Origin of the sequence: Amycolatopsis heterodermiae (assembly GCF_034929455.1) — a bacterium.
Taxonomy (GTDB): Bacteria; Actinomycetota; Actinomycetes; order Mycobacteriales; family Pseudonocardiaceae; genus Amycolatopsis; species Amycolatopsis heterodermiae.
Genome location: NZ_JAYFSI010000001.1, coordinates 1,744,480 through 1,799,313, shown reverse-complemented (window position 1 = coordinate 1,799,313; position 54,834 = coordinate 1,744,480). Strand labels below are relative to the sequence as shown.

General features: G+C 70.5%; 61 protein-coding genes (2 of these 61 cut by a window edge). 40 read left to right on the top strand and 21 right to left on the bottom strand.

Going from position 1 to position 54,834, the window contains the following annotated elements; all coding sequences use genetic code 11:
• Nucleotides 1–2,022, bottom strand: partial view of a (Fe-S)-binding protein gene (locus VA596_RS08865; protein WP_323324906.1) — the 5' portion only. Its footprint begins 204 nt before the window's first position; the window shows 2,022 of its 2,226 coding nt (coding positions 1–2,022); its start codon is at nt 2,020–2,022; its stop codon lies off the left edge, out of view.
• A 153-nt stretch (nt 2,023–2,175) separates the two neighbouring features.
• Between VA596_RS08865 and VA596_RS08860 the strand changes: the two genes are divergently transcribed.
• From VA596_RS08860 to VA596_RS08845, 4 genes are read left to right on the top strand one after another with little or no spacing between them, the layout of a single operon-like run.
• Nucleotides 2,176–2,505 carry a DMT family transporter gene (locus VA596_RS08860; RefSeq protein ID WP_323324904.1) on the top strand — a complete coding sequence of 110 codons (330 nt, stop codon included), beginning with the start codon at nt 2,176–2,178 and terminating at the stop codon, nt 2,503–2,505.
• Nucleotides 2,502–3,062, top strand: coding sequence for a TetR/AcrR family transcriptional regulator (locus VA596_RS08855; RefSeq protein ID WP_323324902.1), 561 nt, complete (start codon nt 2,502–2,504; stop codon nt 3,060–3,062). Before VA596_RS08860 ends, VA596_RS08855 begins: the two co-directional genes overlap by 4 nt.
• A 14-nt stretch (nt 3,063–3,076) precedes the next feature.
• Nucleotides 3,077–3,523, top strand: a complete 447-nt coding sequence (gene cynS, locus VA596_RS08850; RefSeq protein ID WP_323324900.1) for a cyanase — start codon at nt 3,077–3,079, stop codon at nt 3,521–3,523.
• Nucleotides 3,524–3,551: 28 nt separating this feature from the next.
• Nucleotides 3,552–3,986, top strand: a complete 435-nt coding sequence (locus VA596_RS08845; protein ID WP_323324898.1) for a GNAT family N-acetyltransferase — start codon at nt 3,552–3,554, stop codon at nt 3,984–3,986.
• Between the two features lie 236 nt (nt 3,987–4,222).
• Here VA596_RS08845 and VA596_RS08840 read toward each other — a convergent pair whose 3' ends face one another.
• Nucleotides 4,223–4,756 carry a YbhB/YbcL family Raf kinase inhibitor-like protein gene (locus VA596_RS08840; RefSeq protein WP_323324896.1) on the bottom strand — a complete coding sequence of 178 codons (534 nt, stop codon included), beginning with the start codon at nt 4,754–4,756 and terminating at the stop codon, nt 4,223–4,225.
• A 173-nt stretch (nt 4,757–4,929) separates the two neighbouring features.
• Between VA596_RS08840 and VA596_RS08835 the strand changes: the two genes are divergently transcribed.
• The 6 genes from VA596_RS08835 to VA596_RS08810 all read left to right on the top strand — a co-directional run bounded on the left by VA596_RS08835 (nt 4,930) and on the right by VA596_RS08810 (nt 10,739).
• The gene (locus VA596_RS08835) at nt 4,930–5,700 is read left to right on the top strand and encodes a DUF4097 family beta strand repeat-containing protein (RefSeq protein ID WP_323324894.1); all 771 of its coding nucleotides are present in this window, start codon (nt 4,930–4,932) and stop codon (nt 5,698–5,700) included.
• Nucleotides 5,701–5,729: 29 nt separating this feature from the next.
• Nucleotides 5,730–5,963: a hypothetical protein gene (locus tag VA596_RS08830; protein ID WP_323324892.1), complete on the top strand. Its 234-nt coding sequence runs from the start codon at nt 5,730–5,732 to the stop codon at nt 5,961–5,963.
• A 554-nt stretch (nt 5,964–6,517) separates the two neighbouring features.
• Nucleotides 6,518–8,389, top strand: coding sequence for a molecular chaperone DnaK (gene dnaK, locus VA596_RS08825; RefSeq protein WP_323324890.1), 1,872 nt, complete (start codon nt 6,518–6,520; stop codon nt 8,387–8,389).
• Nucleotides 8,386–9,093, top strand: coding sequence for a nucleotide exchange factor GrpE (gene grpE, locus VA596_RS08820; RefSeq protein WP_323324888.1), 708 nt, complete (start codon nt 8,386–8,388; stop codon nt 9,091–9,093). Before dnaK ends, grpE begins: the two co-directional genes overlap by 4 nt.
• 36 nt (nt 9,094–9,129) lie before the next feature.
• Entirely contained in the window at nt 9,130–10,308 is a 1,179-nt protein-coding gene (dnaJ, locus tag VA596_RS08815) for a molecular chaperone DnaJ (RefSeq protein WP_323324886.1), read from the top strand.
• Nucleotides 10,309–10,313: 5 nt separating this feature from the next.
• Nucleotides 10,314–10,739, top strand: a complete 426-nt coding sequence (locus tag VA596_RS08810) for a heat shock protein transcriptional repressor HspR (protein ID WP_323324884.1) — start codon at nt 10,314–10,316, stop codon at nt 10,737–10,739.
• A gap of 74 nt (nt 10,740–10,813) precedes the next feature.
• Here the strand turns inward: VA596_RS08810 and VA596_RS08805 are convergent, their stop codons facing one another.
• From VA596_RS08805 to VA596_RS08785, 5 genes are all read right to left on the bottom strand, one after another.
• On the bottom strand, nt 10,814–11,353 hold the full coding sequence (locus tag VA596_RS08805) for a DUF305 domain-containing protein (RefSeq protein ID WP_323324882.1): 540 nt from the start codon (nt 11,351–11,353) through the stop codon (nt 10,814–10,816).
• Nucleotides 11,350–12,111 carry a lytic polysaccharide monooxygenase gene (locus tag VA596_RS08800; protein ID WP_323324880.1) on the bottom strand — a complete coding sequence of 254 codons (762 nt, stop codon included), beginning with the start codon at nt 12,109–12,111 and terminating at the stop codon, nt 11,350–11,352. Before VA596_RS08800 ends, VA596_RS08805 begins: the two co-directional genes overlap by 4 nt.
• A gap of 165 nt (nt 12,112–12,276) precedes the next feature.
• On the bottom strand, nt 12,277–12,969 hold the full coding sequence (locus VA596_RS08795; RefSeq protein WP_323324878.1) for a dienelactone hydrolase family protein: 693 nt from the start codon (nt 12,967–12,969) through the stop codon (nt 12,277–12,279).
• 66 nt (nt 12,970–13,035) lie between these two features.
• Nucleotides 13,036–14,139, bottom strand: a complete 1,104-nt coding sequence (locus tag VA596_RS08790) for a globin domain-containing protein (RefSeq protein ID WP_323324876.1) — start codon at nt 14,137–14,139, stop codon at nt 13,036–13,038.
• Nucleotides 14,140–14,504: 365 nt separating this feature from the next.
• Nucleotides 14,505–15,680: a globin domain-containing protein gene (locus VA596_RS08785; RefSeq protein ID WP_323324874.1), complete on the bottom strand. Its 1,176-nt coding sequence runs from the start codon at nt 15,678–15,680 to the stop codon at nt 14,505–14,507.
• Between the two features lie 325 nt (nt 15,681–16,005).
• Here VA596_RS08785 and VA596_RS08780 point away from each other — a divergent pair, with 325 nt between their 5' ends.
• The 4 genes from VA596_RS08780 (at nt 16,006) to VA596_RS08765 (ending at nt 21,628) form a co-directional block, all read left to right on the top strand.
• Complete coding sequence (locus VA596_RS08780) at nt 16,006–16,491, top strand: MarR family winged helix-turn-helix transcriptional regulator (protein ID WP_323324872.1); 486 nt, start codon at nt 16,006–16,008, stop codon at nt 16,489–16,491.
• Nucleotides 16,492–16,591: 100 nt separating this feature from the next.
• Nucleotides 16,592–17,779, top strand: coding sequence for an MFS transporter (locus VA596_RS08775; protein ID WP_323324870.1), 1,188 nt, complete (start codon nt 16,592–16,594; stop codon nt 17,777–17,779).
• A gap of 96 nt (nt 17,780–17,875) precedes the next feature.
• Nucleotides 17,876–20,470: an ATP-dependent chaperone ClpB gene (clpB, locus tag VA596_RS08770; RefSeq protein WP_323324868.1), complete on the top strand. Its 2,595-nt coding sequence runs from the start codon at nt 17,876–17,878 to the stop codon at nt 20,468–20,470.
• 399 nt (nt 20,471–20,869) lie between these two features.
• Entirely contained in the window at nt 20,870–21,628 is a 759-nt protein-coding gene (locus VA596_RS08765; protein ID WP_323324866.1) for a type III secretion system chaperone family protein, read from the top strand.
• Here the strand turns inward: VA596_RS08765 and VA596_RS08760 are convergent.
• A complete protein-coding gene (locus VA596_RS08760; RefSeq protein WP_323324864.1) occupies nt 21,625–22,434 on the bottom strand; it encodes a hypothetical protein in 810 nt (269 codons plus the stop codon). The genes VA596_RS08765 and VA596_RS08760 overlap by 4 nt on opposite strands.
• A gap of 70 nt (nt 22,435–22,504) precedes the next feature.
• Between VA596_RS08760 and VA596_RS08755 the strand changes: the two genes are divergently transcribed.
• From VA596_RS08755 to pyrE, 4 genes are all read left to right on the top strand, one after another.
• Entirely contained in the window at nt 22,505–23,272 is a 768-nt protein-coding gene (locus VA596_RS08755; RefSeq protein WP_323324862.1) for an SDR family NAD(P)-dependent oxidoreductase, read from the top strand.
• A gap of 75 nt (nt 23,273–23,347) precedes the next feature.
• Entirely contained in the window at nt 23,348–24,109 is a 762-nt protein-coding gene (locus tag VA596_RS08750) for an ABC transporter ATP-binding protein (protein ID WP_323324860.1), read from the top strand.
• On the top strand, nt 24,109–26,556 hold the full coding sequence (locus tag VA596_RS08745) for an ABC transporter permease (protein WP_323324858.1): 2,448 nt from the start codon (nt 24,109–24,111) through the stop codon (nt 26,554–26,556). The genes VA596_RS08750 and VA596_RS08745 overlap by 1 nt, the downstream gene beginning before the upstream one ends.
• 27 nt (nt 26,557–26,583) lie before the next feature.
• A complete protein-coding gene (pyrE, locus tag VA596_RS08740; protein ID WP_323324856.1) occupies nt 26,584–27,150 on the top strand; it encodes an orotate phosphoribosyltransferase in 567 nt (188 codons plus the stop codon).
• Nucleotides 27,151–27,187: 37 nt separating this feature from the next.
• Here pyrE and VA596_RS08735 read toward each other — a convergent pair whose 3' ends face one another.
• Nucleotides 27,188–27,373: a CsbD family protein gene (locus VA596_RS08735; RefSeq protein WP_323324854.1), complete on the bottom strand. Its 186-nt coding sequence runs from the start codon at nt 27,371–27,373 to the stop codon at nt 27,188–27,190.
• 158 nt (nt 27,374–27,531) lie between these two features.
• Here VA596_RS08735 and VA596_RS08730 point away from each other — a divergent pair, with 158 nt between their 5' ends.
• The 11 genes from VA596_RS08730 (at nt 27,532) to VA596_RS08680 (ending at nt 32,914) form a co-directional block, all read left to right on the top strand.
• Nucleotides 27,532–28,098: an RNA polymerase sigma factor gene (locus tag VA596_RS08730; RefSeq protein WP_323324852.1), complete on the top strand. Its 567-nt coding sequence runs from the start codon at nt 27,532–27,534 to the stop codon at nt 28,096–28,098.
• Nucleotides 28,089–28,646: an anti-sigma factor gene (locus tag VA596_RS08725; RefSeq protein ID WP_323324850.1), complete on the top strand. Its 558-nt coding sequence runs from the start codon at nt 28,089–28,091 to the stop codon at nt 28,644–28,646. Before VA596_RS08730 ends, VA596_RS08725 begins: the two co-directional genes overlap by 10 nt.
• Nucleotides 28,643–29,005, top strand: coding sequence for an Asp23/Gls24 family envelope stress response protein (locus tag VA596_RS08720; protein ID WP_323324848.1), 363 nt, complete (start codon nt 28,643–28,645; stop codon nt 29,003–29,005). Before VA596_RS08725 ends, VA596_RS08720 begins: the two co-directional genes overlap by 4 nt.
• The gene (locus tag VA596_RS08715; protein WP_323324846.1) at nt 29,002–29,298 is read left to right on the top strand and encodes a hypothetical protein; all 297 of its coding nucleotides are present in this window, start codon (nt 29,002–29,004) and stop codon (nt 29,296–29,298) included. Before VA596_RS08720 ends, VA596_RS08715 begins: the two co-directional genes overlap by 4 nt.
• A gap of 114 nt (nt 29,299–29,412) precedes the next feature.
• Nucleotides 29,413–29,862: an Asp23/Gls24 family envelope stress response protein gene (locus VA596_RS08710; protein ID WP_323324844.1), complete on the top strand. Its 450-nt coding sequence runs from the start codon at nt 29,413–29,415 to the stop codon at nt 29,860–29,862.
• A 2-nt stretch (nt 29,863–29,864) separates the two neighbouring features.
• A complete protein-coding gene (locus VA596_RS08705; protein WP_323324842.1) occupies nt 29,865–30,047 on the top strand; it encodes a hypothetical protein in 183 nt (60 codons plus the stop codon).
• Between the two features lie 3 nt (nt 30,048–30,050).
• Nucleotides 30,051–30,407: an Asp23/Gls24 family envelope stress response protein gene (locus VA596_RS08700; protein ID WP_323324840.1), complete on the top strand. Its 357-nt coding sequence runs from the start codon at nt 30,051–30,053 to the stop codon at nt 30,405–30,407.
• A complete protein-coding gene (locus VA596_RS08695) occupies nt 30,404–30,925 on the top strand; it encodes a DUF6286 domain-containing protein (protein ID WP_323324838.1) in 522 nt (173 codons plus the stop codon). The genes VA596_RS08700 and VA596_RS08695 overlap by 4 nt, the downstream gene beginning before the upstream one ends.
• Nucleotides 30,922–31,479, top strand: coding sequence for an alkaline shock response membrane anchor protein AmaP (gene amaP, locus VA596_RS08690; RefSeq protein ID WP_323324836.1), 558 nt, complete (start codon nt 30,922–30,924; stop codon nt 31,477–31,479). Before VA596_RS08695 ends, amaP begins: the two co-directional genes overlap by 4 nt.
• Before the next feature lie 370 nt (nt 31,480–31,849).
• A complete protein-coding gene (locus VA596_RS08685) occupies nt 31,850–32,242 on the top strand; it encodes a DUF2784 domain-containing protein (protein WP_323324834.1) in 393 nt (130 codons plus the stop codon).
• Nucleotides 32,243–32,257: 15 nt separating this feature from the next.
• A complete protein-coding gene (locus tag VA596_RS08680) occupies nt 32,258–32,914 on the top strand; it encodes a TrmH family RNA methyltransferase (RefSeq protein WP_323324832.1) in 657 nt (218 codons plus the stop codon).
• Here VA596_RS08680 and VA596_RS08675 read toward each other — a convergent pair whose 3' ends face one another.
• Complete coding sequence (locus VA596_RS08675; protein ID WP_323324830.1) at nt 32,915–35,053, bottom strand: molybdopterin-dependent oxidoreductase; 2,139 nt, start codon at nt 35,051–35,053, stop codon at nt 32,915–32,917.
• 72 nt (nt 35,054–35,125) lie between these two features.
• On the opposite strand from VA596_RS08675, the gene VA596_RS08670 reads away from it, so the two are divergent.
• Nucleotides 35,126–36,148: a glycoside hydrolase family 76 protein gene (locus VA596_RS08670; protein ID WP_323324828.1), complete on the top strand. Its 1,023-nt coding sequence runs from the start codon at nt 35,126–35,128 to the stop codon at nt 36,146–36,148.
• Here the strand turns inward: VA596_RS08670 and VA596_RS08665 are convergent.
• From VA596_RS08665 to VA596_RS08655, 3 genes are all read right to left on the bottom strand, one after another.
• Nucleotides 36,113–36,634, bottom strand: a complete 522-nt coding sequence (locus VA596_RS08665) for a GNAT family N-acetyltransferase (protein ID WP_323324826.1) — start codon at nt 36,632–36,634, stop codon at nt 36,113–36,115. The two genes, VA596_RS08670 and VA596_RS08665, sit on opposite strands and share 36 nt — an antisense overlap.
• Nucleotides 36,628–37,494, bottom strand: a complete 867-nt coding sequence (locus tag VA596_RS08660; RefSeq protein WP_323324824.1) for a LacI family DNA-binding transcriptional regulator — start codon at nt 37,492–37,494, stop codon at nt 36,628–36,630. The genes VA596_RS08665 and VA596_RS08660 overlap by 7 nt, the downstream gene beginning before the upstream one ends.
• A gap of 72 nt (nt 37,495–37,566) precedes the next feature.
• The gene (locus VA596_RS08655; RefSeq protein ID WP_323324822.1) at nt 37,567–38,604 is read right to left on the bottom strand and encodes a LacI family DNA-binding transcriptional regulator; all 1,038 of its coding nucleotides are present in this window, start codon (nt 38,602–38,604) and stop codon (nt 37,567–37,569) included.
• A 118-nt stretch (nt 38,605–38,722) separates the two neighbouring features.
• On the opposite strand from VA596_RS08655, the gene VA596_RS08650 reads away from it, so the two are divergent.
• The 7 genes from VA596_RS08650 to VA596_RS08620 all read left to right on the top strand — a co-directional run bounded on the left by VA596_RS08650 (nt 38,723) and on the right by VA596_RS08620 (nt 44,347).
• Nucleotides 38,723–39,739, top strand: a complete 1,017-nt coding sequence (locus tag VA596_RS08650; RefSeq protein ID WP_323324820.1) for a substrate-binding domain-containing protein — start codon at nt 38,723–38,725, stop codon at nt 39,737–39,739.
• Nucleotides 39,736–40,737: an ABC transporter permease gene (locus tag VA596_RS08645; protein WP_323324818.1), complete on the top strand. Its 1,002-nt coding sequence runs from the start codon at nt 39,736–39,738 to the stop codon at nt 40,735–40,737. The genes VA596_RS08650 and VA596_RS08645 overlap by 4 nt, the downstream gene beginning before the upstream one ends.
• Nucleotides 40,734–41,543 carry an ATP-binding cassette domain-containing protein gene (locus VA596_RS08640; protein ID WP_323324816.1) on the top strand — a complete coding sequence of 270 codons (810 nt, stop codon included), beginning with the start codon at nt 40,734–40,736 and terminating at the stop codon, nt 41,541–41,543. The genes VA596_RS08645 and VA596_RS08640 overlap by 4 nt, the downstream gene beginning before the upstream one ends.
• 5 nt (nt 41,544–41,548) lie before the next feature.
• Nucleotides 41,549–42,385 (top strand): PfkB family carbohydrate kinase, encoded by an 837-nt coding sequence (locus VA596_RS08635; RefSeq protein WP_323325731.1) that lies wholly within the window; start codon nt 41,549–41,551, stop codon nt 42,383–42,385.
• Nucleotides 42,382–43,017 carry a nucleoside/nucleotide kinase family protein gene (locus VA596_RS08630; protein WP_323324814.1) on the top strand — a complete coding sequence of 212 codons (636 nt, stop codon included), beginning with the start codon at nt 42,382–42,384 and terminating at the stop codon, nt 43,015–43,017. The genes VA596_RS08635 and VA596_RS08630 overlap by 4 nt, the downstream gene beginning before the upstream one ends.
• Nucleotides 43,014–43,757 (top strand): SDR family oxidoreductase, encoded by a 744-nt coding sequence (locus VA596_RS08625; protein ID WP_323324812.1) that lies wholly within the window; start codon nt 43,014–43,016, stop codon nt 43,755–43,757. The genes VA596_RS08630 and VA596_RS08625 overlap by 4 nt, the downstream gene beginning before the upstream one ends.
• Nucleotides 43,758–43,933: 176 nt before the next feature.
• Entirely contained in the window at nt 43,934–44,347 is a 414-nt protein-coding gene (locus VA596_RS08620; RefSeq protein WP_323324810.1) for a VOC family protein, read from the top strand.
• Nucleotide 44,348: 1 nt separating this feature from the next.
• Here VA596_RS08620 and VA596_RS08615 read toward each other — a convergent pair whose 3' ends face one another.
• The 4 genes from VA596_RS08615 to VA596_RS08600 form a co-directional block, all read right to left on the bottom strand.
• Nucleotides 44,349–45,017, bottom strand: coding sequence for a DedA family protein (locus VA596_RS08615; RefSeq protein WP_323324808.1), 669 nt, complete (start codon nt 45,015–45,017; stop codon nt 44,349–44,351).
• 130 nt (nt 45,018–45,147) lie between these two features.
• Nucleotides 45,148–45,969 carry a YceI family protein gene (locus VA596_RS08610; protein ID WP_323324806.1) on the bottom strand — a complete coding sequence of 274 codons (822 nt, stop codon included), beginning with the start codon at nt 45,967–45,969 and terminating at the stop codon, nt 45,148–45,150.
• Nucleotides 45,966–48,545, bottom strand: a complete 2,580-nt coding sequence (locus tag VA596_RS08605; RefSeq protein WP_323324804.1) for an MFS transporter — start codon at nt 48,543–48,545, stop codon at nt 45,966–45,968. The genes VA596_RS08610 and VA596_RS08605 overlap by 4 nt, the downstream gene beginning before the upstream one ends.
• Nucleotides 48,542–49,075 carry a MarR family winged helix-turn-helix transcriptional regulator gene (locus VA596_RS08600; RefSeq protein WP_323324802.1) on the bottom strand — a complete coding sequence of 178 codons (534 nt, stop codon included), beginning with the start codon at nt 49,073–49,075 and terminating at the stop codon, nt 48,542–48,544. Before VA596_RS08600 ends, VA596_RS08605 begins: the two co-directional genes overlap by 4 nt.
• Nucleotides 49,076–49,339: 264 nt before the next feature.
• Here VA596_RS08600 and VA596_RS08595 point away from each other — a divergent pair, with 264 nt between their 5' ends.
• Together VA596_RS08595 and VA596_RS08590 are read left to right on the top strand one after the other, a co-directional pair.
• Complete coding sequence (locus VA596_RS08595; RefSeq protein WP_323324800.1) at nt 49,340–49,765, top strand: PPOX class F420-dependent oxidoreductase; 426 nt, start codon at nt 49,340–49,342, stop codon at nt 49,763–49,765.
• Between the two features lie 424 nt (nt 49,766–50,189).
• Nucleotides 50,190–51,581 (top strand): FAD-binding oxidoreductase, encoded by a 1,392-nt coding sequence (locus VA596_RS08590; protein ID WP_323324798.1) that lies wholly within the window; start codon nt 50,190–50,192, stop codon nt 51,579–51,581.
• On the opposite strand, the gene VA596_RS08585 is transcribed toward VA596_RS08590, so the two are convergent.
• From VA596_RS08585 to VA596_RS08570, 4 genes are all read right to left on the bottom strand, one after another.
• Nucleotides 51,578–52,282 (bottom strand): DedA family protein, encoded by a 705-nt coding sequence (locus tag VA596_RS08585; RefSeq protein ID WP_323324796.1) that lies wholly within the window; start codon nt 52,280–52,282, stop codon nt 51,578–51,580. The genes VA596_RS08590 and VA596_RS08585 overlap by 4 nt on opposite strands.
• 45 nt (nt 52,283–52,327) lie before the next feature.
• Nucleotides 52,328–52,714, bottom strand: a complete 387-nt coding sequence (locus VA596_RS08580) for a hypothetical protein (RefSeq protein WP_323324794.1) — start codon at nt 52,712–52,714, stop codon at nt 52,328–52,330.
• Nucleotides 52,715–52,737: 23 nt separating this feature from the next.
• Nucleotides 52,738–53,889 carry an N-acetylglucosamine-6-phosphate deacetylase gene (gene nagA, locus VA596_RS08575; protein WP_323325729.1) on the bottom strand — a complete coding sequence of 384 codons (1,152 nt, stop codon included), beginning with the start codon at nt 53,887–53,889 and terminating at the stop codon, nt 52,738–52,740.
• Between the two features lie 91 nt (nt 53,890–53,980).
• Complete coding sequence (locus VA596_RS08570) at nt 53,981–54,553, bottom strand: SigE family RNA polymerase sigma factor (protein WP_323325727.1); 573 nt, start codon at nt 54,551–54,553, stop codon at nt 53,981–53,983.
• Nucleotides 54,554–54,742: 189 nt separating this feature from the next.
• Here VA596_RS08570 and VA596_RS08565 point away from each other — a divergent pair, with 189 nt between their 5' ends.
• Nucleotides 54,743–54,834 carry the beginning of a YciI family protein gene (locus VA596_RS08565; RefSeq protein ID WP_323324792.1) on the top strand. Its footprint extends 193 nt past the window's final position, so the window shows 92 of its 285 coding nt (coding positions 1–92); it begins with the start codon at nt 54,743–54,745; the stop codon falls past the right edge of the window.

The window sequence follows — 54,834 nt, the reverse complement described above, 5'->3', positions numbered from 1 at the left end:
CGGCGCGGTGCCGAGCGCCTCGTCGACGCGCTCGACGTTGATCCGCTTGCCGATCTTCTCTTCCATCCACATCCGCGCGCCACCGGCACCGCAGCACATCGACTTGTCGCCGTGCCGCGGCATCTCGCGCAGCTGTGCGCCCGTCGCGCTGACCAGCTCACGCGGCGCCTCGTAGACCTTGTTGTGGCGGCCGAGGTAACACGGGTCGTGGTAGGTGACGTCCTCGGCGACCGGCGCCACCGGCACCAGCTGCTTCTCCCGCACCAGGCGGTTCAGCAGCTGAGTGTGGTGCACGACGTCGAACTGGCCGCCCAGCTCCGGGTACTCGTTGGCGAGGGTGTTGAAGCAGTGCGCGCAGGTCACGACGACCTTGCGGGCCTTGCGTTCCCGGCCCTCGAACACCGAGTTCAGGACCTCGACGTTCTGCTGCGCCAGCATCTGGAAGAGGAACTCGTTGCCCGCGCGGCGGGCCGGGTCTCCGGTGCACGACTCCTCCGAGCCGAGCACCTTGTACTTCACGTCGGCCATGTGCAGCAGCTCGGCGACCGCGCGCGTCGTCTTCTTCGCGCGGTCCTCGAACGCGCCGGCGCAGCCGACCCAGAACAGGTACTCGGCGTCGCCCATGTCGCCGTCGAACACCGGGACCTCGAAGTCCAGGTCCTCGGTCCAGGCCAGCCGGTCCTTGGCGTTCTGGCCCCACGGGTTGCCCTTGTTCTCCAGGTTCTTGAACATGCCGTTCAGCTCGCTGGGGAACGACGACTCGATCATCACCTGGTAGCGGCGCATGTCGACGATGTGGTCGACGTGCTCGATGTCCACCGGGCACTGCTCGACGCAGGCGCCGCAGCTGGTGCAGGACCAGAGGACGTCCGGGTCGATGACTCCGCCGTCATCGCCGATCAGGGCCTTCTGCGACTCGGCGATCGCGAGCACGTCGATCCCGGCGTACATGTTGTCGCCGGACAGGCCGACCTCGTCGCCGGCCATGTCGCGCTTGCCACCGGCCAGCATGTACGGCGCCTTCGCGTAGGCGTGGTCACGCAGCTGCGTGATGAGCAGCTTCGGCGACAGCGGCTTGCCGGTGTTCCACGCGGGGCACTGCTCCTGGCAGCGGCCGCACTCGGTGCACGTCGAGAAGTCCAGCCAGCCCTTCCAGCTGAAGTCCTCGATCTTGCCGACGCCGAAGGTGTCCTCGTCCGGGTCGGCCTCCTCGAGGTCGAGGACCTTGCCGCCGCTCATCATCGGCTTGAGCGCGCCGAGGGCGACGCCGCCGTCCTGCTCGCGCTTGAAGTAGATGTTGAAGAACGCGCTGAAGCGGTGCCAGGCGATGCCCATGGTCATCGTGCGGGCGACGACGATCAGCCAGACCGTGGCGCTCATCAGCTTGACGAACGCGAAGACCGTGACCAGGTTCGGGCTGGCCGGCAGCAGCTCGCCGAGCGGGTTCGAGACGAAGGCGGCCCAGGTCGGCGTCTCGTGCGCGCCGAGCGCGGCCTTCGCGGCGCGGACGCCGATGATGCCGATGCCCTCGATCAGGACGACGGCCTCGATGAAGTAGGCCCACTTGAAGTTGGAGCCCTGGAAGCGGCTCTGGCGGTCGGCGCGGCGCGGGTGGTTGCGCTGGCGGATCGCCATCAGCACCAGGATGCCGACAATCGTGCCGAGCCCGAGCAGCTCCATGAGCAGCTGGAACGGCGGGAAGTCGTCGAGGATCGGCCAGCCCCAGTGCGGGACGAAGACCTCGCCGTACGCCTCGAACAGGGCCAGCGAGCCGAGCAGGAAGCCCCACATCACCAGCCAGTGGGCCGGCCCGACGCTGCGCTTCCGGTTCATCCGGGTGTGGGCCGCGAACTCCTTGATCAGCGTCTTCATGCGCGCCGCGATGGGGCCGTTGCGGGTCGCGTCGGGCTGCCCGAGGCGGATGACCCGCACGAAGCGGGCGATCGTCGCGGCGAACATGCCCCAGGCGACGAGGCCGAGCAGGACCGAGATCCCGCCGAGCGTCAGTTGCAGAGCGCCCATCGTTCGGGTGCCTTTCGTCCGGATGGATCAGTGGTGGTGCCGGGAGACTAACCTTCCTTACTGATGAGTAACCCGTTGAGTGGGCCTAAGTCCCACCGATGTGGTGTACGTCGCTCTTTGTTTTGGGACGATCGTTCAGGTAGTTTTCACCCTATGGGTGCGTACCTTCTCCTCGCGCTGGCGATCGCCGCCGAGGTCTCCGCGACGGTCTCGCTGAAGCTCTCCGAGGGCTTCTCGAAGCTCGGCCCGTCGATCATCGTGGTGCTCGGGTACGCCGTCGCGTTCGTCGCGCTGTCGTACGTCCTGAAGATGGGCCTGTCGATCGGCGTCGCGTACGCGATCTGGGCCGCCGCCGGGGTCGCGCTGGTCGCGATCGTCGGCGTCGTGTTCCTCAAGGAGCCGGTCAACGCGGCCATGATCGCCGGGCTCGCGTTGGTGATCGGCGGGGTGGTGCTGATCGAGATCGGGAGTGCGTCGACGTGAAACTGCAGGCCGACGGCCGGAAGGTGCGCGGCGAGAAGCGGCGTGCGGAGATCATCGAGGCGACGCTGCGGGTGATCGAGCGCGACGGCGTCGCGGGCGTCACCCACCGGACGGTCGCCACCGAGGCCGGCGTGCCCACGACGTCCACGACCTACCACTTCTCGTCGCTGGACGACCTGCTGGTCGCGACGCTCATCTCGTGCGCCCGCGACATGGCGACCGAGGTCTACTGGATGATCGACCGCGCCCGCTCGCGCGGCAGCCGCGGCGCCGAGGAGGTCGCCGGCCTGCTGGCGGAGGCGCTCGGCCCGCGTCGCGGCCGCACGATGGCGGAGTACGAGCTGTACCTGCTCGCCGCGCGCAAGCCCGAGCTGCGCCCGGCCGCGCGGCGCTGGCTGGACGTCCTGACGTCGATGGTCCGGCACGACGACGAAGTGGCGTTCCGGGTGTTCCTCGCCGGGATCGACGGGCTGCTGATCCAGGGCCTGATCGACGACGAGCCGCCGTCCGCCGACGAACTTCGCCCGGTTGTCGACTACCTGCTGAAACCTCGTTGATCTAGCGTCGGCACATGACGACGAAGCAGGAAGCCGCGGAAGCCGTTCTTGCCGCGAAGGTCCGTCTCGGCCTCAGCTGGGCGCAGCTCGCCGAAACCCTGGACGCCCCGCTGGCCTGGACGACGTCCGCTCTGCTCGGCCAGCACCCGGTGCCCGCCGAACTGGCGGCGAAGGCGGCGCAGGTCCTGGAGCTGGATTCGGACGCCGAAGCCGCGTTGCGCCTGCAGCCGACGCGCGGCGCGTTGGACGACGTGGTGCCCACCGACCCGACGATCTACCGCTTCTACGAGGTCCTGCAGGTGTACGGGCCGACGATCAAGGAGCTGATCCACGAGCAGTTCGGCGACGGGATCATGAGCGCGATCAACTTCAAGCTCGACGTCTCGCGCCGCGAGGACCCGGGCGGCGAGCGCGTGGTCGTCACCATGGACGGGAAGTTCCTCAAATATCAGTGGGGCTGAGGCTGTCCGCTGGGTTAGCTTGCCGATCATGCGGACATTCGGCGACTACGAACTCGACGACGACCGGGCGCGGCTGGACCTCGAGGTGGTGTGGAAGTTCCTCTCCACCGAGGCGTACTGGGGCCGCTGGCGTACCCGCGCGCAGGTCGAGGCGGCCATCGAAGGCTCGTGGCGGATCGTCGGCGCCTACCGCGGCGGGGAGCTGGTCGGCTTCGCGCGGGCGTTCTCCGACGGCGTCTCGTCGGCCTACCTGGCCGACGTGTTCGTCGTCGACTCCGCGCGCGGCACCGGCGTCGGCAAGGAGATCGTCCGCGAGATGATCGACAACGGTCCCGGCGCGGCTTTCCGCTGGATGCTCCACACCGCCGACGCCCACGGCCTGTACCGGCAGTTCGGCTTCGGCGAGCACACGAAAGGCCGTTACCTGGAGCGCGAAGGCGTCAACGCGGAGTCCTTGCGCTGACGTAGACCGGGCCGGTGCCGGGTCGCGGAGGTATTGCCCTCGGCGACCCACAGCGTCAGGTGCCGGCTCCCGGCCCAGTCGAGGGCAGCGCGGACCAGCACGTCACCCGCCATTCGGCTGGGTCGACGACCGGTTCACCGACCTGGATCGGAGTGTCGCTGTCAGCGGTGACATGACCTGACTGTCTTTGTGTCACCCGGGTTCCGACAATTTCGCGACACCCCGATCTCCGGAACTCAGCCCTTGTTCTCGTAGACCGGCGTGATCACCGCGCGGGCCAGGGTGTGGCCGAACATGTTGAAGCCGAGAAACGCCGGGGTCGAGTCCTCGCCGATCTCCAGCTTGTCGACGTCCAGTGCGTGCACCGCGAAGTAGTAGCGGTGCGGGCCGTGTCCGGGCGGGGGTGCCGCGCCGAGGAACTGCTTGACCCCGCCGTCACCCTTGAGCGTCACCGCTGTTTCGGGGAGGCCGGAGCCGTCGCCCGCGCCCGAGGCCAGCTCGGTCACCGAAGCCGGGATGTTGAACACGGCCCAGTGCCAGAACCCGCTGCCGGTCGGGGCGTCCGGGTCGTAGCAGGTCACGACGAAGCTCTTGGTCTCCGCGGGGAAGCCTTCCCACGACAGCTGCGGTGACCGGTCTTCGCCGCCCGCGCCGAAGATGCCCGAGAGGTGGGGCGTGGCCAGGGTTTCGCCGTCGGCGACGTCGGTGCTGCGGAGGGTGAAGGACGGCACGTCGGGCAGGGACTCGTACGGGCCGGGTTGCTGCGGCATGGATCCTCCTGATCACGGAACTGGAGACCTTCGCCAGGTTAGCCCCGGATCCCGCACCCGCATCTCAGGGAGGGATCTCAGGGTTCTTCGGGGGGTTACCCCCATGTACTGGGCGGTGCCCCGGTCCTAACGTTTTCCGGGCAGAGGGAAACATCACTGAGGGGACCAAGACCATGGCGCGCCCGCTTCTGGCTCTGGGTGGCATCGTCCTGATCGGCGTCGGTCTGGCGACCGCGTTCGGCTGGGGCTGGGGATCGGACTTCAAGAACGACGCCACGCTTTCGCAGACCATCCGCAGCGTGAAGCTGGAAGGTGACTCGGGCGGGGTGAAGATCCGCACCGGCACCGGGGCGTCGACCGTGCACCAGGAGGTCAACTACCACTGGCGCGGCAATCCCGGCGACACCTTCTACCGCGTCGACGGTGACCAGCTCGTGCTCGGCGACTGCGGCGACAACTGCTCCGTCGACTTCGAGGTCGTCGTGCCGGCGGGCGTGCCGGTCACCGGCAAGGTCGACTCCGGTGGCCTGGACATCGCCGGGGTGTCGAGTGTGGACGTCGAGGCCGACTCCGGGAGCGCGCGCGTCGAGAACGTGTCCGGTGCCGTGAACCTGCGGCTCAGCAGCGGTTCCATCGACCTGCGCGACGTCGGCGCGGTGACGCTGAAGAGCGATTCCGGCAGCGTGACCGGCGACGAGGTGCGCGGCCCGGTCGACGTCACGGCTTCGAGCGGGCGCGTCGAATTCAAGCTGGCGCAGGCGAACGACGTCAAGGTGCACGCCGACAGCGGCAGCGTCGAGCTGACCGTGCCGGGCGGCCCGTACCGCGTCGAGGGCAACAGCGACAGCGGGCACCGCGAGATCGACGTCCCGACCGACGGTTCGGCCGCGCACACGCTCGACCTCACCACCGACAGCGGCAGCGTCACAGTCAACGCCGCCTGACTCTTCTTACACACAGGGGAAAAACTTCCATGGGCAAGATCGAACGGCGCGTGCTGGCGGCCGCGCTGCTGGGGGCCGTCACGATGCTGGGCGTCGTGGGGTTCACGCGCGGGGAGAACACCGCGACGCCGGCGCAGGGGGTGCCGGTCTCGGCGGATTCCCACTATCGAGTGACTTCGTGGGACGGCACCGCGGCGGAAACCGTTGTGCTGCAAGAAACTCCGGATTTCTTCTTCACTTCCTGGACCGGCCGCCGCTCCTGAACTGTCGGGGGTCGCTGTTAGGAAGGGGGCACGCCGAAAGCCGGCGTGCAGAGGAGGAACCAGATCATGGACATGCGCCGGATCGCCGCGGCTCGCCGGACATCGTCGGCGCCGGGTTGACCGAGCCGGCCTCGGGCGACGGCCTCCGTGGACCCGTGCTCGCGCGGCAGGTGCTCGGCGCGGTGCCTGAGCGGCGGCCAGTGGTGCCGTCTTGCTGTCACGGCGACTCGGCCCCGAGCGACGCCCTCGCAGTGACCCGGGTGCCGGCCTCGCGACCGTGCCTGCCGGTCGGCGAGCAGCCGAAAGTCCACCTCGGCCCAGGTCAGCTGCCTGGTGAGCGGCCTCACACCCGGTCGGGACCAACTCTCTCGGGTGGGCCGGGAACAAGACTGCCGAACCGCTCGTTAGGCTGCATGTAGAGGTTGAGCGCAGTCGGCTCAAGTCCAGCTTGACGAGACGCGCAGCAGCCCGATAGAACTTGCCAGGGCCCCGCTCAAGGCGAGGAAGAACCCGCAGGTCACGATCCATTGCAGGCTTACACAGGAGGAAGCACCATGGCGCGAGCGGTCGGCATCGACCTCGGCACGACCAACTCGGTCGTCGCCGTCCTGGAGGGCGGCGAGCCGACGGTCATCGCCAACTCCGAAGGCTCCCGGACCACCCCGTCGATCGTCGCCTTCGCCAAGAACGGCGAAGTGCTGACCGGTCAGCCGGCGAAGAACCAGGCGGTCACGAACGTCGACCGGACCATCCGGTCCGTGAAGCGGCACATCGGTACCGACTGGAAGACCGAGATCGACGGCAAGAACTACACGTCGCAGGAGATCAGCGCGCGAGTGCTGATGAAGCTGAAGCGTGACGCCGAGGCGTACCTGGGCGAGACGATCACCGACGCCGTGATCACCGTCCCGGCCTACTTCGAGGACGCGCAGCGGCAGGCCACCAAGGAAGCCGGCCAGATCGCCGGCCTGAACGTGCTCCGCATCGTCAACGAGCCGACCGCCGCCGCGCTGGCGTACGGCCTGGACAAGGGCGAGAAGGAACAGACCATCCTGGTCTTCGACCTCGGTGGCGGCACGTTCGACGTCTCGCTGCTGGAGATCGGCGAGGGCGTCGTCGAGGTCCGCGCGACCTCCGGTGACAACCACCTCGGTGGCGACGACTGGGACGAGCGCATCGTCAAGTGGCTGGTCGACAAGTTCAAGGCCACGAACGGCATCGACCTCACCAAGGACAAGATGGCGCTGCAGCGCATCCGTGAGGCCGCGGAGAAGGCGAAGATCGAGCTGTCCAGCTCGAACTCGGCCGGCATCAACCTGCCCTACATCACGGTCGACGCCGACAAGAACCCGCTGTTCCTCGACGAGCAGCTTTCGCGCGCCGAGTTCCAGAAGATCACCTCGGACCTGCTCGAGCGCACCCGGAAGCCGTTCAACAACGTGATCCGGGACGCGGGCATCGCCGTCGGCGACATCGACCACGTCGTGCTCGTCGGTGGTTCCACCCGCATGCCGGCCGTGTCGGACTTGGTCAAGGAGCTGACCGGCGGCCGCGAGCCGAACAAGGGCGTGAACCCGGACGAGGTCGTCGCGGTCGGCGCGGCGCTGCAGGCCGGTGTGCTGAAGGGCGAGGTCAAGGACGTCCTGCTGCTGGACGTGACCCCGCTGTCGCTGGGCATCGAGACCAAGGGTGGCGTGTTCACCAAGCTCATCGAGCGCAACACCACGATCCCGACCAAGCGCTCGGAGATCTTCTCCACCGCGGACGACAACCAGCCGTCGGTGCAGATCCAGGTGTTCCAGGGTGAGCGCGAGATCGCCGCGCACAACAAGAAGCTCGGCATGTTCGAGCTGACCGGTCTCCCGCCCGCCCCGCGTGGCGTGCCGCAGATCGAGGTCACCTTCGACATCGACGCGAACGGCATCGTGCACGTCCTGGCGAAGGACCTGGGCACGAACAAGGAGCAGTCGATGACGATCACCGGTGGCTCCGCGCTGCCGAAGGACGACATCGAGCGGATGGTCAAGGACGCCGAGGCGCACGCCGAAGAGGACAAGACCCGTCGCGAAGAGGCCGAGACCCGCAACCAGGCCGAGACGCTGGTCTACCAGACCGAGAAGTTCCTCAAGGACAACGACGACAAGCTGCCCGAGGACCTCAAGGGCAAGGTCAAGTCCGCGATCGACGAGTCGAACGAGGCCCTGAAGGGCACCGACTCGGCGAAGATCCGCGAGTCGATCGAGAAGCTGAACACCGCTTCGCAGGAACTGGGCACCGCCCTGTACGCCAACGCGAACGCCGACGCCGCGGCTGGTGCCGCCGGTGCTTCGGGCGCGGCCGGCGACGCCGGTGCGGCCGGCGCTGATGGTGCCAAGGCCGATGACGTGGTGGACGCCGAGATCGTCGAAGAGGACGAGAAGAAGTGACTCACAGCTACGACGAATCCGAGAACCAGGGCCGCGGCCCCGAGGAGCCGGTGGTCGTGCGTGATCGGCGCCGGGTGGACCCGCAGACCGGGCAGGTTCGCCCGCCCGGTCCGGCCCACGCCGCGCCGGAGCCCGACGAGGCGCCCGTGGAACACGCGGGCCCCTCGCTCGGGGAGTCCATCATGGACGATTCGGTGACCGTGGTCTCCGACGTCGAGAAGGAACTCTCCGAGCGCACGGCCGACCTCCAGCGGTTGCAGGCGGAGTACGCCAACTACCGCAAGCGCGTCGAGCGTGACCGCGAAGCGGTCGTGATCGGCGCGAAGGCGACGGTGGTGAACGACCTGCTGCCGCTGCTCGACGACCTCGAGCGGGCCGACCAGCACGGTGACCTCACCGGGGCGTTCAAGGCCGTCGGCGACAAGCTGATCAGCGGCCTGCAGCGCGCGGGGCTCGAGTCGTTCGGCACCGAGGGCGAGGCCTTCGACCCGAGCGTGCACGAGGCCGTGCAGCACAACACCTCGCCGGACGTGGCGGGCCCGACGGTCACCGTGGTCATGCGCCGCGGCTACCGCTTCGGCGACCGCGTGTTGCGGGCGGCGCTGGTCGGCGTGACCGACCACGAGCCCGGCGCGGCCCCGGTGGACCCGCCGGTCGGTGGCGAGTTGCCACTCGGCGGCGGACTCGATGAGCAACAGCAGTAAGCAGTATCCGGTTCCAGCGGAAGGAGGAGGCGCCCGATGAGTGCTCGGGAATGGATCGGTAAGGACTTCTACCGTGAACTGGGCGTCTCCTCCGACGCCACGGCGGACGAGATCAAGAAGGCCTACCGCAAGCTGGCCAAGGAGAACCACCCCGACGCGAACTCCGGCAACGCCGAGGCGGAGCAGAAGTTCAAGGCGGTCTCCGAGGCCTACGGTGTGCTCTCCGACGCGAGCAAGCGCAAGGAGTACGACGAGGCGCGGCGCCTGTTCGGCGGCGGGGGCGGGTTCAACTTCCCCGGTGGCGGCGGCGGTTCCGGCAGCTTCGACATGGGCGACATCTTCGGCCAGGCCGGCGCGGGTGCGGGCCAGCAGCAGGGTTTCGGCGGGCTCGGCGACATCCTCGGCGGGCTGTTCGGCCGCGGCCGGACGACGGCGGGCGCGACGGCCAACCGGCCGCAGCGCGGCGCCGACGTCGAGACGGACGTCCGGATCGACTTCACCGAAGCGGTCAAGGGCGCAACCCTGCCGCTGCGGCTGTCGAGCCCGGCGACCTGCTCGACGTGCGGCGGCAACGGCGCGAAGCCGGGCACGTCGCCGCGGACCTGTCCGACCTGCAGCGGGTCTGGCCTGGTCAGCCGGAGCCAGGGCGCGTTCGCGTTCTCGGAGCCGTGCCGCGACTGCCGCGGCCGCGGGCAGATCATCGACGACCCGTGCCCGGAGTGCGGCGGCGAAGGGGTCAGCACGCGGACCCGCACGCTGACCGTCCGGATCCCGCCGGGTGTCGACGACGACCAGCGGATCCGGCTGGCCGGTCAGGGCGAGCCGGGCCGGGGTGGCGCGCAGGCGGGCGACCTCTACGTCCGGGTGCACGTGGCTCCGCACGCGCTGTTCGGGCGCAAGGGGCTCGACCTGACGATCGCCGTGCCGGTGGACTTCACCGAGCTGACGCTCGGCACCACGATCACCGTGCCGACGCTCGAGGGCAAGGTCTCGCTCAAGGTGCCGCCGGGCACCGCGAGCGGGCGGGTGCTGCGGGTGCGCGGCAAGGGCATCGCGAAGCGCGACGGTTCACAAGGTGATCTGCTCGTCACCCTCCAGGCCGCGATTCCCGCCAAACTGGACGACAAGGCGCGCGAGGCTCTGCAGGCGTACGCCGAGTCGATGGCCGGGCACGATCCCCGGCCCGAGATCACTGAGCTGCTCGAAGGCAGGTGAGTGGGATGTTCGGCGGGATTCCCCCGGAGGGGGACGAAGAGACCCCGGTGTTCGTCATCTCGGTGGCGGCCCAGCTGGCCGGGATGCACGCGCAGACGTTGCGCACCTACGACCGGCAGGGCCTGGTGTCCCCGGGCCGCACCTCCGGTGGCGGCCGCCGCTACTCGATGCGGGACATCGCGCTGCTGCGCGAGGTCCAGCGGTTGTCGCAGGAGGACGGCGTCAACCTGGCCGGCATCAAGCGCATCATCGAGCTGGAGAACCAGGTCGACGCGCTGCGGGCCCGCCTGAGCGAGCTCACCGAGGAACTGGCCGCGGCGTACGCGGCCGGGGAACAGGCCGCGGCGGCGGCGCACGCCTCCTACCGCCGGGACCTGGTCCCGCTGAACCAGCAGACGGCCATGGTCGTCTGGCGCCCCAAGCGCCGCTAGTTCACAAAAGTCCGTGAAGGCCCCCTCATCGAAGACGGTGAGGGGGCCTTCACGGCGTTCAAGCTCCGGGCGCGTCAGAGCTTGAAGTTCAGGAGCTGCTTCACCTCGGCGCTGCGCGACTCGATGACCCGGCGGGCCAGGTCGCGGGCCTGGGCGTTGACGCCGCCGTTGGTGCCGTTCTCCGTCTGGGCCAGCTCGACCGCGCCCTGCTGCTGACCGGTCAGGACGTCCAGGAACCTGCGGCCGAACTCGGCGTCGGGCGCCGTCTTCAGCGCGCCCACCAGGTCGGTCGCGGCCAGCTTCATGCCGCCGTGGCCGGCGTGGGCCTGCGGGTTCATGTCCATCGCCTCGGGCTGGTTCCAGCCGCGCAGCCAGCCCTTCATGTCGTCGACCTCGGTCTGCTGCGTCGACTCGATCGCCGCCGCCAGGACCTTCAGGTCGGCGGGCAGCGGCCGCGCCGCCGCCTGCCGGACGATCTCGATGCCCTGCTGGTTCTGCGGGATCAGCATCTGCAGGAACATCACGTCGGCCGAGTTGTACGAAGGCGCGGACGCCGTCGCGCCGCTGCCGCATCCGGCCAGCAGCAGCGCGACGGCGACCAGCAGGAGCCTCACAGGCGCTGCCAGAGGGCCGGGGTGTTCGGCGGCTCCCAGCCCGCGATCGCCGTGTGCGGCTGGAGGCAGCGGTAGCTCGCGCCGCCGTAGGTCACGACGTCACCGGCCTTGTACGCCTTGCCGGCCGCCCACGTTCCGCCGGCCGGCGGGGTCGTGGTCGGGGGCGGGGTCGTGGTGGGCGGCGGCGTGGTGGTCGGGGGCGGCGTGGTGGTGGGCGGCGGGGTCGTCGTGCCGCCACCGCCGATCTGGAGGTCGACGCAGCTGTAGAACGCGTTGGCCGTGTCGGAGATGTTCCAGACGGCCAGCACCTTGATCCGGCCCGAATAGCCGGACAGGTTCACCGTGTGCGACAGCGTCGCCGGCGGCTGCTGGTTGTTGCCCTTGATCGACGCGACGAGGGTGTTGCCGACGTAGTAGTCGTAGCTCGACGTGGCGTGCCGGGCGGTGAACACCCAGTTGAACGTCACCGTGGTGCCGACGGACTTGGCCGGCCACGGCTTCGACTCGTCGGCCAGCTCGGCGAACTGGGACAGCCCGCCGTTGCAGCTCTTCAGGCCCTTCGGGCCCTCGACGCTCTGGGGTTCGTAGACGATCTGCCCGCAGTTGGGCACCTTCCCCGCCGCGCAGTTGGCCTGCCTGCTGGGCGGGTCGGAGATGTAACCGTGGGCACTGGCGCTGACGGCGGGGAGGACGACCACCAGCACCGGCGCGAGGATCGCGCCGGCGGCAGCCGCCAGGAGCTTGCGCTTCAAGGTCATTTCGGCTCCTCGAAGGGGGAACGACGTCGTTCCGGAGGGGAGGGCGAACGAGCACATCCGGGGAGAGATGTGGTCTAGACCATAAGGTGATTCGGGCACAACGGTCAACGAACTACCGCCATTCGGCGGTTTTCCTGCTCCGGTCGGCTCAGTGCGAAGGTCAGGTCACCGTAGGTGTTCGCCGAAGAACGACGTCACCCGGCGCCACGCGTCCTCGGACGCTTCGTGGTGGTAGGTGAAGCCGGCCACCTTGAGCAGCAGGTTCAGCGGCGGCGCGAGGTCGAACTTGTTGGCGAACCCGTGGCCGGCGCCCGGGTACTCCTTGACGTCGTGCGGGATCTCGCGCTCGGTGAGCGCGGTCTCGAGCTTCGCGGCCGCGCCGCGCAGCGAGAAGTCCTTCTGGCCGAAGCTCGCGACGATCGGGCAGGCGTCGTCCAGCACGGACAGGTTCTTCGGCAGCTGGCCGTAGTAGGGCGCGGACGCCTCGAAGCCGCGCGACGCCGCGATGAGCGCGAAGCCGCCGCCCATGCAGAACCCGGCGATGCCGATCCGGCCGCTGCAGTCCGGTCGTGCGGCCAGGAGGGCGCGTGACGCCTCGATGTCGTCGAAGGCCTGGCCCTTGTTCGCGAACATGTCCGAGAACACGCGCCGGACGCACTTGCGCATGCCGCCGCGCGAGTACAGGTCGGGGCTGAGCGCGAGGAAGCCCTCGCCGGCGAAGCGGTCGGTGATGTCGCGGGCGTCCTGGCTCAGCCCGAGCACGTCGTGCACGAGCACCACGCCCGGGTGCGGCCCCGGCCCCTCGGGTTCCGCCAGGTAACCGCCGATGCCGCCCGAAACCGGAATAGTCGTCTCCATATCGGTGACGATAGCGAGGATCGGGTCGTTCCGCTCGCGCCGGATTCCGCCATTCCGGGCACCCGGTCAGTCGAGCGTGAACGGGTCGTACGATATTCGCTCCAGGTCGACGCCCTTGGCCAGCAGTTTCGCAATCGTCGCCTGGATCATCGGCGGGGATCCGGAAATGAGCACGTCGTGGTTCTTCCACGTGCCGCGCTGGGTCACGGCGTGGGCGAGTGTCCCGCGGTCGCCGCCGGACAATGCGCCCTCTTCGGTAACCGGCGTTACCGTCAGCCACTTCGACGTCGCGGACAGCCGTCGCAGATCTTCGAGCGCGTACAGATCTTCCGGTCTCCGGCCGCCGAAGAACAGGTGCACAGGCGGGTTCCGCTTCCAGCGCTGGAGGTCGTCGAGGATCGCGAGCAACGGCGTGATCCCGGTGCCGCCGGCGATCATCAGCAGCCGTTTCTTCGTGGTGCTCGGCCGCACGTTCAGCGCGCCCATCGACGGCCCCAGCCGCCAGGTGTCACCCGGTTTGGTGTGGTTGACGATGGCGCCGCTGACCCAGCCGCCCGGTACGGCCCGCACGTGGAACGTCAGCTGGCCGTCACCGCGGGGTGCCGTCGCCGGCGAGAGATAACGCCACAGCCGGGGGCGTTGCGGCACCTCCACGCTGACGTAGCCGCCGGCGCGGTAGGGCAGCAGGCCTTCGGTCTGCACCTTGACCAGCGCGACGTCCCGGGTGAGCTTCTTGTGTTCGAGCACCGTCGCCGACCACGACGCCGGCCCGGTCTCGGCCTGGGCCGCCTCGCGCATGGTCTTGGCGATGATCCCGTACGCCGCGGTCCAGGCGGACTCCACCTCCGGCGTCCACTTGTCCTTGAGGAACCGCTTCAAGGCCGCGACGAGCGCGATCCCGACGGCGTCGTAGTGCCGCGTGACCACGGCGAACTTGCGGTGGTCACGACCCAGCTGGCCGAGGAACGTGACGAGCTCGTCCGGCCGGTCGACCATCTGCACGACGTACACCAGCGCGCGCAGCAGCCTGCTGCGCTGGGTCGTCATGCTGACCGGGAACAGATCACGGCAATCGGGCGCGACCACGAACAACGCGCCGTAGAAGTACTGCGCGAGCTCTTCGGCTTTCGGCTCGACCACCGCAAAACTTTCACGGATCAGGCGGGCCATCTCTCGACCTTCCACAGCCGAAACGGGAACGGGGGCGGGCGGGGGCAGGGTGGGGATCTTCACGGATTCAGCAGTCATCGGGAACGGTTTTCTCCAGTCGTGCATGGCTTTTTGACGCCGTCCACGCGGCACAGCTGTGCGGTACCGCCCCCGAGGGTTCCCGACTGTAGGCGCATTCCCGTGCAGATGCGCGTGATTCAGCGCGTTCCCGCTCGAACGGAGCAATTTCGCCACGCGCGGTCAACCCCGCCTGGCACTGCGTAAAAAGGATCACCCGGATGGATTCACAGAACGCGGTAACAATTACCGGAGTTCGCCCGACTTATTCACCGGACAGGTGCAACACCATTCCGGACAACCGGGAACTAGTCGATCGTGAAGGGGTCGTACTGGATCTGGTCCAGCGCGCTGCCGGCCACCAGCATCCGCGACACGGTCGCGCGGATCATCGCCGGCGAGCCGGAGACGAGGACGTCGTAGCGCGGCCACGAGCCGTAGCGCGTGACGGCCTCGGCGAGGGTGCCCTGCTCGAACCCGGGGACGTCGCCGCCGCGTTCCACCACCGGCGTCACGTGCAGCCACGGGTTGATGGACGCGAGCGCACGCAGCTCTTCGAGGTCGTAGAGGTCCTCACGGGCCGCCCCGCCGTAGAAGAGGCGCACCTGGGGGTTCTCACCCCACAGCGCGAGGTGGTCGAGGATCGAGCGCAGCGGCGCGATCCCGGTGCCGCCGGCGATCATCAGCACACCCCGTGACGACTCCCGGTCGACCGTCAGCCGCCCGAGTGGCGGCCCGAGCCGCCAGACGTCGCCGGGCTGCGTGTGGCTGACGATGGCGCGCGAGACCCAGCCGCCGTCGATGGCGCGGACGTGGAACTCGATGCCGCCGTCCTCACGCGGCGCGTTCGCCGGCGAGAGGTAGCGCCACAGCCGCGGCCGCTGCGGCACTTCGACGCTCATGTACTGGCCGGGGTGGTAGGGCACCAGCTGGTCCGGGACGAGCCGCACCAGTGCGAGGTCCCAGGTCAGCCGCCGGTGCTCGACCACGGTGGCGTGCCACGACGGCGGGTTCTGGTCGGCCGCGGCGGCGTCCTGCATGGCCCGCGCGGCGATGGTGAACGCCTCGGCCCAGGCGCGTTCGACCTGCGGGGTCCACTCCCGGCCGAGGTGGTTCTTCAGCGACGCCAGCAGCGCCGTGCCGACGGCCTCGTAGTGCCGGGGCACCACGCCGAACTTCCGGTGGTCACGCCCGAGCTGGCGCAGGAACGGCGCCAGGTCGTCGGGCCGGTCGACCATCTGCACGATGTGCACCAGCGCGCGCACCAGCCGGCCGCGCTGGATCTCCATGTTGATCGGGAAGAAGTCGCGCGTCGTCGGCGCGAGGGTGAAGAGCATCCCGTAGAAGAACTGGGAGATGTCCGCGATGTACGGCTCGGACTTGGCCCAGCTGTCCCGGATGAGCTGGACCATCGCGGTGACGGCCGCGGGCGCTTCGCGGGAGACCGAGGACCGTGGGAGGGGGCTGACCGAATCGGCTGTCATGGGCGGGTGTTCGCTGGTCGGGGACGGAGGGACGCAGGCACCCGATCATGCACCGCCGGCCCGGGCGCGGTGACGGCCGTTCTGCGCACAGCCGCCTCCTGAATCCATCTCCACTGCTCCACCTCGTCACTCGGCGCGCTTGGCGCACCGGCCGCCGTCCGCAGGGTAGCCGCCGGACGGCCTCTTGCCCGCATTGTTGCTCCGACCGGGTGTATCGGCGTCGGTGCCGGCGTGGGCGACCTCACCGGGCCGATACTTGCCCTGCGCAAGCGTCCGGCAATAAACTTGTATTGCACAACTAACAGGCAGTACCGGGAGGGTTCCGATGAGCTTCGACGACACCGAGGACGACGTCCGGGTCGAGCTCATGCGTGAGCTGAAAACGGCGTCGCAGCTGCAGCACGCCTGGGTCATGCAGGCCTGGCAGGACGCGCCGGGGCTGCACCCCGCGGCCGCGATGCTGCTGTCCGACCTGGCGAAGAACGGCGAGGCGCGGCCGTCCGAGCTGGCGAAGCGCCGGTTCGTGGACCTGTCGGTGGTCAGCAGGCAGATCACCCAGCTCTCCGCCGCCGGGCTGATCGACCGCCGTCCCGCGCCCGAGGACGGCCGGGCGACGCTGGTGAGCGTCTCCGAGAAGGGCCGCACCGAGCTCGCCAACTGGCGGACCAACTACCTCGAGTTCATGGAAAAGGCCCTCGGCGGCTGGGACGACGAGCGCGTCACCGACCTCACCGCGCGGCTCGCGGAGATGAACACCGACCTCCGGCGCGCCCTCGGCAGCGCCGCGTGCCTGGCCGACACAACCAAGTGACGGACGGGTGACCGGTCGCCACCGCCAGTTGCATTCGGCGTGACCGATTGTCTCCGTTCGGTCCTGACTTCCCGGTGCTGAGCGGCGCTAACGTCGTTTTGTGACGCGTAGCCGGGTCGCACTGCTGTGCGCGTTGGGGATCGACAACTTCGGCTCAGGTCTGTTCCTCCCGCTCGCCTTGGTCTACGTGACCCAGGTGGTCGACGTGCCGCTCGCGGTGGCGGGCACCGCCGTCACCCTCGGCACGGTCGGCGGTCTCGTGGTGCCGCCGCTGGCCGGCCGGCTCGTCGACCGTGTCGGGCCCCGCGCGGTGGTCATCGGCGCCCAGCTGCTGCAGGCCACCGGCGCGACCGCGTACCTCTTCGCCGACGGCGCCGCGACCGTGGTGCTCGCCGCGGTCCTGCTCGCCGCCGGGCAGCAGCTGTTCTACAGCTCCCTGTTCGTGCTCATCGCCGACGTCGCGGGTGACGTCCCGAAGGATCGGCCGTTCGCCGAGGTGGGGATGGTGCGGGCCGGCTGCTTCGGCCTGGGCGGTCTCGTGGCGGGGGTGCTGCTGACCTGGCGGGGCATGGAGGGCTACCGGGTCGCGCTGGTCCTGGACGTCTGCACGTTCGCCGTCGCCGCGGGCATCCTCGGCTTCTTCGTGCGGCTCGTCCGGCCGCACCAGAAGGACTGCGAACGGCCCGCGCGGGTGCTGCGCAACCGGCCCTACCTCGCGTTGATCGTCTTCAGCGGCCTGTTCGGGCTTTCGCTCGACTTCTTCCTGATCGGCACCCCGGTGTTCGTCCTCGACCGGCTGCACGGGCCGGCCTGGCTGCCCGGCGCGATCCTCGCCCTGCTCACCGTGCTGACGAGCGTCGGCGGCACGCTCGCGCTGCGGCTCACGGCGAAGCTGACCCGGATCGGCGCGATGCGGGCCGGCTCGGCGTTGTTCGCCGCGTGGTGCGTGGTCAGCCTGGGGGTGCTGCTCGTCCCCGAGGACTGGCGGGTGGTGTACCTGCTGGCTTCGACGCTGGTCTTCGCCGCCGGTGACCTGGTCTTCGGGCCGCGGTCGGGGGCGCTGGCCGAGGCCGCGGCACCTCCGGACGCCCGTGGGCGTTATCTCGCTGCGTACCAGTACGCGTTCACCACGGCGCAGGTCCTGGCGCCCGCTGTGGTGGCGTTGTTCTCGGTCGCCGACTGGTTACCCTGGGTGCTGGTCGGGGTGTGCGCCGGGCTCGCCGTCGCCGGGCTCGGGACGCTCGCGCCCCGGCTGCCGGCGGAGGCGGTCGCCCCCGGTCAAAGTTGAGCGGAACAGACTCAAGTCTTTGTGCGTTGTAGAGATTGGCGGGTCACGGTCAGGCCTGTCACCTGGACTTTTCAGTAACCGAGCATGAGGTGAGGGATGGACGCTTTCAACCCGACCACGAAGACCCAGCAGGCGATCTCGTCCGCGGCACAGGCGGCCACCATGGCCGGCAACCCGCACGTTTCGGCCGCCCACCTGCTGGGCGCCCTGCTGGCGCAGGGTGAAGGGCTGACCGCGCCGCTGCTGACCGCGGTCGGGGCCGACCCCGGGGTGGTGCACAAGGAGCTCGAGCCGATCATCGCGGCCCTGCCGTCGGCGACCGGCGCGACCGTGTCGAGCCCGCAGTTCGACACCTTCGCCGTCAAGTCGCTGACGCACGCCCAGAAGCTGGCGACCGAGCTGGGCGACGAGTACGTCTCGACCGAGCACCTGCTGGTCGGGCTGGCCACCGAAGGCGGCCAGGTGGCCGACCTGCTCAAGCGCCACGGCGCCACGCCGGACGCGCTGCGCGACGCGTTCGTCAAGGTCCGCGGCTCGGCCCGGATCACCAGCGAGGACCCGGAGAGCACGTTCAAGGCGCTGGAGAAGTACGGCGTCGACCTCACCGCGCGGGCCCGCGCCGGCGAGCTCGACCCGGTCGTCGGCCGGGACACCGAGATCCGCCGCGTCGTGCAGGTGCTGTCGCGGCGCACCAAGAACAACCCGGTCCTGATCGGCGAGCCCGGCGTCGGCAAGACGGCGATCGTCGAGGGCCTGGCCCAGCGGATCATCGCCGGTGACGTGCCGGAGTCGCTGCGCGGCAAGCGCGTCGTCGCCCTCGACCTCGGGTCGATGGTGGCCGGGGCCAAGTTCCGCGGCGAGTTCGAAGAGCGGCTGAAGGCCGTGCTCAAGGAGATCACCGACTCCGCGGGTGAGGTCGTCACCTTCATCGACGAGCTGCACACCATCGTCGGCGCCGGTGCGACCGGCGAGGGCGCGATGGACGCCGGCAACATGATCAAGCCGATGCTCGCCCGCGGTGAGCTGCGGATGGTCGGCGCGACCACGCTCGACGAGTACCGCCAGCACATCGAGAAGGACGCCGCCCTGGAGCGGCGCTTCCAGCAGGTGCTGGTCGGCGAGCCGTCGCCCGAGGACACCATCGCGATCCTTCGCGGGCTGAAGGAGCGTTACGAGGTGCACCACGGTGTCCGGATCACGGACGCCGCCCTGGTCGCCGCCGCGACGCTGTCCGACCGCTACATCACCGCGCGCTTCCTGCCGGACAAGGCCATCGACCTGGTCGACGAGGCCGCGTCCAAGCTGCGCATGGAGATCGACTCGCGGCCGGTGGAGATCGACGAGGTCGAGCGCGCCGTGCGCCGCCTGGAGATCGAGGAGATGGCGCTCGCCAAGGAGAGCGACGCGGCTTCGAAGGACCGCCTGTCCGCGTTGCGCGCCGAGCTGGCCGAGAAGCGCGAGACGCTGACCGCGCTGACCGCGCGCTGGCAGAACGAGAAGGGTTCCATCGAGAAGGTCCGCGAGCTCAAGGAGCAGCTGGAACAGCTGCGCGGCGAGTCCGAACGGGCCGAGCGCGACGGTGACCTGGGCAAGGCCGCCGAGCTGCGCTACGGCCGGATCCCGGCGCTGGAGAAGGAGTTCGAAGCGGCCACCGCGGCGAACGAGGTCAGCCAGCAGAACGTGATGCTCAAGGAAGAGGTCGGCGCGGACGACGTCGCCGACGTCGTGGCGGCGTGGACCGGCATCCCGGCGGGACGGCTTCTCGAAGGCGAGACCGGCAAGCTGCTCCGGATGGAAGAGGAGCTGGGCCGTCGCGTCATCGGGCAGGCCGAGGCCGTGCAGGTCGTGGCGGACGCGGTGCGCCGCGCCCGGGCCGGCGTCGCCGACCCGGACCGGCCGACCGGTTCGTTCCTGTTCCTCGGCCCGACCGGCGTCGGCAAGACCGAGCTGGCCAAGGCGCTGGCGGAGTTCCTGTTCGACGACGAGCGGGCGATCCAGCGGATCGACATGAGCGAGTACGCCGAGAAGCACTCGGTGGCGCGCCTGGTCGGCGCCCCGCCGGGCTACGTCGGGTACGACCAGGGCGGGCAGCTGACCGAGGCCGTCCGGCGCCGGCCGTACTCGGTGGTGCTGCTCGACGAGGTCGAGAAGGCCCACCCGGACGTCTTCGACGTGCTGCTGCAGGTCCTCGACGACGGGCGGCTGACCGACGGACAGGGCCGGACGGTGGACTTCCGGAACACCATCCTGATCCTGACCTCGAACCTCGGTTCGCAGGCCATCGCCGACCCTTCGCTGGACGAACGCCAGCGGCGGGACGCGGTGCTGGACGTGGTGCAGCGGCAGTTCAAGCCGGAGTTCCTCAACCGGCTCGACGACATCGTCGTGTTCCACTCGCTCGGCACCGAGCAGCTGACGTCCATTGTGGACATCCAGGTGGCCCGGCTGGCCGCGCGGCTGGCCCAGCGCCGGCTGCACCTGGAGGTCACCGACGGCGCCCGCGAGTGGCTCGCGCTCAACGGCTTCGACCCGATCTACGGCGCCCGCCCGCTCCGGCGGCTGGTCCAGTCGGCGATCGGCGACAAGCTGGCGAAGGAGCTGCTGTCGGGCGAGGTCCGTGACGGCGACACGGTCCGGGTCGACATTCCGGCCCTCGAGGCGGGCGACGCTCTGACGGTCACCCGCGTCTGAGGTTTCACCAGGCCAACCGGCGTTCGTCCTCGCAGACGGCGCCGGTTGGCCTTTTTCGTCCACAGTGGCCGGCTGGATGGTGCGCGTCCGGCCGCGAGCGCGCGGGTCGTCGGAGACGTCGCTGCCGCGACCGGACTGTCCGATCCGGACTTCGGTGTGCTCATCCGCGTCGCCGAGGACGGAAAGGTGCCGTCCGGTCGACGCCGCCGTGCGGGCTCACCTGGTCGAACCGCTCGGAAAGGCCGATCGCGCCACGTTCTTCGGCTGTCTTGCAGCCCTGGCCGAATCGTGCGATTAAGCGATTTGTCGACGTAACAGCCGGGAAATGCTCCGAACGGGCGCGGCGACACGGGTACCGGCGATCATCTCTTCGGCGTAGCAGGCGATACCCTCACCGTCGTGGGTATTCCGGCGTGGATCTGGTTCGTCATCGCGGCCGTCGCCCTGGTGGCGGGCCTCGGGCTGCTCGCTGCCGACCGGGCGAAGGAGGGTTCGCGCAACCGCGAGCGCATGCGCTGGGCTCAGTTGCGCGGCTGGCAGTTCGTCGAAGAGGACGAGCGGCTGCCGCAGCAGTGGTCCAACGGGGCCATCGGCTACTTCGGCGCGGACGCCGCCGTGAACGTCGTCGCGGGCTCGACCTTCACCTCCGACGGCCGACGGCCCGTGTTCATCTTCGACATCGAGACCGAGGGGCAGATCCCGGCCGTCGTCGTCGCCGTGCGCTGCAACAAGAAGCACCGGATCCCGATCGAGATGTGGCTGTCCAGCGTGCCGTTCCAGCGCGCCGACATGCCCGAGATGCTCGGCCCGATCGGCTCCCGCTACGCCTTCGCGGACGACGCCGACGGCGCCCGGGCCGTGATCACCCAGGAGCTCGTCGACGCCGCTGACCAGCTCGGCGGCGACGTCGGCGTGGCGTGGCTCGAAAACGAGTGGGTGCTGGCCAGCGTCGTTCCGACCGCCGGCCCGTCCCGGCTCGAGCGGCTGCTGCGCGACCTCGGCGAGATCGCGGACATCGTCGACCCGTTCGACGAGGACTACGAGGCCGGCCGTCACCAGGCGAGCGCGCCGATCCCGTCCACCGGGGGCAACCCGCCCACCCCGGCCGCCGGGACGCCGATGCCGCAGCCGCCCGCGGACCAGCCGCCGCAGAACTAGAGCACCCGCTGGTCCAGCACGCTCACCTGCGTCGACGGGTCCAGGGTGCCGCGCACCGACGTCGCGCCGCCCTGGACGTGGACGACGCGGTCGACCCCGAAGTCGCCGCTGATCGAGCCCGACGAGAGGGTCTGCGACGCCTTCACCAGGCCTGACGCCGGGCCCAGCTGACCACCCAGCTCGTGCTTCTGCCCCACGTCGAGAACGCCGGTGAGCCGTCCCGTGACGTGCTGCTCGGACGACGTGCCGACCGCGCCCAGCCGGCCGAGGTCGACGGCCTGGCCGGACGAGCGGCGCGCGGCGATCCCGCCCGTGAGGTCCCCGGTGAAGAGCCCCGAGTCGACCTGCTCGGCGTTCTCGCTCAGCACGTCGACGCCGTTGCCCAGCAGGACGCCGTGGTGCGTGCTCTCGCCCGTCCCGAGCCGGGTGGGGGTGCTCGTGCCGGCCAGGCGCTGCTCGTTGCCCGTGGTCACGGCGATCTGGCCGACTCGCACGTCGTGCCGGCCCAGCCGGGCCGCGGACACGCCGTCCGGGCCGACGCCCGCGGCTTCCGCGAGGTCGGAGGCGACCCGGGCCTCACCGACCTCCTTGGTGACGACGTCCCGGCGGCCGGCGTAGATCGGCTCGGCGTCGAGGGAGCCGGCGTGCCGGTGGTCGACCGGGAGGGAGATCCCGTCGAGCGGCAGCGTCAGGTCGGACTGGGCGGCGAACGCCGAAACGGGGGCGGCGAAGAAGAGGGCGACGGGCGCCGCGCCGGCGGCGACCCTGGGCAGATAGCCGCTCCTGCGCCTGCTGTGCTTACCCATGAGCGGACGATAACCCGGGCGCCGAACGGCTGCACCTTCGGGCCCTGACCAGCGGGTATGGTTCACCCACATGACCACCACAGCCGTGATCACCGGGGCCACCGCGGGCATCGGCGCGCAGTTCGCGCGCACGCTCGCCGCCGAGAAGTACGACCTGGTGCTCGTCGCCAGAGACGCCGCGCGACTGGAGACCTACGCCGCCGAACTGCGGGAACGGCACGGCGTCGCCGTCGAGGTGCTGCCCGCCGATCTGTCCGAAGTGGACGGACGTGCGGCCGTCGAGGATCGGCTCGCCGCCGGACCGATCGATCTGCTCGTGAACAACGCCGGGTTCGGGCTGGGCGGCGACTTCTGGACCGTCTCGCCGGACGCGCTGCAGCGCCAGCTCGACGTCAACGTCACCGCCGTCCTGCGGCTGACGCGGGCGGTGCTGCCGGGCATGGTCGAGCGCGGCCGGGGTGACGTCATCCAGGTCAGCAGCGTCGCGGGCTTCTTCAGCGGCCGCGGTTCGACCTACACCGCGAGCAAGAACTGGGTCACGTCGTTCACCGAGGGCATCGCCGCGTCGCTGCCGAAGGGCGTCCGGATGATGGCCCTGTGCCCGGGTTTCACCGCGACGGAGTTCCACGAGCGGGCCGGCATCGACAAGCCGGGCCCGAAAATCGCCTGGCTGGGTGTCGAACAGGTGGTCAACGAAGCTCTCGCGGACCTGCGCCGCGGCAAGGTGATCTCGGTGCCGAGCCTGCAGTACAAGGCCGTCGTCGCGATCGGCGGGCTGCTGCCGCGCGCCGTGCTGCGCAAGATCAGCGGCGGCTTCGGCGGCAAGGGCCGCACCTGAGTAGGGCTGTCCCTACCTTCTAAACGCGCGTCAGCACCAGGGAGGTTCGGGCGGTACCTGCCTAGCGTTCTTCCCATGACAACTGGGTGGCACGAGGCAGCCGACGCGGTCCGGCTCGAGGCCGTGCGCAAGGAGTACGGCGAAGGCGTGGTCGCGCTGGACGGGGTCTCGATCTCCTTCCCGCGCGGCGGTTTCACGGCCGTGATGGGCCCGTCCGGCTCGGGCAAGAGCACGTTCCTGCACTGCGCGGCCGGTCTCGACCGGCCGACGTCGGGGCGGGTCCTGCTCGACGGCCAGGACCTCGAAGGCAAGAGCGAGACCTACCTGACCAAGCTGCGGCGCGACCGCGTCGGCTTCGTTTTCCAGGCGTTCAACCTGCTCCCGGCGCTCACGGTCGAGCAGAACGTCGTCCTGCCGCTGCAGCTGGCCGGGAAGCGCCCGGACAAGCGGCTCGTCAAGCGGATCCTCGCGCACGTCGGGCTCGACGGGCGCCGCAAGCACCTGCCCGGGCAGCTGTCGGGCGGGCAGCAGCAGCGCGTCGCGATCGCGCGCGCCCTGGTCACCGACCCGGCGGTGCTGTTCGCCGACGAGCCGACCGGCGCGCTCGACACCAGCACCGCCGCCGATGTGCTCGGCCTGCTGCGCGAGTCCGTCCGGGCGTCGGGCCAGACGGTGATCATGGTGACGCACGACCCGGTCGCCGCGTCCTACGCCGACGACGTCGTGTTCCTGGCCGACGGCCGGATCGCCGGGCGGCTGGCCCGGCCGACCGCGGCCGCCGTCGCCGAGCGGATGACCCACCTGGGTGCGTGGGACCGAGCGGCGGTGCGGGTCTGATGTTCAAGCTCGCACTGCGCACCCTGCGCCAGCGCAAGGGCGCCTTCCTGGCGACGTTCGTCGCCGTGTTCTTCGGCGCGCTGATCGTTTCGGCGTGCGGTGGCCTGATGGAGTCGGGCATCCGGTCCGAGACGCCGGTGCAGCGGCTGGCCGCGGCGCCGATCGTGGTCGGCGGGCAGCAGACCCTGAAGCTGCCGAAGGACGACCCGGCGACCCTCGACCCCGACGACAAGCACAAGTTCGAGAACGGCACCCTGGCCGAGCGCGTCGGGGTGGACGCCGCGCTGGCCGGCCGCCTCCGCGCGGTCCCCGGCGTCACCAACGTCGTCGGCGAGGTCAGCTTCGCGGCGCAGATCGGTTCCGCGAGCGCCTTCGGGCATGCCTGGGACTCCGCCGTGCTGACGCCGTACTCGTTGCAGGGTCAGGCGCCGCGGTCCGGCGAGGTCGTCGTCGACGCCGGACTGGGGATCCCGGTCGGCGCCACGCTGCCCGTCGCCGCGCACGGCGAGGTCGGCCAGTACCGCGTCTCCGGCATCGCCACCGCGCCGCAAACGATGAGGGACTCGGCGGTCTTCTTCAGCACCGAGGACGCCGGACGCCTGGCGGGGCACCCGGGCGAGTTCGACACGATCGGCGTCTTCGGCGGTGACGTCGCCGCGGTGACGGCCGCCGTCGGGGACGCCGGTGTGGTCATGACCGGCACCGACCGCGGGCTCCTGGAGTTCCCGGAGGTCGACAAGAGCGGTGAGAACCTGATCGTGCTGGCCGCGGTCTCCGGCGGGCTGTCGGCGATGGTCATGGTGTTCGTCGTCGCGGGCACGCTCTCGCTGTCGACGCAGCAACGTCAGCGTGAGCTCGCGCTGCTGCGCGCGATCGGCACCACCCCGCGCCAGCTGCGGCGGATGGTCCTCGGCGAGGCGCTGGTCGTCGGGCTGCTCGCGGTGGGGGCCGCGATCGTGCTCGGCCCGGTGCTCGGGCGGTGGCTGTTCGACCAGCTCGCGGCCAACCACGTCGTCCCCGACGTGCTGCGCTTCGAGCAGGGCTGGCTGCCGGCGACGGTCGCCGCGGGCGCGTCCCTGCTGGCCGTCGTCGCGGCGGCCTTCGTCGCCGGACGCCGGGCGTCGAAGGTCCGGCCGACCGAGGCGCTCGCTGAAGCCGCCGTCGAACGGCGCTGGCTGACGCCGATCCGGCTGGTCACGGCGATCCTCTGCTTCGCGGGCGGGACGGCGCTGGCGATCGTCACGGTCGCGGTGATGACCGGCCCGGTCGCGGCCAGCACGTCCGGCCCGGCGGTGATGCTGTGGGCGTTCGGCCTGGCGGCGATCAGCCCCGGCGTCACGAAGGTGATGGCGACCCTGCTGCGCTGGCCGGTGCAGGCGATCAGCGGCGTCACCGGCCGGGTCGCGCTGCTCAACACCCGCGTCGTCGCGGTCCGGACGGCCGGCGCGGTCACCCCGATCATGCTCGCGGTCGGCATCGCGACCGCCAACATCTACCTGCAGACGACCCAGGAAGCCGTCTCGAACCAGGCGTACACCGAGGACCTGCAGGCGGACGCGGTGGTCGCCTCGCCGATAGGGCTCGACCCGTCGGTGGTGAACCGGGTCCGCGCGGTGCCGGGGGTCGCCTCGGCGTCGGAGTACGTGACGAGCACGGTGTTCGTCGAGAAGCCGTTCGACTCGAACCAGGACAAGGACGGCTGGCCCGCGATCGGGGTCAGCGAGCTGACCGGGACCACGGTCACGGTGCCGGACACGTTCGGCCGCCACGTCGGCGACACGCTGTCGCTGCGGCTCGGCGACGGCACCCCGGTGGACGTGCGGGTGGGGGCCGTCGTGCGGCAACGCGCCGGGTTCGAGAGCCTCGTCCTGCCCGCCGGGCTGCTGGCGCCGCACACGACGCTGGGGCTCGCCCCGCAGCTGCTGGTCCGCGCCGCTCCCGGCGTCGACGCGGCGGCGCTCACTTCGCACCTTCGCGAGGCGACAGCGGGTTTGCCGGTCCAGGTCGGCGACCGCGGCGTGCTGATCGCGGCGCACGCGAAGGGCAACGAAGTCGGCGCCTGGGTCAACTACCTGCTCGTCGGCATGATCATCGCCTACACCGTGATCTCCGTGGTCAACACGCTGGTGATGGCGACCGGCAAGCGGCGCCGCGAGTTCGGGCTGCAGCGGCTGAGCGGGTTCACCCGCGGCCAGGTGCTGCGGATGGCCGGCGTCGAAGGCGGGCTGATCGCGACCATCGCGATCCTGCTCGGCACGGCGACGGCGGCCGGCGCGATCGTGCCGTTCTGCCTCGTGGTGACCGGTTCGGTGCTGCCGTCCGGGCCGATCGCGATCTACCTGACGGTGCTGGCCATCGCCGTGGTGCTGGCCCTCGTGGCGATCCTGGTCCCGGCCTGGGCGGCGACGCGCGGGCGTGCGGTCGACGCCACATCCATCGGGGAGTGAACCCGGTCGTGTGTAAGACTCACGGCCGTGGCGAACCCCGTTCTGGATCAAGCGGCGAAACTCGAACTGGCCAGGCTGGTCACCGATCTTTCCGTGGTGCACGGAAAAGTGACCCTGGCGTCCGGCAAGGAAGCCGACTACTACATCGATCTCCGGCGGGCGACGCTGCACCACGCGGCCGCGCCGTTGATCGGCAAGCTGCTGCGGCAGCTCACGGCGGACTGGGACTACGTGGCGGCCGGCGGGCTCACCCTCGGCGCCGACCCGGTCGCGCTGGCGATGCTGCACTCCGCGGCGGACGACGACGTCGTGCTCGACGCGTTCGTCGTCCGGAAGGACACCAAGGCGCACGGGATGCAGCGGCGCATCGAGGGCATGGAGGTCCGCGGGCAGCGCGTGCTGGCCGTCGAGGACACCTCCACCACCGGCGGCAGCGTGCTCACCGCGGTCGAGGCCCTGCGTGAGGCCGGCGCCGACGTCATCGGCGTCGTCACGGTCGTCGACCGCGACACCGGCGCGCGCGAGGCCATCGAGAAGGAAGGCCTGCCGTACCGCTACATCCTGGGCCTGGACGACCTCGGCCTGAAGAGCTGACGCGGGGCCGGGATCCGGCCCCGCGCCGGGCCCCGGCTCACTTCTTGAAGAGGTCCTTCGCGGCGTCCTTCACGTGCTCGACCGCGTCCTTCAGGCCGGCCTTCGCCTGGTCGCCCTGGCCCTCGGCCTTCAGCTGCTCGTCACCGGTGACGTTCCCGGTGGCCTCCTTGGCCTTCCCGCCCAGGTCTTCGGCCTTGTTGCCGATCTTGTCGCCCAGCGACATGGGGCACCTCCCGCACTGCGGCGCCCCGGTCGGGCGCCTCGTACCGGAAGGACCACCGCCGCGCCCGATCGTCACGGATTCGCCCCGGTGACCACTGTCACCCACAATCAGTGCGTGACGTTCTCCGTGCTCCGGTGTCCTCTACCCGAGGAGGTGCCGTGACGACGACCAGCGCGGATCCCGGCACGCCGCTCGACGACGCGACCCTGGTGGGCCGCGCGCGGGACGGCGACGTCCGGGCGTACGAACAGCTCGTGCTGCGCTACCAGGGCCCGATGTTCCGGCTCGCGGCGAAGATGCTCGCGAACCGCGGTGACGCCGAGGACGTCGTGCAGGAGGTGTTCCTCAACGCCTGGCGCAAGCTCGACCAGCTGGGTGAGGACGCCGCGTTCGTCGGCTGGCTCTACCGGGCCACGACGAACCGCTGCCTGAACGCCATCCGGGCGCGCCGGCCGCAGGCCGACGTCGACCTCGACACGGCGGAGTCGCCGCGCGGGGACCTCCAGCCGGAGCGGGCCGCCCAGGTGAGCGGTCAGCTCGCGGCGTTGAACACGGCCTTGGCGCAGCTCACCCCGGAACAACGGGCGTGCTGGCTGCTGCGTGAGGTGCACGGCCGGTCCTACGAGGAGATCGGCGAAATCGTCGGCGTGAACGGCACCGCGGTGCGGGGCCGGATCGCGCGGGCCAGGGCACAGCTGGCGGAGGTGATGAAGCCATGGCGATGACGGACTACGAACTGCCCTGCGAACGCGATGTCGAGCAGGTGTGGGAGCGGCTCGACGCGGTCGGCGCCGGGCTGGCCGACGAGCACGAGCTGACCTGCCCGCACTGCCGGGCGGCGCGCGAAAGCCTGCTCGCGTTGCGCGAGGCGACGTCCGAGATGGTGGCGGAGGAGGACGCGCCGCCGCCGGACCTGTTCGGCCGGATCATGTCGGCGGTCCGGGCGGAGGTGCGGCGCGGCTCGATGGTGCCGCTGCCGTCCCCGGAACCCGGGCTCGTCGAGATCAGCGAGCAGGCGGTGGCGGCGGTGCTGCGGTACGCGGCGGACACCGTCGAGGGCATCCGGGCCCGGCGCTGCCGGATCCGGAACGACGGCGCGGGTGTCGTCGAAGTCGAGCTCACCCTCGCGGTGAGTTTGCGGAACGCTACGGGCGGTGAAGCGTTGTCCCTGGTGCGGGAGCGGGTGACCGCGGCGGCCGCGGCCCGCGTGGGCCTGCGGCTGGCGAAGCTCGACCTGCTGGTGGACGACATCTATGGGGAGCCAGGGGAATGAGCGTCGAGTACGTCATCGCCGACCCGGTGATCGCCAGCGTGGCGGCCCGGGCGGCGGTCACCGCGCCGGGCGTGGTGCGGCTGGAGCCGGGGTTGCGCGGCCTGGTGACGGCGTGGACCCGCGCGGCGCGCCAGCGCTGGAAGGGCCTCGACCCGGCCCCGGCCGACGGCGTCCGCGTCCGCACGGTGGACGGCCGGCTGAGCGTCCAGGTGGACCTGGTCGCGTCGGGCGCCGACCAGGCGGCGACGGTGGGACGCTCGGTGCAGCGCGCGGTCAGCCGGTACGTGGCTTCGCAGACCGGTTTGGTCGTCGACGAGGTGTCGGTGTCCATCATGGACATCGAGACGGCGGCCCGGTGATCGCGAACGAAGCCGTCGAGAAGATCGTCGGCGCGATCAAGGGCGTGGCCGGCCTCCGCCCGGCGACCCCGGTCTCCCCGGAGACGACGTGGCTCCCGGTGGACTGGGAGGGCATGGCCGTCGACCTGACGCCGGAAGTCGTGCAGATCCGGCTGATCGCTTCACGGCTGCCGATCCCGCCGTTGCTGGATCTGGCGGTGGCGGCGGTCCGCCCGGTGCTGACCGGAACCGAGTGGGAGAAGGCCCGGCTGCGGCTGGTGGTCACGGACCTCGACGGCGCGGCCTTCGCCTGATCGGCGCGAGACCCACGTCACACGATCGGGGCAGTGACGATCTCCCATCCCGGGTGTCCTTACCTACGAACCAGGCAGAAAGCCTTGTTCCCCAGGACATCCGAGGAGGACCCCATGACCGCGACCGCCGAGAAGACCGTGGTGACCACCGCGAACGACGCCACCGGCGCGCTCGTCTCCAAGCAGGGCACCACCACCATCGCCGACACCGTCGTGCAGAAGATCGCCGGGCTCGCCGCCCGTGAGGTCAACGGGGTGTACGACCTCGGTGGCGGCGCCGCGCGGGCACTGAGCGCCCTGCGCGACCGCATCCCCGGTGCGTCCGCCAGCGTCGGCCAGGGCGTTTCCGTCGAGGTCGGCGAGAAGCAGGCGGCCGTCGATCTCCAGATCCTCGTCGAGTACGGCGTGGCCATCGCGGATCTCGCGCGGGCCGTGCGCCGCAACGTGATCACCGCGATCGAGCGGATGACCGGGCTGGAGGTCGTCGAGGTGAACATCAACGTCAACGACGTCCACATCCCGGGTGACGACGGCGAGCCCGCCACCAGCGACCGGGTGCTCTGATCGTGAACGGCACCCTGATCGGCCTGCTTTTCGGACTGGCACTGGGTTTCGCGGCCGCGTTCGGCGGGTTCGGCGCGTTCGTCGCCGTGCTCGTGCTCGGCGGGCTCGGTCTCCTGGTCGGCCGGTGGGCCGACGGCAAGCTCGACCTGGCCGCCCTCGTCGGGGCCGCCCGGGATCGGAGGTAGGCCGTGTCCACGCTCACCGCGCGGCACCGTCGTGACGACGTCGAGACGGTCGAAGAGGAAGACGAGCGCGGCGAGACGACCGTCGAGCCGCGCGCGGTCGGGCGCATCGCCGCCCGCGCCGCGCGTGAGGTCGACGGGGTCGCCGCCGACGTCACCGCGAAGGCCACTGTGGACGGAGATGTGACCACTTTGGACATTCGGCTGCCCGTCGCCTACCCGGCGCCGATCCACGGCACCGCCGACCGGGTCCGGGCCCACCTGCTCGGGCGCACCACCGAACTGACCGGCCTGCGCACGCAGCGCGTCGACATCACGATCGCGCTGCCGCCGGCCGAGCCGCCGAAGCGGCGGGTCCGATGAGGCGGCCGCGGCGGAGCGTGCCCGCGGTGCTCACCGCGCTCGTGGTGCTGGCCGCCTGCGCGTTCGTCGTGACGGCGCTCGTGCAGCGGCTGCTCGGCGAGCCGCCGGTGCTGTCCTACGACGCGGTCGCCGCGCGCGTGCACGACACCTCCTGGAACGAACTGCCCGTGCTCGTCGGGGGCGGGGCCGCGATTCTGGTGGGGTTCGTGCTGCTGGCGACGGCCGTGCTCCGCGGCCGTCCGGTGGTGCTGCCGCTGGCGCCGGAGCCGGGGTTCGACACCGGCACCACGCGCCACGGCCTGCGGACGTCGCTGCGCTCGACCGCCGCGCACGTCGACGGCGTCTCCTCGGCCGCGCTGAAGCTGCGCCGCCGCACCGTGCGGGTGAAGGTCAAGACCGGCCGGACGCGCACGGACGGGCTCGCGGACGCCGTCAGCTCCGCGCTCGAAACCCGGCTCGACCAGGTCGGCCTGGCACGGCCGCCGCGGGTCCGCGTCCGCGTGCGAGGTGTGCGATGAACCGGCCCGCCGCGCTCAACCGGACCCTGCTCGCCCTGATCGGGCTGGTGCTGCTCGCCGCCGGCGGGTTCGCGCTGGCCACCCACTTCGGCCGGCTGCACGTCCTCGACCCGGCGTCTTCGCTGGTCCCGGGCTCGACCGCCCCGCCGACCTGGGTGTTCTACGTCGTGATCGCGGTCGCCGTCCTGCTCGGGCTGCTCTGCCTGCGGTGGCTGGCCGCCCAGGCGTTCCGGCGCCCGAAGACCGTCGCTTGGCGGGCCGAAGAGGTCGACGGCGCGACGGAACTGGATTCGGCGACGGCCGCCGCCCCGGTCGCGGCCGACGTCGAGGGTTACGACGGCGTCCGGTCGGCGTCGGCCTGGCTCTCCGGGCCGCGTGACCGGCCGGAACTGTTCCTGATCGTGACGACCGACGCCGAGGCCGACGCCGGGGCGATCCGCGCCCGGATCGCCGAGCACGCCCTCCCGCGGCTGCGCCAGGCCCTGGAGGTCGACGAGCTGCCGGTGCGTCTCGAAGTTCGGCTGACGGCGAAATCGGGCGCTCGCGCTCGGTGAAGTGGTGGTTGCCGGGGTTACCGTCGACGGATGACTATGGGGTCCGGGGCAGAGCCCCGGCGGGGGTGCGGGGGCACGCCCCCGCTCGATACGGCGCCGTCTACGCCCGGTGAGCCGCCGCACCGCCCGAACGATCCGAACCGGAAGAAACCGGACGGAGCGCCGGATCAGTACCCACACGAGGAACCGACGAAGTATCCGGCGAAACGCCCACCCGAATTTCCACCCGGTGTGACGCCTCCATCACCGCCCAGGTGAAGAAGTTGCTCCGGTGGGTTGAACATCACACGCCTGGGCATTCTTCGAGGAGGCTGATTCCGATCAGCGGAGTAAAGTCGCTGGTGGGGGCATCGGGGTAAGGGGGTGGACGGTGGCGAAGTTCCTGGCCGACGTGACCGTTGCGGTGCACATTCTCGCCTTGTTGCTCATCGGGTTCGGCGGATTCCTCGCGTGGCGCTGGCCCAAGCTGATCTTCGTCCACATGTTCGCCGCGGCGTGGGGCATCCTCGTGAACGTCGCGCCGGTGCCGTGCCCGTTCACCGCGCTGGAGAACTTCTTCCGCCACCAGCAGGGCCTCGGCGACCTGCCCGGCGGGTTCAACGCGTACTACCTCTACGACACGGTGTTCCCGCGCTCGTGGCTGCCGGCGATCGGAATCGTCGCGATCATCGTCGTCGCGTACTCCTACGTCGGCGTGTACTACCGCTGGCGCCACCGCGACCACCACGAGGACGCCCGCGCGCACGCCGTCCACCTGGGTTAGGCGACAATCGACGCCGTGAGCACACCCCACGACGTCGGGCCCACCGAGTGGGTGAGCCGCGAAGAGGTCGGCGTCGGCCCCTGGCCGGGTGACTGGCCCTCGGACGACCGGTACGACCCGGACCTGCTGCGCGACGGCGACCGCCGCAACGTCGTCGACAAGTACCGCTACTGGCGCCGCGAGGCGATCGTGTCCGATGTGGACGCCCGACGGCACCCGTTCCACGTCGCCATCGAGAACTTCCAGCACGACCACAACATCGGCACGGTGGTGCGCACGGCCAACGCCTTCGCCGCCGCCGAGGTCCACATCGTCGGCCGCCGCCGCTGGAACCGCCGCGGCGCGATGGTGACCGACCGCTACCAGCACCTGCGCCACCACGACGACGTCAGCGGCTTGGTCTCCTTCGCCGCCGAGCAGGGGCTCGCCGTCGTCGCCGTCGACAACACGCCGGGGTCCGAGCCGGTCGAGACGGCCGACATCCCGCGCGAGTGCGTGCTGCTGTTCGGCCAGGAGGGGCCGGGGTTGTCCCCGGTCGCCCAGGAGGCGGCGTCCCTGGTCGTGTCGATCGCCCAGTTCGGGACGACCCGCTCGATCAACGCGGGTGTCGCGGCGGGCATCGTGATGCACGCCTGGGTCCGGCAGCACGCGGACCTCTCCCAAGCCTGGTGACTACGCGGGCGCGACCTCGACCGGGATGCCGTTCAGCACCGAGGTCCCGGACGGCACGTCCAGCAGGGTCTCGTCGGCGACCAGGTTCGAGTTGACGCCCGGGTTCGCGCTCGCCACCCGGGTGCGCGAACCGGCGGCGTCGTGGCCCCAGCCGTGGGGAATGCTGATCACGCCTTCGCGGACCTCGTCGGTCACCTCCACCGGGACCTCGAGCTTCCCGGCGCGGGACGTCACCGAGGCGAGGCCGCCGTCCTTCAGGCCGAGCCGCGTCGCGTCGGCCGGGTGAACCTGGACCGTGCAGCGGTTCCCGCCGCGAACCAGCGGCGCGAGGTTGTGCATCCACGAGTTGTTCGAGCTCAGGTGCCGCCGGCCGATCAGCACGAGGCCGTCCTCGAGGGGCTTGGCCAGCTCGTCACGCAGCCTCGGCACGTCCGCGACGATCGTCGGCGGCGCCAGCTCGATCCGGCCGGACGCGGTGCACAGCACCTCCGGGATCCGCGGCTTCAGCGCGCCGAAGTCGATGCCGTGCGGCGCCGCTTCGAGGTCGGCCAGCGTGACGTCGTACGGGCCGCTGCGCAGCATCAGGTCGACCAGCCGGGCGGGGCCGGTGCGATCGTGCGTGACCTCGAGCTTGGCGCGGCGCGCGACGTCGGCCGCGACGAAGTCGTCGAGCGCGGCGACGTCCGCCTCGGGGCCCTGGCCGGTGACGATGCCGGTGAGCCGCAGCATGGTCTCCCACTCCTGCGGGAGTTCCGACGGCAGCGTCGGCGGTGTCCAGTTGGCGATGTTGCGCACCGAAAGCTGGTAGAAGGCCAGGTCGAAGTGTGGACGTTCGAGCGGTGACGGCCCGGGCAGGATGACGTCGGCCTGGCGTGACGTCTCGTTGAGGTAGACGTCCACGGAGATCATGAAGTCGAGGCCCTTGATGGCTTCGGCCAGCCGGCCCGCGTTCGGCGTGCTCAGGCACGGGTTGCCGCTGACGGTGATCAGCGCGCGGACCTGGCCGTCGCCCGGCGTCTCGATCTCGTCCGCCAGCGTCGCGACCGGCAGCTCGCCGACGACCTCCGGGTACCCGCGCACGCGGCTGTGCCAGCGGCCGACCTTGAACGGCTTGCGGTTGCCGGTCGGCGTGCACGCGGCCAGCGGGAACATCGCGCCGCCGGGCTCGTCGAGGTTGCCGGTGAGCACGTTGAGGACGTCGACCAGCCAGCTCGCGATCGTGCCGAACGTCTGGGTGGTGGTGCCGATCCGGCCGTAGACCACGGCGTTCTCCGCGTCCGCCAGCTCCAGGGCCATCCGGCGGATCTCGGCGGCCTCGATGCCCGTGCGCGGCGCGACGGCCTCCGGGGTGAACGGCCGGGACAGCACGCGGACGTCGTCGAGGCCGTTGAGGTGCTCGGCCAGGCGGCCGGGGGCGACGCGGTTCTCCGCGACCAGGACGTTGACCAGCGCGAACAGCAGCAGGGCGTCGGTGCCGGGTCGGATGGCGTGGTGCTCGTCGGCGTACTGCGCGGTCCGGGTGCGGCGCGGGTCGACGACGACGATCTTGCCGCCGCGCTCGCGGATCCCGCGCAGCCGCCCGCGCATGTCCGGCGCGGTCATCAGGCTGCCGTTGGACACCAGCGGGTTCGCGCCGAGGATGAGCAGGTGCCGCGTGCGGTCGACGTCGGGCACGGGGATGGCCAGCGGGTCGCCGAACATCGTGCCGGAGGAGTAGTGCTTCGGCATCTGGTCGACCGACGTCGCGCTGTAGAAGTTCTTGGTGCCCAACGCTTTGTAGAGCACGCGGCTGTAGAGCGTCAGCGCGATGTTGTGCACGCCGGGGTTGCCCGCGTACACGGCGACGGCGTCGCGGCCGTACTTCTCCGCGATCGGCGGGAGCCGCAGCTCGATCTCGTCGTAGGCCTCCTGCCAGCTGACCTCGACGAACTCGCCGTCGCGCTTGAGCAGCGGCGCGGTCAGCCGATCGGGGTCGTGGTGCAGCGCGCCGAGCGACGCGCCCTTCGGGCAGATGTACCCCTTCGAGAAGACGTCCTGCTGGTCGCCGGTGACGCGCGTGACCTGCTGGTTCTCGTCCAGCGTCACCTCGAGGCCGCAGGTCGCTTCACACAGCGGGCAGGTGACGTGTGCCGTGGTCATGAGTACCTCGCAGGCCGTCGGGGTCCTTCAACATACCGAGCGGTATGTCGGTGGGCAAGGCAGGATTGCGACATGGACGTCGCAGCAGCCGAACGCGCGGTGACCTCGCGGCACCTGCGCCGGGTGTGGGGGCTGCCCGGCACGGTCCTCGGCCGCAGCGGCTGGCCGGCGTCGCCGGGGCAGCGGCTGCACTGGCACTGGAACTACTGGTGGCAGGCCCACCTGCTCGACACGCTCATCGACGCGCAGCTGCGCGCGCCTTCCTCTGACCGGTTGACGCTGATCCGTTCGTTCGTCAGGTCGGTGCGGCTGCGCAATTTCGGCCGCTGGACGAACGACTTCTACGACGACATCGCGTGGCTCGGCCTTGCGCTGCAACGGGTTCAGTCGCTGGGCATCGACGTCGGCCCGGCCTTGGCGGCGATCGACACGCAACTCCTGTCGGGCTGGACGGACGCGGCGGGCGGCGGCATCTGGTGGCGCGTCGGCGACGAGTTCAAGAACGCCCCGGCCAACGGCCCGGCGGCGATCTTCCACGCCCGCTCCGGCAATGTGGCTCGCGCCCGCGAGATGACTTCGTGGATGACGTCCACTTTGGTCGATCCCGCGTCCGGCCTGGTCTGGGACGGCATCCGGACGGACACGGGCGAGCTGGTGAAGCACATTTACACCTACTGCCAAGGGGTTTACCTAGGCGCGTGCCTGGAACTGTCCTTAGTGGACGAAGCGGCCCGGACGATCCGAGCGGTGGCCGAGCACTGCGCCCCGGGAGGCATCATCCGCGGCCAAAGCGGCGGCGACGGCGGCCTGTTCGCAGCAATCCTGGCGCGCTACCTGGCTCTGGCGGCGCGTTCCCTCCCCGGCCCCGAGGCGGCCGTGGCCCGATCCCTGGTCTTGACGTCGGCGTCGGCGGCCTGGTCGGGCGCGGCGGAGGGCCCGGTGTTCAGCGCGTTCTGGGACCGCCCGGCGCCGTCACCACCACTACCCCCCGACGCACCGGAGCGCGACATGTCGGTCCAGGTGGGCGGCTGGATGCTCCTGGAGGCAGCGGCAACGCTGTCACCAGACATCGCCGGCCCGCCAGTCGGCGGTTAGCTCGCCGTCCAGGTCCAGTGGCGCCCGGCCCGGGAACACGTAGACGGCGCCGTCGTCGTCCTCGGTGCGCTGGATTCCCGACGGGGTAAGGGCGGACGTCGGCCCGCGCCACTGCTGCCAGCCGCGTCCCTCGTACAGCGGCCTGCCGGCCGTGGACGCGCTCAGCGCACCCACCTCGTAACCACCCAGCAGCGCTTCCACCTCGGCCATCAACGCACTGGCGATCCCCCGCCGCCGATGCCCGGCATGAACGGCGACGCCCTCGACGTACCCCGTGTTCAGCACGCGGTCGCCGTGCAGCAGACGCCGCTGCACGAGCGAGGAGTGACCGACCAGGTCGTCGGCCTCGAAGACCAGCGCGTGCATCCCGCCCAGCGTGTTCTCCCAGCCCGCGAGGTCGAAGTCCTTGAACGCACCCTCGAGCAGGGTCCGCGCCGCGGACAACTCACCGGCGGACAGCTGGGCCGTGTGCGCCAGCTTCAGCATCCGCAGGACGCGCCGTGCAGGAAGCGGGGAGTCAGCAGCACCGACTCTGGTGGCCGGTCCGGGTCGGCCATTCGGGAGAGCAGCAGCTGGACCGCTCGGCGGCCGATATCGGCGATCGGCTGGACCAGTGTGGTCACCGCCGGGCTCACGCGGCGGGCCCAGTCCATGTCGCCGTAGCCGACGACCGCCAGTTCCGAGCCGATGCGGATGCCTCGGCGGTGGGCCTCGTACTGGACGCCCACCAGCATCGACTCGTCCGCGACCACCAGGGCCGTCGGGGAGGGCCAGCCGTCCAGGAGCTTGGCCGTTGCTCGGGCCGCTCCGCCCGACGTCGACAGGCCCGACTCCACCAGTTCGCGGTCCCAGCGCAGGCCCGACTGCTCCAAGCCCAGGCGGTAGCCCCGGACGCGCTCGCGGCTGACGTCCAGGCCCTCGTCGCCCGAGATCAGGCCGATCTTGCGGTGGCGGCGCTCCGTCAGGTGCTTCACCAGCCCGCACAGGGCGTGGACGTTCTCCGTGCCCACCTGGTCGACGTCGTTGCGGGCCGCGAGCCGGTCCATCAGCACCGTCGGCACGCCCATCCGGACCAGGCCGTTGATCACCGCGTCGTCACCCGGTGAGGGGACCAGCAGCACGCCGTCCACGAGGTCCGCCCGCAGCGCGCGGACGACGGCGGCCTCTTCGCTGACGCTGTCGCCGGTGTCGGCCAGCGTGACGTCGCAGCCCGCCTGGGCGGCGGCCGCCCTGATGGAACGCAGCAGCTCACCCGAATACGGGTGCGCGTGCGTACCCATCGCGACGCCGATCCGGTAGGTGACCGGGGGGTCCCACAACCGGAGCTCCGGCGAAAGTGCCGTCATAAAGCCCTCGCAGACGCTCAGGGCCGAAAGGTAGCCGCTGAACGACCCCGTCGAGGCGTCAACACCCCAGAATCACTGATGTGAGTGAACCGCCGGGCAGCCGCACGACTCTCGGTGACGCAGCGTGGGCGGCAGGCGCACGGTTTCGGCCTTGCGCGCCGGGTCGTTGATGCGCGCCAGCAGCAGCCGCACCGCCTGCCGGCCGATCTCCTCGATCGGCTGCGCCATCGTCGTCAGCGGCGGGTCGACCAGGTCGGCCCACTCGACGTCGTCGTAGACCACGACCGGCAGATCCTGCCCGATGCGAAGGCCGCGCCGCCGCGCTTCGTGCAGCACGCCGACCATCATGCTGTCGTTCCCGACGACCAGCGCCGTCGGCGGTTCGGGCAGCGCGAGCAGCTGGCTGACCGCCAGCGCGCCACCCTCGTGGGACGAGTTTCCGCAGGCCACGAGGTCGGCCGACCACGTCAGGCCGGACCGGCCCAGCCCGAGCCGGTAGCCGAGCACGCGCTCCTCGCTGGTCGAAAGGCCGGGCGCGCCGCTGATCATCCCGATCCGCCGGTGCCCGAGCGTCGCCAGGTGCGCGGTCAGCGCCGACGTCGCCTGGATGTTCTCCGTGCCCACCTGGTCGACGTCGCCGCGGGTGGTCAGCCGGTCGATCAGCACCGTCGGCACGTCCAGCGAGACGAGCTCGCCGATCACCGAGCCGTCGCCCGGGGCCGGGGTGATCAGCAGGCCGTCGACCCGGCGGGAGCGCAACGTCCGAACGGTGTCACGCTCCGTGTTCACCGTGTCGTGGGTGTCCGCGAGCAGCACGGTGTAGCCGTGGGTCGACGCCTCCCGTTCGATCGCCTGCATCAGCGTCGCGAAGTACGGGTTGGCGACGAGGGAGATCGCCATCCCGATCGACCGGGTGCCGCCGGTGACCAGCGAGCGCGCGATGGCGTCGCCGGTGTAGCCGGTCGTTTCGATCGCCCGCAGGACGGCCGCCTTGGTGTCCTCGGCGACCGCGCGGGTCCCGTTCACGACGTGCGAAACGGTGGTGATCGAAACACCGGCGAGCTCGGCGATGTCCCGCTGGGTCGGCCGCGATGATCTCGGCTGGGGCATGCCAATCCTTTCCGGCAAGCGTTTGCGCAAACGCTTGCGTCCACGCAGCAGTCTGTCTACCTTCCCGACCATCGGCAAGCTTCGAACCGTCCGTGTCTCCTGAAAAGGGTGGGAACCCATGAGACAACGAAGTCTCACCGCACTCGTGCTGGCCGCGGTACTGGCCACGACGACCGGGTGCACCGTCGAACGTCACTGGGGTGGCAACACCAACACCGGTGGCAGTGGAAAGGCGAAGGTCGGCCTGGTCACCAAGACCGACACGAACCCGTACTTCGTGGCCCTGCGGGATTCCGCCAGAGCCACCGCACAGGCCAACGGCGCCGATTTCAGCGCCCTCGCCGGGCAGTTCGACGGCGACAACGACGGCCAGGTCCGCGCCATCGAGAACCTCGTGCAGCAGGGCGCGAACACCATCCTCATCACGCCCAGCTCGTCCACCGGGGTGCTGAAGGCGATCAAGGACGCCCGCGACGCCGGGATCCTGGTCATCGCCCTCGACACCGCGACCGAACCGCCGGACGCCGTCGACGCCACCTTCGCCACCGACAACTTCGCGGCCGGCCAGCAGCAGGGCGCGTACGTCAAGGCGGCGCTGGGCGGCACCCCGCCCAAGCTGCTGATGGTCGACGGCACCGCAGGCAGCTCGGTCGACACCCAGCGCCACGGCGGGTTCCTCAAGGGCATCGGGCTGACCGACGGCTCGCCCGAGATCAAGGGGCACACCGCGGCCAACGGCGACCAGAGCCTCGCCCAGCAGGGCATGGAGAACCTGCTGCAGCGCACCACCGACATCAACGCCGTCTACTCGATGAACGAGCCGATGGGCCGCGGCGCCAACGCGGCGCTGAAGGCCCGCGGGCTCACCGGCCGGATCGTGATGGGCTCGATCGACGGCGGCTGCGAAGGCGTCCAGAACGTCAAGGACGGCCTCTACGCCGCGACCGTCATGCAGTTCCCCAAGAAGATGGCCGAACAGGGTGTGCTCGCCGCCGTCGAGTACGCGAAGACCGGCAAGAAGCCGACCGGCTTCGTCAACACCGGGTCCGCCGTGATCACCGACAAGCCCATGCCCGGCGTCGAAAGCCACGACACCGCCTGGGGCCTGCAGAACTGCTGGGGAGGCGCGAAATGACGACGGCAACCGTCGCCAGTCCGTCCACAAAGGAACGTGAGTCGCTCGGCGAGTTCCTCCTCCGCGCCCCCGCGGTCGGCCCGGCGCTCGCCCTGATCGTCGCCGTCGTGGTGTTCTCGCTGGCCACGGACACCTTCTTCGACCTCGACAACCTCTCCACCGTCGTCCAGCAGTCGCTGGTCGTCGGGACGCTCGCGCTCGGCCAGACGCTCGTCATCCTCATCGCGGGCATCGACCTGTCCAACGCGTCGTCGATGGTCGTCGCGACGCTGATCATGGCGAAGCTCGCCGCGGCCGGGACCAACGGCTTCGTCGCGCTGCTGGCCGGCGTCGTCCTGACGGTCATCGTCGGCATCTTCATCGGCTCGCTCGCCACGCGGATCAAGCTGCCGGCGTTCATCATCACGCTCGGCACGTTCACCATGCTCACCGCGGTGTCCAAGCTGATCGCCGGCGGCCAGGCCGTGCCGGTGACCGACGGGCTGCTGCAGTGGCTCGGCACCAAGCGCTACCTCTTCGGCGGCATCCCGATCACCTACGGCATGACGCTGGCGCTGCTGATGTACCTCGGCATCTGGTACGCGCTGACGAAGACCGCGTGGGGCAAGCACGTCTACGCGGTCGGCAACGCGCCGGAGTCCGCGCGGCTGTCCGGGATCAAGGTCAACCGCACGGTCCTGTCGGTGTACATCGTGGCGGGCCTCGCCTTCGGCCTCGCCGCGTGGCAGGCGCTCGGCCGGACGCCGAACGCCGACCCGAACCAGTTCCAGCTCGGCAACCTCGACTCGATCACCGCCGTCGTGCTCGGCGGGACGAGCCTGTTCGGGGGCCGCGGCTCGGTGCTGGGCACGCTGATGGGCGCGCTGGTCGTGGCGGTGCTGCGGTCCGGGCTGACGCAGATGAACGTCGACGGCAACTACCAGGACCTCGCCACCGGGGCCCTGCTCATCGCCGCCGTCGTGGTGGACCGGATCGCGAGGAGGCAGCAGCAGTCATGACCGAACCGATCCTGCAGGCCCGTGGCCTGGTGAAACGCTACGGCCGGGTGACCGCCATCGACGGCGCCGACTTCGACCTGCTCCCCGGCGAGGTGCTCGCCGTCGTCGGCGACAACGGCGCCGGGAAGTCGTCACTCATCAAAACCCTGTCCGGGGCCGTGATCCCGGACGAGGGCGAGATCAAAGTGGACGGTGAGACCGTCCACTTCAAGTCCCCTTTGGACGCTCGCCAGTACGGGATCGAGACGGTGTACCAGGATCTCGCCGTCGCGCCCGCGCTGGACATCGCGTCGAACATGTTCCTCGGCCGGGAGAAGCGCATCGGCGGCGCGTTCGGGCTGTTCCGCAAGCTCGACACCGCCACCATGCGGAGTGAGGCACAGCGGATCCTCGACGAGCTGGGCATCAACATCAAGTCGATCACCCAGCTCGTGGAGACGCTCTCCGGTGGTCAGCGCCAGGGTGTCGCCGTCGCCCGCGCGGCGGCGTTCGGCACCAAGGCCGTGATCATGGACGAGCCCACCGCGGCGCTCGGCGTCGCCGAGTCCGGCAAGGTGCTCGACCTGATCGGCCGGATCCGCGACCGCGGCCTGCCGGTGGTGCTGATCAGCCACAACATGCCGCACGTGTTCGACATCGCCGACCGCATCCACGTGCACCGCCTCGGCAAGCGCGTCGCGGTCGTCTCGCCGAAGACGCACTCGATGAACCAGGTCGTCGGCCTGCTCACGGGCGCGCTGCGGCTGAACGAGAACGGCGAGATCGAAGAGGCGGCTGCCGCGACGCACGTGGCCGGGCTCAGCTAGTGCGGGTGCTGCTGGCGGGGTTGTGCACCGTGGACGTCGTCCAGCGCGTCGCCGAGCTCCCGGCCCCGGGCGAGAAGGTGCAGTCACTGCGGGTGGACGTCGCGGCCGGGGGGCCCGCGACGAACGCCGCGGTGACGGCCGCCGCGCTCGGGGCCGAGGCGACGCTGCTGACCGTCCTCGGCGCCCACCCGCTGGCGGCGCTCGCCCGCGCCGACCTGGAAACCCACGGCGTCCGCGTCGTCGACCTGGACCCGTCCCGCGCCGATCCACCCCCGGTCAGCGCGGTCGCCGTCCGCGACCGCGACGGCGAACGCACCGTCGTCTCCCGCAACGCCGGAGGGCGGCACTTTCACGTGAAAGTGCCGCTTTTGACAGCTGACGTCGTTTTGCTCGATGGGCACTATCCGGATCTTGCGCTGGACGTCGCGCGGCAGGCAAAAGCCGCGGGGGTGCCGGTTGTGTTGGACGCCGGGAGCTGGAAGCCGGTGCTCGACGAGCTGCTGCCGCTGGTCGACGTCGCCGCCTGCTCCGCTCACTTCCGGGCGCCCGAACCCGGCCTCCACCAGCGGGGCGTGCCGATGGTCATCACCACCGCCGGCCCTGGTCCGGTGCGGTGGTCGACCGCGGACGGGCGTTCCGGAGAGGTGCCCGTGCCGTCCGTCGAAGCGCGGGACACACTAGGTGCGGGAGACGTCTGGCACGGCGCGCTCGCCGTCGCCGTGGCGCGAAAACTCACGGTGACGGACCGGGTTCGCTTCGCCAACGAGGTGGCCGCCGAACGGGTGCGGCATGTGGGACCGCGGTCGTGGACGACCGCGATCGCAGGAAGGAACAGGACATGACGGCGTTCGACGATCTGCTGGCCAGGGCCGAGGGGCTGACCGTGCGCGGGCAGCGCAACGTGCTCGGCATCATCGGCGCGCCCGCCTCCGGGAAGACCACCCTCGCGTGGGCACTGGCGAACGCGCTGGGCTCGCGCGCCGCGGTGGTCGGGATGGACGGCTTCCACCTCGCGCAGGTCGAGCTGCGCCGGCTCGGCCGCGCCGAGCGCAAGGGCGCGCCGGACACCTTCGACGCGGCCGGGTACTACCACCTGATCCGCCGGCTCGCCGAAGGCCGCGAGACGGTCTACGCGCCGGAGTTCCGCCGGGAGATCGAAGAGCCGATCGCGGGTGCTGTCGCGGTCGCACCGGAGGTCCAGCTCGTCATCACGGAGGGCAACTACCTCCTGCTGCCGGACGACCCGTGGAGCGGGATCCGGCCGCTGCTCACCGAGGCGTGGTTCCTCGCGCCGGACGAGCCCGAGCGCATCGAACGGCTCGTGTCGCGCCACCGCCGGTACGGCCGTTCGCTCGTCGAGGCGCGGCAGCGCGCCCTCGGGTCGGACCAGCGCAACGCCGACCTGATCACGCAGACGCGCGACCGCGCGGACCTCGTGCTGGAGAACCTCCCGCTGGTCAACTTCGCGCTGTGAGCGTCCTGATCGTCACGGGCGGCAGCCGGGGGATCGGCGCCGCCATCTGTGAGTTGGCTGCTTCGCGGGGCTACGACGTCGTGGTCAACTTCTCGGGTGATCCCGCGCCGGCCGAGGAGGTCGCCGCTCGCGTGGAAGCCCTCGGCCGGCAGTCGCTCGCGGTCCGCGCGGACGTCTCGGACGAGGACGACGTGCGCGCGCTGTTCAACGCCGCCGCGACGCTGGGCCCGGTCGAGGCGCTGGTCAACAACGCCGCCATCACCGGAAACACCCCCGGGCGGCTCGACGAGTACGAGGTCGGCGTCGTCCGGCGGACGCTCGACGTGAACGTCACCGGCGTCTTCCTCTGCTGCCGCGAGGCGGTCCGCCGGATGTCGACCCGCTACGGCGGCGGGGGCGGCGCGATCGTCAACATCTCCTCGACGGCCGCGCGCACCGGCTCGGCCGGGGAGTGGGTGCACTACGCCGCGTCGAAGGCCGCCGTCGACACCCTGACCCACGGGCTCGCCCAGGAGGTCGCGGACGAGGGCGTGCGGGTCAACGCCGTCGCGCCCGGGATGATCCACACCGGGCTGCACGAGGCCGCCGGGATGCCGGACCGGCTCGAGAAGTACGCGCGGCAGATCCCGATGCGCCGCGCCGGGCAGCCGGGCGAGATCGCCGAGGCCGTGCTGTGGCTGCTGTCGCCGGCGGCGTCGTTCACCACCGGAGCGGTGCTGGACGTCGGTGGCGGTCGGTGATCGTTCGAGCACTGTCCGATAACCTGAAATGACTTTCAGTCACCGGCGTCCGAGTACTGGGACGCCCGGAGACGGCGAGATCACGATTGTCCCGGGAACTTGGTCACCGTTGTTTTGCCAAGCGAACGCTGTGCAACTCTGGGGAGCCGCCACGCGAAAGGACGGCTTCCCAAGCCATGGCAAAACTCATGTCCGTGCACCACTTGGCGCTGACCGTGACCGACGTGGACCGCAGCGTGCCGTGGTACGCCCGGGTCCTGGACCTCGAGGAGGTCACCCGGCGCGAAGAGCCGGAGACGGGCCTGCGCAAGGTCGTGCTGCGGTCCGCCGGGGACGCGTTCTCGGTCGTGCTGGTGCAGCACGCGGACACCGGAAGGCGCGGTTTCGACGAGCGAAGAACCGGTCTGGACCACGTCGCCTTCAAGGTCGGCTCGGTGACCGAGCTGACCGAGTGGGAGGAACGGCTGGCCGAGTTCGGCGTCTCCTACCTGCCGGCCGCGCCGTCGCGCACCTTCGAAGGATCCCGGGTCGTCGTGTTCCGCGACCCCGACGGCATCCAGCTCGAGATCTGGGCCGACCCCGAACTGTGAGTCAGGCGCGGGCGTCGTCCTTCTCTTCGACCGGGCGGCGCATCTCCTGGCGGTAGCGCAGCACGCCGTACGCGGTGCCGAACACGAAGAACGCGACGCTGGCCCACAGCGCGGCCGTCTTAAGCCACGGCAGGACGTCCAGCAGGCCGGCGCCGTAGTAGCCGAGCAGCACGAGCGTCGGCACCCAGAGCAGCCCGCCGAGCGTGGTCGCCAGCAGGAACCGGCGCGGGTCCATCCGCGCGGCCCCGGCGATGAGCGGCGCGAGGGTGCGGATCCACGGGATCCAGCGCGCGGCGACGATCGCGAAGAATCCCCGGCGGTCGAGGAACGCCTGCGCGCGCTCGAGGTGCTGCCGGTTCAGGACCTTCCCGTCCCGGCGTGCGATCAGCTTGGAGCCACCGGTGCGCCCGATGTAGTAGCCGATCTGGTTGCCGAGCACGGCGACGATCAGCGCGGCGCCCGAGAGCAGCCACGCGTTCAGGTCCGAGCCGTGCTGGGCCAGCACCACACCGGCGCCGAACAGCAGCGAGTCACCGGGCAGGAACAGCCCGATGATCAGCGCGCATTCGACGAGCACGAAGCTCAGCACGATCACCCAGACGAGCAGGGGCCCGGCGGTGTCCAGCCAGCTCACGCCGACGCCCGCGGCCTCGATGCTCACGACGTTCACACGATGAGCCTACGTGGCCGAGGTGAACGGCCCACGGCCAACGGCCGAATCGGGCCCTTTCGGAAATTCACCTCGCACGAACGGTGAAGGCCCCCTCACCAGCGGTGAGGGGGCCTTCAGTGAGGGTTTCTCAGAACTGCGGCAGCGACTCGCCCTGGACCGCTTCGACGTCCAGTTCGATCTTCACCGTCGTGCCGACCGCCGCGACGCCGGCCCGGACCATCGCGCTGTAGTTGATCGCGAAGTCGTTCCGGTGCAGCGTCGTCTCGGCGTGGAACGCCACGCGGACGCCGCCCCACGGGTCCGGGCCCCAGCCGCCGTAGGTCAGCTCGAGCTCGATCTCGCGGCGCTCGCCGTGCAGCGTGAGGTCGCCGACCAGCGTCCACGAGTCGACGCCGCGCTGGCGCATCCCCGTGCTCGCGAACGTGATCACCGGGTGCACGTCGACGTCCAGGAAGTCCGGCGACCGCAGGTGGTCGTCGCGCATCCGGATGTTCGTGTCGATGCTCGCCGCCTTGATCTCGGCGTGCACCGACGACCGCTCGGCCGGGCGGCCGATGTCGATCCGGCCCGACACGTCCGGGAACCGCGCCTTGATGCTCGCGATGCCCAGGTGGCGGGCGGTGGCGACGACCGACGAGTGCATCGGGTCGATCGTCCACGGCCCGGCGGGCGGCAGGTCGATCGCCTCGGCGACCGGGGCCAGCACGACGTCGCCGAGCGAGCCGGAGCCGTCCGAGGCGACCTGCGCCATCCGGGCGACCGGGGTGTACCCGGCCGCCGTGACGACCGCGGTGTAGGTCCCCGGCGCGAGCGCGTCGGTGACCACGTCGCCGCGGACGTCGGCCGCCTGGCGGGCGACCTGCCGCCCGGCCGGGTCGGTCACGGTGAGCACGGCGTGCTCGACCGCCCAGCCTTCGGCGGTGCGCAGGGTGGCGCGCAGTCCGGTCATGACCGGTCGACCAGCTCGTCGAAGGCCTGGTCGTAGCTCAGCCGGACGTCGTGGTCCGCTTCGCCGCCGGTCAGCTCCACCTGGCTGGTCGCCGGCGGGTAGCCGCTCGCGACCACGGTGTACGCGCCCGCGGGCAGGTCGCTGACCAGGTACCGGCCTTCACCGTCGGTCCGGGCCACGGCGGCCACGTTGCCTTCGGGGTCGAGCACGGTGATCCGCGCGTCCGGCACGATCCGGTCGCCCTCGGTCCGCGCGGTGCCGCTCAGCAGCACCGAGCTCGCGAGCTCGACGTCGTGGCGCAGCACGCCGCTGTCCGGCACGGTCAGCGTCACCGCGACGGGCCGGTAGCCCGGGCCGCTGGCGACCAGGGTGTAGGCCCCGGCGCCGACCCCGACGAAGGCGTAGGTGCCGTCCGTGGTCGTGATGAACGCGCCGTTGACCTCGCCGCGGCTGTCGGTCAGCGTGACCGTCACGTTCGGCAGCGGCGAACCGGTCGCCGCGGCCTTCACGGTGCCGGTCAGCTCGCCGGACCCGGTGAGCGTGACGTCGACCGTCGCCGGCCCGTTGCTGATCACGACGCTGGAGGCCTGCGGCTGGTGGCCGTGGGCCGACACGATCAGGACGTACGCGCCCGGGCCCTGGCTGGGCACCGAGTAGCTGCCGTCGGCGGCACCGGTGGCCCGCGCGACCTGGCGGCCGCGCTGGTCGATCAGCGTGAGCGCGGCACCCGAGACGTGGCTGCCGTCCTGGCGGCGCACGTGCCCGACCACCGGCACCCCACCCGAGCTGACGGGCGTGTCGAGCTCGGCGTCGGACACCGAGTTCGTGATCGGCAGCGCGCCCGACACGGCCTGGTAGTCACCGTGCCCGTTGCTCAGTGCGTGCTTCCCGCCGCCCACGAGCGCCGGCTCCCGGTCGAGCGGGCGGACCGGCTCGACGATCTCGGTGGGCTCGTCGGCGAAGTCCTCGGCGTCGAGCAGTGCTTCGCCGCCTTCGACGGCCGCCGCGGCGGGGTTCATCCCGGCGAGCGGGATCTCCTTCATGAACAGCAGCACGATCGTGGCCAGCAGGGCCACCGCGCCCGCGACGTAGAACACCGTGGTGATCGACTCGGTGAAGCCGATCAGGACCGGGGTCTTGATCGCCTCGGGCAGGTTCTGGATGCCGCTGGTGTTCTCCGACAGGTTGCCGATCCCGGCACCCGCGCCGGCCGGCAGCTTGCCGCCGAACGCCTTGGTGATGTTCGGGCCGAGCGTGTTGAACAGGATCGTCAGGAAGATCGCGACACCGGCGGTACCACCGATCTGGCGGAAGAACGTCGCCGACGCGGTCGAGGCGCCCATGTCGCTGCGCGGGCCGGCGTTCTGCACCGCGATGACCAGCGTCTGCATGCACTGGCCGAGCCCGAGGCCGATGATGGCCGCGGCGACCAGCGGGTGCCACAGCGCCGAGTTGTACTCGACCTGCGCGAAGAAGAACGCGCCGACGGCGATCAGCAGGGTGCCGAGGATCGGGAAGATCTTGTAGTGCCCGGTCTTCGACGTGATCCGGCCGGAGACGATCGAGCTGGTCATGATGCCCGCCATCAGCGGCAGCATCAGCAACCCGGACTCGGTCGGCGTGTAGCCCTGCACGACCTGCATGAACTGCGGGATCATCGTGATCGCGCCGAACATCGCCACACCGACGATGACACCGCCGATGATCGCGACGGTGAACGTCGAGTTCTTGAACAGCCGCAGCGGGATCAGCGCGGCGTCCTTCATCAGCTTTTCGATCAGGATGAACGCGATGACGCCGACGCCGCCCACGACGTAGCAGAGGATCGCCTTGCCGTCGCCCCAGCCCCACTTCTGGCCCTGCTCCGCGACGATCAGGAACGGCACGACCGCGACGATCAGCGAGAGTGCGCCCCACCAGTCGATCTTCTGGTCGTGGCGCTCGTGCGGCACGTTCAGGACCTTGGCGACGACGAACAGCGCGATGACGCCGATCGGGACGTTGATCAGGAAGACCCAGCGCCAGCCGGAGATGCCGCCCAGGGTGTCGAAGCCGGCGAAGAAGCCGCCCAGCACCGGGCCGAGCACGGTCGAGAGCCCGAACACGGCGAGGATGTAACCCTGGTACCGCGGGCGTTCCCGTGGCGGGACGACGTCACCGATGATCGTCATGGCCAGCGACATCAGGCCGCCGGCGCCGAGGCCCTGGACCGCGCGGAACGCGGCGAGCTCGTACATGGACTGCGAGAACGTCGAAGCCAGCGAACCGGCGACGAAGATCGTGATCGCGGCGAGGTAGAACGGCTTGCGCCCGTAGATGTCGGAGAGCTTGCCGTAGATCGGCGTGACGATCGTCGAGGTGATCAGGTACGCCGTGGTGGCCCACGCCTGCAGGTCGAAGCCGTGCAGGTCGTTGGCGATCTTGACGATCGACGTGCCGACGATCGTCTGGTCCAGCGCGGCGAGGAACATGCCGCACATCAGGCCGCTCAGGATCGTGACGATCTGGCGGTGGCTCAGCTGCGGCAACGCTTTCGGCTGTGGTAGCTGAGCGGGTTTGTCGACGGTGGTACTCATGCAGTGGCCCCCTTGGCCGGTGCAGCGGTCGGCGCCTGCGCGTCGGCCAGCTGTGGAGAGTGTTTCTCGATACCTGTGTTGAGCCGTCCGAAGAGCCGGTTGAGGTTCTGGCGGTCCTCTTCCGACCAGTCCTCGAGCACTTCGGCCAGCCACTGATTGCGTTGCTTGCGGTTCTCTTCGAACACCCGCAGGCCCTCGGCCGTCGGCGCGAGCAGGCAGGCCCGCCCGTCCTCGGGGTCGGCCTGGCGTTCGACCAGGCCGTGCTGGACGAGCGAGCTCGACTGCCTGCTGATCGTCGAGATCTCGGCGTGCAGCGAGTCGGCGAGCCGGCTGGTGCGCTGCGGGCCCTCGTGGATGAGGGTGAAGAGGATCGCGTAGGCCGCCCGCTCGATCCCGTCCGGCCCCTGCTTGGAGACCTGGGACTTCGCCTTGTTGATCAACCGGATGAAGCGCACGAGCTCATGGCCGAGCGAGTCGGCCAGATCCAGTTCGGCCCGCGGGCGGGCTGCTGCTGAGCTGTTGGGTGCCATGGTTGGTCCTCACGCGGCTTTGGTTGGCGGCTGCAACTAGTTGCCTCAGGCAAGGATGTGCCTTCACGGACGGTTCTGCAAGCGAGGAACACGACGATGTGTCTCAACACACTTTAGTTGCCGTATGCAAGCAGATTTACCTGCCCCAGTTTGTCTCTTCTGCCGGGTTCGGGCCCACTGAGCTGCATTTTTGGGTGTCACCCGGCGGTGAGCGGCGTCCTCCGCGGTGCGGAACAAAGGGGACGGCGACGGGTTGGTAGGGGTATGACCGACGACACAGCGTTGAGGGACTTCATCACCTCGCACCGCCACGGCGTCCTCGCGACGATCCGCCGCGACGGCCGGCCGCAGCTGTCCACCATCACCCACCTCTACAACCCGGAGACGGACACGATCACCACGTCGATCACCGAGACCCGGGCCAAGACGAAGAACATGCGCCGCGACCCGCGCGTCACCTACCACGTGAGCAGCGAGGACGGCTGGAGCTACGTGGTCGCCGAGGCGCACGCGGAGCTGACCGCCCCGGCCGCCACCCCGGACGACGCGACGGTCGAGGGCCTGGTCGGCTATTACCGCCGGGCGGCGGGCGAGCACCCGAACTGGGACGAGTACCGCGAGGCGATGGTCACGGACCAGCGGGTGTTGCTGACGCTGCACCTGGACAAGGTCTTCGGCGTGATCCGCTGACGCCGAGGCCGGCGAATGTCGTGAAGGGCACCCTCGTGGCTTGTATGTCTTGAAGGTGCCCTTCACGGCATTACGCTGCAGGCCGCGGGGGCTGGGTGGCCGACGGGCGGGTTCGGCCTGTTGCGCGCTGCCTCGAAGTGGTCACGGCCGCGCGGGCTGGGCGACCGCCTGGCGGGGATCGCGGTCCCGCGTTGCGCGCCGTTCACGGCATTACGCTGCAGGTCGCGGGGCCGGGTGGCCGACGGGCGGGGTTCGGTCTGGTCCGCGCTGCCCTGACGTGGTCGCGGCCGCGCTGCTGGCGAGCTGCCGGGCGGGGTTCGTGGTCGCGGACCCGCACTGCGCGCCCTTCACGGCATTGCGCTGAACCGGGCAGATTCGAAAGAAGATTTCCGCAGTGCGGACTATCCGGGCTTACCATGAGGCTATGAGCGACGAAGCTTTGGTCACCCGGCTCCGCGACCTGCTCGGCAAGAGCGCCGTGCTCACCGATTCCGACGTCACGGCGTCGTACTCGCGCGACATGATGCCGCTCGCGCCCTCCGGGGTGCCGCTCGCCGTGGTGCTGCCCGAGAACACCGAGCAGGTGCAGGCCGTCGTGAAGGCCTGTGCCGCGGCGAAGGTGCCGATCGTGCCGCGTGGGGCCGGGAGTGGCCTCTCCGGTGCCGCGAACGCCATCGACGGCTGCGTGGTGCTCGCGCTGACCAAGCTCAACGAGATCGTCGAGATCGACCCGGGGAACCGGCTGGCCGTCGTCCAGCCGGGGGTCGTCAACCTGGACTTCCGCAACGCCGTCGAGAAGCACGGCCTCTTCTACCCGCCGGACCCGTCCAGCTACGACTGGTGCACCCTCGGCGGCAACCTCTCCACCAACGCCGGCGGCCTCTGCTGCGTGAAGTACGGCGTCACCACCGACTCCGTCCTCGGCCTCGAGGTCGTGCTGGCGGACGGCGAGATCCTCAGGACCGGGCGCCGGACCGTCAAGGGCGTCGCCGGGTACGACCTCGCGCGGCTGTTCGTCGGTAGCGAGGGCACGCTCGGGGTCATCACGCAGGCGACCGTCCAGCTCAAGCCGCTGCCGCAGGCGCCGGCGACGTTCGTCGCGGGCTTCACCACCGCCGAAGCCGCCGGTGAGGCCGTCGCGCGCGTCGTCCGCGAAGGGCTCGTGCCGTCGCTGCTGGAGATCATGGACGCGTCCTCGATCAAGGCGTCCGAGACCTACCTCAAGACGGACCTCGGCGCGGGTTCGGACTGCCAGGCCCTGCTGCTCGGCCAGTCCGACGCCGGCGGCGAGGTCGCCCGCCGCGAGCTCGCCAAGCTGGAGCAGATCTGCGTCGACTGCGGCGCGGACCTCGCCTACACCACCGAGGACCTCGAAGAGGGCCGGATGCTGCTGCAGGCCCGCCGGGTCGTGCTGACGGCGCTGGAGACCTACGGCCTCTGGCTCACCGACGACGTCTGCGTCCCGCGCACGCGCATCGCCGAGCTCATCCGCGGCTGCGAGAAGGTCAGCGAGGACGTCGGCCTGCGGATCGCCGTGGTCGGCCACGCCGGCGACGGCAACATGCACCCCACGATCGTCTACCAGCCCGACGACCCGGACGAGTTCGCCCGCGCCCAGCGCGCGTTCGACGAGATCCTCGAGATCGGGCTCTCGCTCGGCGGCACGGTGACCGGCGAACACGGCGTCGGCAAGATCAAGCGCGAGTGGCTGGAGCGCGAGATCGGCCCGATCGGCATGCGCGTGCACCGCCAGATCAAGCAGGCCCTCGACCCGGAGAACCTCTTCAACCCCGGCTCGATGTTCTCGCTGACCTAGTCCTTGATGCGCGGGATGCGCTGCGTGACCTCGGGGTCGGACGAGGTCAGCGCGGCCTTCTTCTCGCGCCGCGACTTGAGGTACTCGAACAGGATCGGGACCACCGAGACCAGCACGATCAGCACGAAGATCGCGTCGACGTTGTCCCGGATGAAGCCGATGTTGCCGAGCAGCGAGCCGAGGATCGTGATGCCCGCCGCCCAGAGGATGCCGCCGATGACCGTGTACGTGAAGTAACGCTTCGGGTCCATCCGGCCGATGCCGGCGATCCAGGTGATGAACGTGCGGACGAAGGGCACGAACCGGGCCAGCACGACGGCCTTGGGGCCGTGCTTCTCCAGGAATTCGTGCGTCTTGTCGATGTACTCGCGCTTGAAGAACCTCGAGTCCGGCCGGCTGAACAGCTTGGGCCCGACGAAGTAGCCGAGGTAGTACCCGACGACGTTGCCGAGCAGCGCCGCGACCGTGACCAGCACGCACACGAGCCACAGGGACGCGTCGAGGGTGCCGTTCGCGATGAACAGGCCGGCGGTGAACAGCAGGGAGTCACCGGGCAGCACCGGGAAGATGCTGCTCTCGATGAAGATGATCAGGCACAGCACCGCCAGGACCGGTGTCGTCAAGCCGCTCAGCAAGTGCTGCGGGTCCAGCCAGGACGGCAGCAGGGACATCGTGTTGACCGTGCTCTGCGCGAGAATCACCTCAAAAACGGTACAGGGTCACCCTGAGTGCCTGATAAGACCCGTTCAGACCAGCGTGAGCAGGCCCACTACGGACCCCGCGGCGAGGCCGAGCAGCACCGCGAGCATCAGGATCCAGTACGCCGGGAGCTGCGCGCCCGTCGTCGCCTGGCGGACCGTCTCCGGCTCGGGTTCCGGGCGCGGGGTGAACGTCGTGGGCGCGTTGGCTTCGTCCAGTGCGGCGCGTTCCCGCTCGAGCGAGTCCGCGCTCGCGCCGGAGAGCAGGCCGTAGGCCGAGGGCAGCTCGGCCTGGGTGGTGAGGGCGTCGGTCGGGCCCGAGCCGGTACCCGGCTCGGATTCCCGGGCCGGGGCGGGGGACGCCTGCGGGGCGAAGACGGCTTGCGCGCGAAGGGCGTCCGCCAGCAGCTGCTCGGGGTCCTTCGGCTCGCTCATCCCACCCGTCTCCTCGTTGCGATTTAGGTGCTCAAGGTAGCCGTACCCACTTCGGCGACCCATTCACCCCGGCGCAGCACCTTGGCCGGCCGCAGGTTCGCGTCGAGCACCACGACGTCGGCCACCTTGCCGGGGACCAGCGATCCCGTGCGGTCGGCGATGCCGAGCAGCTCGGCCGGCCGGCGGGACGTCGCGTGCACGGCGTCCAGGATCCCGAGTTTCGCACCGTTGACGAGGTTGCGGAAGGCGGTGTCCATCGTCAGGGTGCTGCCGGCCAGCGAACCGTTGTCGGCGAGCGTGGCGACGCCGTCGTGCACGTCGACCTCGAGGCGGCCCAGCGTGTAGCGGCCGTCGGCGGCGTCGGTGGCCGACATGGCGTCGGTGATGAGCACGGTCCGGTTGCGGCCCGCGTGCTTGGCGGCCAGCCGCACCACGGTCGGGTGCAGGTGCACCAGGTCGACGATCAGCTCGATCGTGATGCGCTCGTCGTCCAGGAGCGCGCCGACCGGGCCGGGCTCGCGGTGGTGCAGCGGGCGCATGCCGTTGAACAGGTGGGTCGCGACGCTCGCGCCGGCGTCGATCGCCGGCAGGAGCTGCTCCTCGACGCCGTCGGTGTGCCCGATCGCGGCGATGACGCCCGATTCGGCCAGCTGCCGGACGGCCTTCACGCCGCCGTACAGCTCCGGGGCGATCGTCACCATCCGGATCGCGCCCTGGCCGGCCCGCAGCAGCTTGTCGACCGTGCCGGTGTCCGGCTCGAGCAGCGTCTCCGGGTCGTGGGCCCCGCAGCGGGCCTTCGAGATGAACGGCCCCTCGAGGTGGATGCCCGCGATCTCGCCGTCCTGGACGATCTCACGCAGCGCGGCCACCTGCTCACGCAGGATGTCCACCGGATCGGAGACCAGGCTGGCGAGCATGGTCGTGGTGCCGTGACGGCGGTGCGCCCGCACCGCCGTCAAGAGCTCCTCCGGATCGAGGGAGGTGAACGAAGCACCTCCCCCGCCGTGGCAGTGGGTATCGACGAATCCAGGCACGACCAGTGCCCCGCCGACGTCCACGTGCTCGCCGGACGGCGGGGTCCCGGAACCCACGCCGGCGATCCGCCCGTCGGAGACGGCCAGCCAGCCGTCGTCGAGTACACGGTCCGGGGCGACGACCCGGCCGCCCATGATCACGAAATCTCCGGCGCCTCTCACGCACCCCAGCATATATTGGTCTGGACCAAGCATGGTGATACGACTCAGTGATCGGGATGGTCCACCCGGGTCACTGTGGCGTCTGCATGGCCTTCTGGAGAGCCTCGAGCGCCCGGCTGGCGGTCGACTTAACGGTACCCTTGGAGATGCCCGCGGCCTCAGAGATTTCGGCTTCGCTCAGCCCACCGTAGTAACGGAGCACCAGCACCTCACGCTGGCGGGGCGGCAGCTTGGACAGCGCGCTGACCACCGCCTGGTGCTCGCTGGAGAGCATCGCGAGGCTCTCCGCGGACCGCGCGTTGACGGCGTGGGGCGGCACGTACTCCCGCGCGGTCTTGCGGCGGCGCAGCACGCTGCGCGACCCGTTGACCACGGCGGTGCGCAGGTAACCGACCGCGGCCGCGGCGTCACGCAACCGCCCCCAGTTGCGGTGCAGGCCGGTGAAGGCCTCCTGGACCACGTCTTCCGCCGTCGCGGGCTCGTCGACCAGCAGAATCGCCAGCCGGACCAGCCGCATGCGGTGCTGGCGGTACAGGTCTTCGAGGTTCAGGGGCGCCGGCGTCTGCACCGGCGCCGGCCCGTCCATCACCCGCAGGTGGCCGAGGGTCGCCTCGACACTGCGTTCCGCATTGCCTTCGAGCATGAACCCCTGCCTGTCCTCGACCCCGGTTTGCACGGTGTGCCGCGTCAGCAGGTTCACGGTATTCACAGCGCTCACACAGGTACTGACGCACGCCTAGCCTATCGGGTTGGCCCCGCGTCGCCAGCGTTCGGATACTGGGACACAGAGTAGCGTCGGTCGCATCCCGCCCGTCCGAGCACGGAGATCCACATGGCCTGGTACCTCGTCGAAATCACCTACGTCCAGGAGAAGCTGCAGGAGGTGCGCCCGCGCCACCGCGACTTCCTGGCCAAGCTCGCCGA

Bases quoted from the DNA above. Each gene is read 5' to 3' on its own strand.
- VA596_RS08760 (WP_323324864.1), bottom strand. From the start codon at position 22,434: ATGGGTAAGCACAGCAGGCGCAGGAGCGGCTATCTGCCCAGGGTCGCC.
- VA596_RS08675 (WP_323324830.1), bottom strand. From the start codon at position 35,053: ATGACCACGGCACACGTCACCTGCCCGCTGTGTGAAGCGACCTGCGGC.
- VA596_RS08860 (WP_323324904.1), top strand. From the start codon at position 2,176: ATGGGTGCGTACCTTCTCCTCGCGCTGGCGATCGCCGCCGAGGTCTCC.
- VA596_RS08790 (WP_323324876.1), bottom strand. From the start codon at position 14,139: ATGGCCCGCCTGATCCGTGAAAGTTTTGCGGTGGTCGAGCCGAAAGCC.
- VA596_RS08650 (WP_323324820.1), top strand. From the start codon at position 38,723: ATGAGACAACGAAGTCTCACCGCACTCGTGCTGGCCGCGGTACTGGCC.
- VA596_RS08845 (WP_323324898.1), top strand. From the start codon at position 3,552: ATGCGGACATTCGGCGACTACGAACTCGACGACGACCGGGCGCGGCTG.
- dnaK (WP_323324890.1), top strand. From the start codon at position 6,518: ATGGCGCGAGCGGTCGGCATCGACCTCGGCACGACCAACTCGGTCGTC.
- VA596_RS08745 (WP_323324858.1), top strand. From the start codon at position 24,109: ATGTTCAAGCTCGCACTGCGCACCCTGCGCCAGCGCAAGGGCGCCTTC.
- VA596_RS08780 (WP_323324872.1), top strand. From the start codon at position 16,006: ATGAGCTTCGACGACACCGAGGACGACGTCCGGGTCGAGCTCATGCGT.
- VA596_RS08840 (WP_323324896.1), bottom strand. From the start codon at position 4,756: ATGCCGCAGCAACCCGGCCCGTACGAGTCCCTGCCCGACGTGCCGTCC.
- VA596_RS08620 (WP_323324810.1), top strand. From the start codon at position 43,934: ATGGCAAAACTCATGTCCGTGCACCACTTGGCGCTGACCGTGACCGAC.
- VA596_RS08595 (WP_323324800.1), top strand. From the start codon at position 49,340: ATGACCGACGACACAGCGTTGAGGGACTTCATCACCTCGCACCGCCAC.
- VA596_RS08580 (WP_323324794.1), bottom strand. From the start codon at position 52,714: ATGAGCGAGCCGAAGGACCCCGAGCAGCTGCTGGCGGACGCCCTTCGC.
- VA596_RS08735 (WP_323324854.1), bottom strand. From the start codon at position 27,373: ATGTCGCTGGGCGACAAGATCGGCAACAAGGCCGAAGACCTGGGCGGG.
- VA596_RS08590 (WP_323324798.1), top strand. From the start codon at position 50,190: ATGAGCGACGAAGCTTTGGTCACCCGGCTCCGCGACCTGCTCGGCAAG.
- VA596_RS08670 (WP_323324828.1), top strand. From the start codon at position 35,126: ATGGACGTCGCAGCAGCCGAACGCGCGGTGACCTCGCGGCACCTGCGC.
- VA596_RS08645 (WP_323324818.1), top strand. From the start codon at position 39,736: ATGACGACGGCAACCGTCGCCAGTCCGTCCACAAAGGAACGTGAGTCG.
- VA596_RS08785 (WP_323324874.1), bottom strand. From the start codon at position 15,680: ATGACAGCCGATTCGGTCAGCCCCCTCCCACGGTCCTCGGTCTCCCGC.
- cynS (WP_323324900.1), top strand. From the start codon at position 3,077: ATGACGACGAAGCAGGAAGCCGCGGAAGCCGTTCTTGCCGCGAAGGTC.
- VA596_RS08630 (WP_323324814.1), top strand. From the start codon at position 42,382: ATGACGGCGTTCGACGATCTGCTGGCCAGGGCCGAGGGGCTGACCGTG.
- VA596_RS08835 (WP_323324894.1), top strand. From the start codon at position 4,930: ATGGCGCGCCCGCTTCTGGCTCTGGGTGGCATCGTCCTGATCGGCGTC.
- VA596_RS08665 (WP_323324826.1), bottom strand. From the start codon at position 36,634: ATGCTGAAGCTGGCGCACACGGCCCAGCTGTCCGCCGGTGAGTTGTCC.
- VA596_RS08795 (WP_323324878.1), bottom strand. From the start codon at position 12,969: ATGGAGACGACTATTCCGGTTTCGGGCGGCATCGGCGGTTACCTGGCG.
- VA596_RS08830 (WP_323324892.1), top strand. From the start codon at position 5,730: ATGGGCAAGATCGAACGGCGCGTGCTGGCGGCCGCGCTGCTGGGGGCC.
- VA596_RS08660 (WP_323324824.1), bottom strand. From the start codon at position 37,494: ATGACGGCACTTTCGCCGGAGCTCCGGTTGTGGGACCCCCCGGTCACC.
- VA596_RS08600 (WP_323324802.1), bottom strand. From the start codon at position 49,075: ATGGCACCCAACAGCTCAGCAGCAGCCCGCCCGCGGGCCGAACTGGAT.
- VA596_RS08755 (WP_323324862.1), top strand. From the start codon at position 22,505: ATGACCACCACAGCCGTGATCACCGGGGCCACCGCGGGCATCGGCGCG.
- VA596_RS08655 (WP_323324822.1), bottom strand. From the start codon at position 38,604: ATGCCCCAGCCGAGATCATCGCGGCCGACCCAGCGGGACATCGCCGAG.
- dnaJ (WP_323324886.1), top strand. From the start codon at position 9,130: ATGAGTGCTCGGGAATGGATCGGTAAGGACTTCTACCGTGAACTGGGC.
- VA596_RS08605 (WP_323324804.1), bottom strand. From the start codon at position 48,545: ATGAGTACCACCGTCGACAAACCCGCTCAGCTACCACAGCCGAAAGCG.
- VA596_RS08640 (WP_323324816.1), top strand. From the start codon at position 40,734: ATGACCGAACCGATCCTGCAGGCCCGTGGCCTGGTGAAACGCTACGGC.
- VA596_RS08720 (WP_323324848.1), top strand. From the start codon at position 28,643: ATGAGCGTCGAGTACGTCATCGCCGACCCGGTGATCGCCAGCGTGGCG.
- clpB (WP_323324868.1), top strand. From the start codon at position 17,876: ATGGACGCTTTCAACCCGACCACGAAGACCCAGCAGGCGATCTCGTCC.
- VA596_RS08570 (WP_323325727.1), bottom strand. From the start codon at position 54,553: ATGCTCGAAGGCAATGCGGAACGCAGTGTCGAGGCGACCCTCGGCCAC.
- amaP (WP_323324836.1), top strand. From the start codon at position 30,922: ATGAACCGGCCCGCCGCGCTCAACCGGACCCTGCTCGCCCTGATCGGG.
- VA596_RS08800 (WP_323324880.1), bottom strand. From the start codon at position 12,111: ATGACCTTGAAGCGCAAGCTCCTGGCGGCTGCCGCCGGCGCGATCCTC.
- VA596_RS08695 (WP_323324838.1), top strand. From the start codon at position 30,404: ATGAGGCGGCCGCGGCGGAGCGTGCCCGCGGTGCTCACCGCGCTCGTG.
- VA596_RS08750 (WP_323324860.1), top strand. From the start codon at position 23,348: ATGACAACTGGGTGGCACGAGGCAGCCGACGCGGTCCGGCTCGAGGCC.
- VA596_RS08710 (WP_323324844.1), top strand. From the start codon at position 29,413: ATGACCGCGACCGCCGAGAAGACCGTGGTGACCACCGCGAACGACGCC.
- VA596_RS08610 (WP_323324806.1), bottom strand. From the start codon at position 45,969: ATGACCGGACTGCGCGCCACCCTGCGCACCGCCGAAGGCTGGGCGGTC.
- VA596_RS08810 (WP_323324884.1), top strand. From the start codon at position 10,314: ATGTTCGGCGGGATTCCCCCGGAGGGGGACGAAGAGACCCCGGTGTTC.
- VA596_RS08725 (WP_323324850.1), top strand. From the start codon at position 28,089: ATGGCGATGACGGACTACGAACTGCCCTGCGAACGCGATGTCGAGCAG.